46 protein-coding genes and 1 tRNA gene (1 of these 47 running past the window's edge) are annotated in these 57671 nt (G+C 52.7%); 23 read left to right on the top strand and 24 right to left on the bottom strand.

The window, feature by feature from the left end; translation table 11 throughout:
- The 3 genes in view from ACQ4M4_RS03180 to ACQ4M4_RS03170 are tightly spaced (at most 13 nt apart) and all read left to right on the top strand, a layout consistent with a single transcriptional unit that may run on beyond the window.
- Positions 1-1611, top strand: partial view of a GAF domain-containing protein gene (locus ACQ4M4_RS03180; protein ID WP_430683011.1) — the 3' portion only. It extends 450 nt beyond the left edge of the window; 1611 of the gene's 2061 nt are visible here — the last part of the coding sequence; its start codon lies beyond the left edge, outside the window; it ends in the stop codon at positions 1609-1611.
- Between the two features lie 13 nt (positions 1612-1624).
- Entirely contained in the window at positions 1625-1780 is a 156-nt protein-coding gene (locus ACQ4M4_RS03175; protein ID WP_430683010.1) for a hypothetical protein, read from the top strand.
- 1 nt (position 1781) lies between these two features.
- Positions 1782-2390 (top strand): SRPBCC family protein, encoded by a 609-nt coding sequence (locus ACQ4M4_RS03170; RefSeq protein ID WP_430683009.1) that lies wholly within the window; start codon positions 1782-1784, stop codon positions 2388-2390.
- On the opposite strand, the gene ACQ4M4_RS03165 is transcribed toward ACQ4M4_RS03170, so the two are convergent.
- Positions 2391-2627 carry a hypothetical protein gene (locus tag ACQ4M4_RS03165; RefSeq protein ID WP_430683008.1) on the bottom strand — a complete coding sequence of 79 codons (237 nt, stop codon included), beginning with the start codon at positions 2625-2627 and terminating at the stop codon, positions 2391-2393.
- On the opposite strand from ACQ4M4_RS03165, the gene ACQ4M4_RS03160 reads away from it, so the two are divergent.
- Positions 2626-3036, top strand: coding sequence for a hypothetical protein (locus ACQ4M4_RS03160; RefSeq protein WP_430683007.1), 411 nt, complete (start codon positions 2626-2628; stop codon positions 3034-3036). The genes ACQ4M4_RS03165 and ACQ4M4_RS03160 overlap by 2 nt on opposite strands.
- 402 nt (positions 3037-3438) lie before the next feature.
- Here the strand turns inward: ACQ4M4_RS03160 and ilvA are convergent, their stop codons facing one another.
- Together ilvA and ACQ4M4_RS03150 are read right to left on the bottom strand one after the other, a co-directional pair.
- Positions 3439-4950 (bottom strand): threonine ammonia-lyase, biosynthetic, encoded by a 1512-nt coding sequence (ilvA, locus tag ACQ4M4_RS03155; protein WP_430683006.1) that lies wholly within the window; start codon positions 4948-4950, stop codon positions 3439-3441.
- 106 nt (positions 4951-5056) lie between these two features.
- Positions 5057-5224, bottom strand: a complete 168-nt coding sequence (locus tag ACQ4M4_RS03150) for a PCP reductase family protein (protein WP_430683005.1) — start codon at positions 5222-5224, stop codon at positions 5057-5059.
- Positions 5225-5440: 216 nt separating this feature from the next.
- On the opposite strand from ACQ4M4_RS03150, the gene ACQ4M4_RS03145 reads away from it, so the two are divergent.
- On the top strand, positions 5441-6580 hold the full coding sequence (locus ACQ4M4_RS03145) for a hypothetical protein (protein ID WP_430683004.1): 1140 nt from the start codon (positions 5441-5443) through the stop codon (positions 6578-6580).
- A 197-nt stretch (positions 6581-6777) separates the two neighbouring features.
- Here ACQ4M4_RS03145 and glpK read toward each other — a convergent pair whose 3' ends face one another.
- Positions 6778-8262 carry a glycerol kinase GlpK gene (gene glpK / locus ACQ4M4_RS03140; protein WP_430683003.1) on the bottom strand — a complete coding sequence of 495 codons (1485 nt, stop codon included), beginning with the start codon at positions 8260-8262 and terminating at the stop codon, positions 6778-6780.
- Positions 8263-8364: 102 nt separating this feature from the next.
- Between glpK and ACQ4M4_RS03135 the strand changes: the two genes are divergently transcribed.
- Positions 8365-8982, top strand: coding sequence for a flavin reductase family protein (locus ACQ4M4_RS03135; RefSeq protein ID WP_430683002.1), 618 nt, complete (start codon positions 8365-8367; stop codon positions 8980-8982).
- A 269-nt stretch (positions 8983-9251) separates the two neighbouring features.
- Complete coding sequence (locus ACQ4M4_RS03130; RefSeq protein WP_430683001.1) at positions 9252-9599, top strand: hypothetical protein; 348 nt, start codon at positions 9252-9254, stop codon at positions 9597-9599.
- A gap of 315 nt (positions 9600-9914) precedes the next feature.
- Here ACQ4M4_RS03130 and ACQ4M4_RS03125 read toward each other — a convergent pair whose 3' ends face one another.
- Positions 9915-10955: a fatty acid desaturase gene (locus ACQ4M4_RS03125; RefSeq protein WP_430683000.1), complete on the bottom strand. Its 1041-nt coding sequence runs from the start codon at positions 10953-10955 to the stop codon at positions 9915-9917.
- Between the two features lie 308 nt (positions 10956-11263).
- Between ACQ4M4_RS03125 and ACQ4M4_RS03120 the strand changes: the two genes are divergently transcribed.
- Positions 11264-12100, top strand: coding sequence for a lysophospholipid acyltransferase family protein (locus ACQ4M4_RS03120; RefSeq protein WP_430682999.1), 837 nt, complete (start codon positions 11264-11266; stop codon positions 12098-12100).
- On the opposite strand, the gene ACQ4M4_RS03115 is transcribed toward ACQ4M4_RS03120, so the two are convergent.
- Positions 12097-12333 (bottom strand): hypothetical protein, encoded by a 237-nt coding sequence (locus ACQ4M4_RS03115; RefSeq protein WP_430682998.1) that lies wholly within the window; start codon positions 12331-12333, stop codon positions 12097-12099. The two genes, ACQ4M4_RS03120 and ACQ4M4_RS03115, sit on opposite strands and share 4 nt — an antisense overlap.
- Before the next feature lie 153 nt (positions 12334-12486).
- Between ACQ4M4_RS03115 and ACQ4M4_RS03110 the strand changes: the two genes are divergently transcribed.
- From ACQ4M4_RS03110 to ACQ4M4_RS03085, 6 genes are all read left to right on the top strand, one after another.
- On the top strand, positions 12487-13437 hold the full coding sequence (locus ACQ4M4_RS03110; RefSeq protein WP_430682997.1) for an RluA family pseudouridine synthase: 951 nt from the start codon (positions 12487-12489) through the stop codon (positions 13435-13437).
- A gap of 273 nt (positions 13438-13710) precedes the next feature.
- Positions 13711-14358 (top strand): 2OG-Fe(II) oxygenase, encoded by a 648-nt coding sequence (locus ACQ4M4_RS03105; protein WP_430682996.1) that lies wholly within the window; start codon positions 13711-13713, stop codon positions 14356-14358.
- Positions 14359-14456: 98 nt separating this feature from the next.
- Positions 14457-16412, top strand: coding sequence for an ABC-F family ATP-binding cassette domain-containing protein (locus ACQ4M4_RS03100; protein WP_430682995.1), 1956 nt, complete (start codon positions 14457-14459; stop codon positions 16410-16412).
- 107 nt (positions 16413-16519) lie between these two features.
- Positions 16520-16987: a nucleoside 2-deoxyribosyltransferase gene (locus tag ACQ4M4_RS03095; protein ID WP_430682994.1), complete on the top strand. Its 468-nt coding sequence runs from the start codon at positions 16520-16522 to the stop codon at positions 16985-16987.
- A gap of 141 nt (positions 16988-17128) precedes the next feature.
- Entirely contained in the window at positions 17129-18286 is a 1158-nt protein-coding gene (locus ACQ4M4_RS03090; RefSeq protein WP_430682993.1) for an MGDG synthase family glycosyltransferase, read from the top strand.
- A 10-nt stretch (positions 18287-18296) separates the two neighbouring features.
- The gene (locus tag ACQ4M4_RS03085; RefSeq protein ID WP_430682992.1) at positions 18297-19910 is read left to right on the top strand and encodes a glycoside hydrolase family 1 protein; all 1614 of its coding nucleotides are present in this window, start codon (positions 18297-18299) and stop codon (positions 19908-19910) included.
- A 38-nt stretch (positions 19911-19948) separates the two neighbouring features.
- On the opposite strand, the gene glsA is transcribed toward ACQ4M4_RS03085, so the two are convergent.
- Positions 19949-21001: a glutaminase A gene (gene glsA / locus ACQ4M4_RS03080; protein WP_430682991.1), complete on the bottom strand. Its 1053-nt coding sequence runs from the start codon at positions 20999-21001 to the stop codon at positions 19949-19951.
- A gap of 70 nt (positions 21002-21071) precedes the next feature.
- On the bottom strand, positions 21072-22880 hold the full coding sequence (locus ACQ4M4_RS03075) for a dynamin family protein (RefSeq protein WP_430682990.1): 1809 nt from the start codon (positions 22878-22880) through the stop codon (positions 21072-21074).
- 78 nt (positions 22881-22958) lie between these two features.
- Here ACQ4M4_RS03075 and ACQ4M4_RS03070 point away from each other — a divergent pair, with 78 nt between their 5' ends.
- Entirely contained in the window at positions 22959-23999 is a 1041-nt protein-coding gene (locus tag ACQ4M4_RS03070; RefSeq protein ID WP_430682989.1) for a YheT family hydrolase, read from the top strand.
- Between the two features lie 131 nt (positions 24000-24130).
- Here the strand turns inward: ACQ4M4_RS03070 and ACQ4M4_RS03065 are convergent, their stop codons facing one another.
- The 5 genes from ACQ4M4_RS03065 to rsgA all read right to left on the bottom strand — a co-directional run bounded on the left by ACQ4M4_RS03065 (position 24131) and on the right by rsgA (position 30873).
- Positions 24131-25726, bottom strand: coding sequence for a B12-binding domain-containing radical SAM protein (locus ACQ4M4_RS03065; RefSeq protein ID WP_430682988.1), 1596 nt, complete (start codon positions 25724-25726; stop codon positions 24131-24133).
- Between the two features lie 309 nt (positions 25727-26035).
- Positions 26036-26875 carry a mechanosensitive ion channel family protein gene (locus ACQ4M4_RS03060; RefSeq protein WP_430682987.1) on the bottom strand — a complete coding sequence of 280 codons (840 nt, stop codon included), beginning with the start codon at positions 26873-26875 and terminating at the stop codon, positions 26036-26038.
- Positions 26876-27002: 127 nt separating this feature from the next.
- Entirely contained in the window at positions 27003-28652 is a 1650-nt protein-coding gene (locus ACQ4M4_RS03055) for a pseudouridine synthase (RefSeq protein WP_430682986.1), read from the bottom strand.
- 72 nt (positions 28653-28724) lie between these two features.
- Positions 28725-29315, bottom strand: coding sequence for an META domain-containing protein (locus tag ACQ4M4_RS03050; RefSeq protein WP_430682985.1), 591 nt, complete (start codon positions 29313-29315; stop codon positions 28725-28727).
- 436 nt (positions 29316-29751) lie between these two features.
- On the bottom strand, positions 29752-30873 hold the full coding sequence (gene rsgA, locus ACQ4M4_RS03045) for a ribosome small subunit-dependent GTPase A (RefSeq protein WP_430682984.1): 1122 nt from the start codon (positions 30871-30873) through the stop codon (positions 29752-29754).
- 778 nt (positions 30874-31651) lie between these two features.
- Between rsgA and ACQ4M4_RS03040 the strand changes: the two genes are divergently transcribed.
- Complete coding sequence (locus ACQ4M4_RS03040; protein WP_430682983.1) at positions 31652-33400, top strand: ATP-binding protein; 1749 nt, start codon at positions 31652-31654, stop codon at positions 33398-33400.
- Between the two features lie 584 nt (positions 33401-33984).
- Positions 33985-39870 (top strand): AAA family ATPase, encoded by a 5886-nt coding sequence (locus tag ACQ4M4_RS03035; protein WP_430682982.1) that lies wholly within the window; start codon positions 33985-33987, stop codon positions 39868-39870.
- Here ACQ4M4_RS03035 and ACQ4M4_RS03030 read toward each other — a convergent pair.
- The gene (locus ACQ4M4_RS03030; protein WP_430682981.1) at positions 39867-40382 is read right to left on the bottom strand and encodes a cupin domain-containing protein; all 516 of its coding nucleotides are present in this window, start codon (positions 40380-40382) and stop codon (positions 39867-39869) included. The two genes, ACQ4M4_RS03035 and ACQ4M4_RS03030, sit on opposite strands and share 4 nt — an antisense overlap.
- A 214-nt stretch (positions 40383-40596) precedes the next feature.
- Here ACQ4M4_RS03030 and ACQ4M4_RS03025 point away from each other — a divergent pair, with 214 nt between their 5' ends.
- Complete coding sequence (locus ACQ4M4_RS03025) at positions 40597-41460, top strand: class I SAM-dependent methyltransferase (RefSeq protein WP_430682980.1); 864 nt, start codon at positions 40597-40599, stop codon at positions 41458-41460.
- Between the two features lie 88 nt (positions 41461-41548).
- Complete coding sequence (locus ACQ4M4_RS03020) at positions 41549-42295, top strand: HAD family hydrolase (RefSeq protein ID WP_430682979.1); 747 nt, start codon at positions 41549-41551, stop codon at positions 42293-42295.
- A 44-nt stretch (positions 42296-42339) separates the two neighbouring features.
- Here ACQ4M4_RS03020 and ACQ4M4_RS03015 read toward each other — a convergent pair whose 3' ends face one another.
- On the bottom strand, positions 42340-44457 hold the full coding sequence (locus ACQ4M4_RS03015; RefSeq protein WP_430682978.1) for an ATP-binding protein: 2118 nt from the start codon (positions 44455-44457) through the stop codon (positions 42340-42342).
- A gap of 389 nt (positions 44458-44846) precedes the next feature.
- On the opposite strand from ACQ4M4_RS03015, the gene ACQ4M4_RS03010 reads away from it, so the two are divergent.
- Positions 44847-44919: transfer RNA gene (locus ACQ4M4_RS03010), tRNA-Ala, on the top strand.
- A 130-nt stretch (positions 44920-45049) separates the two neighbouring features.
- On the opposite strand, the gene ACQ4M4_RS03005 is transcribed toward ACQ4M4_RS03010, so the two are convergent.
- From ACQ4M4_RS03005 to ACQ4M4_RS02985, 5 genes are all read right to left on the bottom strand, one after another.
- Positions 45050-45487: an HHL1-like protein gene (locus tag ACQ4M4_RS03005; RefSeq protein ID WP_430682977.1), complete on the bottom strand. Its 438-nt coding sequence runs from the start codon at positions 45485-45487 to the stop codon at positions 45050-45052.
- Positions 45488-45531: 44 nt separating this feature from the next.
- A complete protein-coding gene (locus tag ACQ4M4_RS03000; RefSeq protein ID WP_430682976.1) occupies positions 45532-45672 on the bottom strand; it encodes a hypothetical protein in 141 nt (46 codons plus the stop codon).
- A gap of 17 nt (positions 45673-45689) precedes the next feature.
- Positions 45690-46415 (bottom strand): DUF938 domain-containing protein, encoded by a 726-nt coding sequence (locus ACQ4M4_RS02995; protein ID WP_430682975.1) that lies wholly within the window; start codon positions 46413-46415, stop codon positions 45690-45692.
- Between the two features lie 231 nt (positions 46416-46646).
- Positions 46647-47360: a rubrerythrin family protein gene (locus ACQ4M4_RS02990; RefSeq protein ID WP_430682974.1), complete on the bottom strand. Its 714-nt coding sequence runs from the start codon at positions 47358-47360 to the stop codon at positions 46647-46649.
- A 298-nt stretch (positions 47361-47658) separates the two neighbouring features.
- Complete coding sequence (locus tag ACQ4M4_RS02985; RefSeq protein WP_430682973.1) at positions 47659-48702, bottom strand: 50S ribosomal protein L11 methyltransferase; 1044 nt, start codon at positions 48700-48702, stop codon at positions 47659-47661.
- Positions 48703-48946: 244 nt separating this feature from the next.
- On the opposite strand from ACQ4M4_RS02985, the gene ACQ4M4_RS02980 reads away from it, so the two are divergent.
- Complete coding sequence (locus ACQ4M4_RS02980; protein ID WP_430682972.1) at positions 48947-50044, top strand: calcium/sodium antiporter; 1098 nt, start codon at positions 48947-48949, stop codon at positions 50042-50044.
- A 75-nt stretch (positions 50045-50119) separates the two neighbouring features.
- Here ACQ4M4_RS02980 and ACQ4M4_RS02975 read toward each other — a convergent pair whose 3' ends face one another.
- Entirely contained in the window at positions 50120-50341 is a 222-nt protein-coding gene (locus ACQ4M4_RS02975) for a hypothetical protein (protein ID WP_430682971.1), read from the bottom strand.
- Positions 50342-50433: 92 nt separating this feature from the next.
- Positions 50434-50628, bottom strand: a complete 195-nt coding sequence (locus ACQ4M4_RS02970) for a hypothetical protein (protein ID WP_430682970.1) — start codon at positions 50626-50628, stop codon at positions 50434-50436.
- A 93-nt stretch (positions 50629-50721) separates the two neighbouring features.
- On the opposite strand from ACQ4M4_RS02970, the gene ACQ4M4_RS02965 reads away from it, so the two are divergent.
- Positions 50722-52632, top strand: coding sequence for a GTPase family protein (locus ACQ4M4_RS02965; protein WP_430682969.1), 1911 nt, complete (start codon positions 50722-50724; stop codon positions 52630-52632).
- Positions 52633-52807: 175 nt separating this feature from the next.
- Here ACQ4M4_RS02965 and ACQ4M4_RS02960 read toward each other — a convergent pair whose 3' ends face one another.
- Together ACQ4M4_RS02960 and ACQ4M4_RS02955 are read right to left on the bottom strand one after the other, a co-directional pair.
- Positions 52808-53701, bottom strand: a complete 894-nt coding sequence (locus ACQ4M4_RS02960; RefSeq protein ID WP_430682968.1) for an urease accessory protein UreD — start codon at positions 53699-53701, stop codon at positions 52808-52810.
- A 116-nt stretch (positions 53702-53817) separates the two neighbouring features.
- Positions 53818-54759 carry a nucleoside hydrolase gene (locus tag ACQ4M4_RS02955; RefSeq protein WP_430682967.1) on the bottom strand — a complete coding sequence of 314 codons (942 nt, stop codon included), beginning with the start codon at positions 54757-54759 and terminating at the stop codon, positions 53818-53820.
- A 380-nt stretch (positions 54760-55139) separates the two neighbouring features.
- Between ACQ4M4_RS02955 and ACQ4M4_RS02950 the strand changes: the two genes are divergently transcribed.
- The gene (locus ACQ4M4_RS02950; protein WP_430682966.1) at positions 55140-57239 is read left to right on the top strand and encodes a M3 family metallopeptidase; all 2100 of its coding nucleotides are present in this window, start codon (positions 55140-55142) and stop codon (positions 57237-57239) included.
- Positions 57240-57671: the final 432 nt, after the last annotated feature.

Below are 57671 nucleotides of genomic sequence, written 5' to 3'. Positions count from 1 at the left end.
GGTGCAGCTTTGCTGTGTAAAACGCAGTGCCAAGGTCGGCATAATGGCCTGCTGTTGGTCACCAAGCCACAGCCCTATGCATGGACAGAACTGGAGCTACAGCTCTTTCAAACATTGGCCAACCAAACGGCGATCGCCATTGCTCAATTTCACCTCAGCTATCAAGTTCAGCAACAGGCCCAGTACCAAGCCTTGTTGAACCAGGTGACCGCCGCCATTCGCAGCCACCATGACCTCGAAAGCATTTACACCCTCGTGTTAGAAGGGCTGGTTCACACACTCCAGGTCAGTCGCGGCATGGTGCTATCGCTCAAGTACGGCGATCCGCGCTTAAAGGGTCAACCATCCATCAAGCTGCCCAAAGCCAGAGTGGTTGTGGAATCGCTCTACCCCTCGCCTAGCGCAGAGTCACTAGATGGGGTGAGCTTGAGTGACGAGGCCGCAAAGCCAACCCTAGGGCTAAAGCTCAGCATTCAGGTTGCAGATTGCGCCATGTGCCGACAGTTGCTCACCCTTGAGCATGATCCGCTTGTGCTCCCTGCTCCAGCCAATGCGGACTGGGTCGCCACCCTGCACGACGAACCTGTTGCGCCGATCTTTGACCTATCGACCATGCCCACCATGCTTGCCATGCCTTTGGAAAATCAAGGGGTGAACTTGGGCTGTTTGGTGGTGCAGCATCGGCGCGATCGCCAGTGGCAACCCGAAGAAATTGCCTTTGTGCAGCTAATGGCCGCGCAAATTAGCACAGCTATCATTCAAACTCGGACCTTGCGCCAGGTGCAATCGTTGGTGGATGAGCGCACGTCGCAGCTACGCCATAGCTTGGATGTACAGGCCAAGCTGTATGAACGCACCCGCCAGCAGGTGGAGCAGTTGCGGCGCATGAATCGCCTGCAAGAGGAATTATTAAGTACGGTTAGCCACGAGCTGTTAACGCCACTTACCAGCATGAAGCTGGCGATCCGGATGCTGCGGGAAGAATCGCTCAGTCCAGAACAGCGCGATCGCTATCTGAGCATCCTCGATCAGCAATGCAATCACGAAACCCAGTTAATTAATAATTTGCTAGCCATTCAAAAGCTGGAGGCCGATGATGCTCCATTAGATGTGCAGCAGCTCGATTTGCGCTATGTCCTGCGCGATTTTCAACAATCGTGGGTGGAAACGCTAGAGCAAAAGCAGCTATCTCTGGATTACGACATGTCGAGCCGGCCACTGCTGATTCGAACGGATTCCGATAGTCTGCACCGCATTTTGACAGAGCTATTGGAAAACGCAACGAAATACAGTGATCCTGGTAGCTGCATTATTCTGGATGCTCAACTTTCGGCCCATCAGCCAACACCTCATATCGAAATTTCGTTTTCCAACACTGGAGTGGGTATCCTACCAGAAGAACAATCTGAGATTTTTGAGAAGTTTCGGCGAGGTAGTGAGGCCATTCGCAAAGCCATTCCCGGAATTGGACTCGGGCTGGCACTGGTGAAGGGTTTGACGGCTCACTTAAGTGGAGCGATCGCCGCAGCTAGTCAGCCTATCGAAGGTAGCCAATCGTGGGAGACACGATTTACACTTTCTCTACCCCAGTCGCCCGAGCTGTTGCATTAGGCGACTAGGCATCATGCTACTTTTTATAGGGTTGATGCAGCCTAGAGTTCAGGTATCCACTGTCTCGCGCAGGCTAGCAGATACGGTCTTAACCTCGTTTGTTCTGCTGACTGCACGAGCCTTGCTGTATACCAATTGGACGATAACCTGTGCCGAGGAGTGGGTGTGATATGGGTTCCTCTTCAGACTTTGCCGGAGCGTACGGAAACGACACGTTGAACGTAGAAGCACATGACTTAGTAGACATCTCACAGAATGAGCTAGCAGTCGATGCGGTGTCTGATGATATTCATGTGGTCACAGAGGCCGCAGAGGGTCGGCAGCGCCAAATTTCCGCCACGATTCGTATGCCGTATTCAGCTGACCAAATTTGGCAAATTTTGACAGATTATGAGCATTTAGCCGATTTCATTCCCAACTTGGCGACAAGCCGCTGTTTGCTGCAAGAAGAGGGCCGCGTTCGGCTAGAGCAAATCGGCACAGAATCACTCATGCGCATTAAATTTTGCGCCCGCGTGGTGCTAGATATGGTGGAAAAGTTTCCCCATGAGATTGACTTCAAGATGGTGGAAGGCGATTTCAAATCCTTTTTTGGAGCGTGGCAGTTGCAGCCGATTGGGGATGGTCGTATGACCGAGCTGCGCTACATGCTCAACGTGCTGCCACCTCGCACGATGCCCATTGGGCTGATTGAGCGCCGAATGAAGCAAAATTTGGCGACGAACTTAATGGCGATTCGCCAACGAGCCGATGAGCTATTTGGTGAATCTGCACCGTGATCACCATCGATAGCCTCTATTCGTTAGGGTTACCAGGCGATCGCGCCGTGTTCCACCCAGCAAAGACTTAAGATAGTCCCTAGTGCGCTTATGCGACTTCAGCGATCGCGCCGTATTGAGGGAACACAGCACACGGACCCCAAACCCAGGAAGTGATGATGAAGGCCCTTGAAGAGCAAGGCTGTTCACAATCACTTGTCCTACCGAATTGAGTAAGACCAGAAGAGAGAGACGCATGGGACAAATGGAACGGCTAATTTTGATGGCGGAGGACGAGCTGACCCAATACAGCACCAATGCCCGCAAAATTGAGAAACTACGGCAGAAAATTGGACTGTCCGTATCCAGAGTTGAACAGGAGCAGATTAAGGCCACGCTAGAAGCCGAAATGCCCACCGATCCGCTCAGCAAAGTGATCGAAACCCAGCGCCAAACGGCAGCACTGCCGTTTTGGGGCATCGCCGGATTAGGGTTGCTGTTGGGCATTTCATTCATGCAACCCGTGGATTTTCTGGCAACCGCACTTGGTGGATTTGCCGCCATCAAAATTCAGCAGCGCGGTTGGAAGCTCCAAGCCAAGCGGCTTGTGCTAGATACTCTCAAAGAGATTGAGCAGCGAACCCAAAACCCCACAGCCGAAGTGTAAGCCAATCTAGAACCCCCAGTTCATCTGGCGAATCCTAGAACTCGGCGAATCCTAGACCTCCTGTATGGTGAACCTTTTCACACTAGAGCTTACGCAGTTGAATGGCTTACGCAGTTGAATAATGTTTGGGGTGCTAAGCGCCCCAAACATTATTCAATCCCCTGGTTTTTCGGATGAACTGTGCAAGTCCTATACCCATCAGTTCAGTTAAGGGCTTTTTTGAAGTTTGTGCGCGGCACCAACTTCAAAAAAGCCCATTTTTACAGGCGTAATTCAACACGATTAAAGCTAGACGTTCGAATTGATGAGGCTTATTGAGAACCCTTGTTCAGCAAGAGTTCTCAATAAAGGATTTGTCCGGTCCTGCTCAACCTGGCGATCGCGCCACATTCAACCGTGAGCCTAGCTGAGGAATAGTTTGTAAGCAGGATTTTGGTTTTCGTCCCAGTAGCGGTAGCCAAGCGTATTCAAAAATGCTTGCCACTCATTCATTTCATCTGGTGGAACCTGCATACCCACAACAATCCGGCCATAATCAGACCCGTTGTTACGGTAGTGGAACAGACTAATGTTCCAGTTGGGACTCATAGAGGTGACAAACTTCATTAACGCACCAGGCCGTTCAGGAAACTCGAAGCGATAGAGGAGTTCGTTGTGCGCTAGGGGCGATCGCCCACCCACCATATGGCGCAGGTGGAGCTTGGTTAGCTCATCATCTGTCAGGTCAAGGGTTTTGAAACCGCAACCCTCGAAGGTGGACACAATTGTGTTGGCATCGGCGCGATCGCGAATTTGCACTCCAACAAAAATGTGGGCCTCGCGCTCATCGGCAATGCGGTAGTTAAACTCTGTGAGATTTCGTTTGCCAATGCACTCGCAAAAGCGGCGTAGACTGCCCGGTTCTTCGGGAATGGTAACGGCAAAAATTGCTTCTCGCCGTTCGCCCAGTTCTGCACGCTCGGCCACAAACCGCAACCGATCAAAGTTCATATTGGCACCGCAAGCCACGGCCACCAATGTTTCATCGCGGATACCCTCCCGTTCTACATACGCCTTGGCTCCGGCGATCGCCAACGCCCCGGCGGGTTCCACAATAGAGCGCGTGTCTTCAAACACATCCTTAATGGCGGCACAGGTATCATCCGTATCCACCAAAATGATGTCATCCACATACTGTTGGCACAGCCAAAATGTTTCCTGCCCCACTTCGCGCACCGCGACACCATCGGCAAACAGGCCCACCTGTGGCAATTTGATCCGCCGTCCCACCTTCAGAGATTGGTACATCGCATCGGAATCCACAGGTTCCACCCCAATGATTTTGATTTCGGGGCGAATGCGCTTGACATAGGCTGCGATACCCGAAATCAGCCCACCGCCACCAATCGCCACAAAAATTGCGTGAATCGGCTGCTGGCATTGCCGCAAAATTTCCATACCAATGGTGCCCTGTCCGGCAATCACATCCGGGTCATCAAACGGGTGGATAAATGTCAGCCCCTTTTCCACTTCGAGTTGGCGGGCATGGGCATAGGCTTCGTCAAAGGTTTCGCCATGCAGCACGACTTGGCCACCGCGCGATCGCACTGCATCCACCTTGACCTGGGGCGTGGTCACGGGCATGACAATAATGGCAGTCGTGCCCAATTGCTTAGCGCCCAGTGCTACCCCCTGCGCGTGGTTGCCAGCCGAGGCCGCAATCACCCCCTGCTTCAACAGATCAGGCGGCAGCTTGGCCATTTTGTTATAAGCCCCTCGCAGCTTAAACGAAAACACCGACTGCATATCTTCGCGCTTGAGCAGCAGTCGGTTATTGAGGCGAGCCGATAGGTTTGGCGCAAAGTCGAGCGGGGTTTCTTGCGCCACGTCGTAAACTTTTGCGGTGAGGATGAGTTGTAGGTAGTCGCAAAGCATGGGCGATCGCCGTTAAAAACGAGTGAGAAGAAGGGTCGATAAACCCCGATCTTACGGCACAGATGCCTCACCCTAGCGACCTACCTCGGCAAAACGTTACGGTACCTTACTTTGATCCAAACTGTTGCTTTGCCTGGTCATAGACTTCAACCGTAATCGAAGTTACACCCATCTCTTGAGCCAGCTTCTCAATTTTCTTTCGCGCTGCGGGCCGCACAAAAAATGGAATCTCCTTTAACTTTGCTTCTGCATCAGCGGTCCATTCAATACTCATACACGGGTTCGGTCGAAATGTACTGTAGGGATTGTAAAGGAGAAGTGCCCCCATCTAGCACTCCCCACTCCCGCTCCCGATTCCCGACTCCCTCTCCAACCCCTAACCCCTAACTCCCCCTCTTCCTGTAACCGATTGTGTAACCAGCAAATTGCAGCAGAACTGGCTGGCTAAGGTAAAAACATCAACCACTGAAAAGATTTGGTGTTTTGGAGTATGACTCGCCTCACGTCTCGAATGATGTCTCAATCTGGTTCTCGCTTTAATTCGGCCAAACGTTGGTCACTGGCCGTGTTGAGTGTGCTGGTAGTTGGAGCTGTTGCAGAACAATCCATGGCAATGCCACAGCCACGCCCTGTTCCCATTGAGCTGGAGCAATCCGTTCGCCCCCAAGCTACAACTCGCGTGCCTCGCATGGTGATTCGGCGCATACAGCGCGATCTGATGCAGCGTGAAAATATATCGCGGCGAGATCTGCGGGTGGTGAGTGCCACCCGCAACACCTGGACGGATGGGTGCCTGGGCTTGGGTGGCCCTGCGGAAAGTTGCATCGCAACGATGGTGGAAGGCTATCGCATCGAGTTTACGAATGATCAGCAAAACTGGGTCTATCGCAGCGATCGCACAGGCCGCAATATTCGCCCAGAGTTGATTGGCTCAGAACCCGAAGTCCCTATGAGCTTACCGACCAATGTGCAAACCCGTGTTTTGCAAACGATTGCCAGCCAAGTTGGGGTTCCGGCTGGCAGGCTCCGCATTACCGAAACGCAGCGGGCCACGTGGGATGGATGCATGGGGATATATGAACCCGACCAAGCGTGCACCATGATTGCCATTTTCGGCTATCGCATCATCGTTACGGATAGCAACCAGAACTGGGTATATCACATCAACCAAAATGGTGATCAGGTGGTGCAGAATGCGATCGCTAGCGTTCGCCATAACCGATTCATGACCACGTTCATTCCCGAAGGCAACAATATCGACCCCAGCCCGATCACGGAACCGATCATTTTCCGCTCGTCTGTGTCGGGTGGTATTGGTGGCTTCCGTACCGAAAAAGTTCTGATGGCAAGCGGCATTTTGCGTACTCAAACGCTGCGGCTCAACATGCCCACAGGCGAGGTTACCGAGCGGCGCATTTCTCTAGAGGAGGTGGCAGAGTTTCAGCAATTGCTAGAAGCCCAACGCTTCCCCAATCTAAATCGGATGCGCTACATCACCGATGCTGCGTTTGCAGACTATCCGACCACGGTATTTGAAGGAATGGGCTCTCAAGTGGAATACATTGATTTGGTACAGGATGATTTGCCACCTTCTCTGCAAAATGTGATCACCGCTTGGGAACGTTTGTAAACGTCAGTTTTGGTTAAGAGCTTTTCTGAGGGTTGCGCGACGCGCAACCCTCAGAAAAGCTCTATCTTGCGTGCGCGACGCGCATACAAAATTGGGCGATTCAGCTTATCCAAAATTCAGGTTGTGTAAGATCCCAATGTCAGATCTCAAAACCCTAGTGCGGAGAGCGATCCAGCCCTCCGCACTTATCAGCTGTATTATTGAAGTCGGGCTTGGGCGATCGCCCCTTGCCATGCACTTCTGAGCGAGGCTCGTTGGTCGGCGCTCATGGTGGGTTCAAAACGGCGATCGCACTGCCATTGTTGGGCAATTTCATCCGTACTGTGCCAGTAGCCTATAGCCAAGCCTGCCAGATATGCAGCTCCGAGGGCAGTTGTTTCAGTAACTTGGGGACGCACCACGGGTACACCCAAAATATCCGCCTGAAACTGCATCAACAAATCGTTGCGGGCTGCGCCACCATCAACTCGTAGCTCAGGCAGGGGTAGGCCAGAATCTTGACGCATGGCATCGATTACGTCTGCGGTTTGGTAGGCGATGCTTTCTAAGGCGGCACGGGCAATGTGAGCAGCCGTGGAACCGCGAGTCAGGCCCACAATCGTGCCGCGGGCGTGGCTATCCCAATGGGGCGCACCCAGACCAACGAAGGCTGGAACAAAGTAGACACCCCCGTTATCGGACACTTGGCTAGCCAGTGTTTCCACATCGGCACTGGTTTTGATAATGCCCAGGCCATCGCGCAGCCATTGCACCACCGCTCCAGCAATGAATACACTGCCTTCCAGGGCGTAGGTGGTATGGCCCTGGAGCTGCCACGCAACGGTGGTGAGCAGTTGATGCGCTGAGGGCATGGGCGCGTCTCCAGTATTCATAACGATGAAGCAGCCGGTACCGTAGGTGTTTTTGACCGTGCCACGGGTGAGGGCGGCTTGGCCAAAGGTAGCAGCTTGTTGATCACCGGCAATTCCGGCGATCGCCACCTGTGCGCCAAGCAATCCAGCGGCGGTGTAGCCATACACCTCGGAAGAGCTGCGAATTTGGGGCAATAGGCTGCGGGGAATATTCAACAGCTCTAGCAACTCATCATCCCAATCATGGGTGTGAATGTTGTAGAGCAGGGTGCGCGAAGCATTGGAGTGATCAGTCACGTGCAACGCGCCTTCGGTTAGCTTCCAGATCAGCCAGGTATCGACGGTGCCAAAGGCGAGTTCGCCACGATTGGCTTTGGCGCGGGCATCGGGCACATGATCCAGCAACCACTTGAGCTTGGTGGCGCTGAAGTAGGCATCAATGACGAGCCCGGTTTTGGATTGAAATAAGGATGTGTGGCCTGCCGCTTGAAGGGGCTCGGCATCGGGTGCGGTCCGGCGATCTTGCCACACGATCGCATGGTGCAGGGGTTGCCCGGTCGTTCGATCCCACAGGATGGTGGTTTCGCGCTGGTTGGTAATCCCAATGGCGGCTAGGTCGCTGGCATGAATGCCAAGGCGAGCAAGAGCCTCGTTGACAACACCAATTTGAGAAGACCAAATTTCGTTGGGGTCATGCTCGACCCAACCGGGCTGGGGAAAGTGTTGGGTGAATTCTTTTTGGGCGATCGCACAAATGTTGCCTGCCAGGTCGAAGGCTATCGCCCTCGAACTTGTGGTGCCCTGATCCAACGCCAAAATATATCGAGACATGAATTTTCCCAGTTGCGAAACAACAGCTGCAATGACTCCTTTCGCCAAGGCGGAGCCAGTATGCTGTACCCAACAAACTAAGAGTACATCTCGACTATGCCAATGATTTCGCTTGTACCCGATGAAATGCCCGATCCAGCTCCGTATCGTTTGCTCACAAGTGTCGTGGCACCACGGCCCATTGCTTGGGTTTCCAGCATCAGCAGCGAGGGTGTGCCCAATCTGGCTCCCTATTCGTTTTTTAATGCGGTGGCGGGGTTTCCTCCGGTGATCCTGTTTTCCCTGTCGTATCGGCGGAAAGAGCCCAGAGAAAAAGACACACTGCGGAATGTGCGGGAGACGGGCGAGTTTGTGTGCAATGTGGTGAATGAGACTACTGCAGAAGCGATGGTCAAGTCGGCGGCAGATTGGCCCTATGGCACGAGCGAGTTTGAGGCGGTACAAGTTGAGGCAGCGTCATCGGTGGATGTGGCTCCGCCGCGGGTGGCACAGGCTCCGGTGGCGATGGAGTGCAAAGTGACGCAAATTATTCCGGTAGAGGGCGCAACCAATGTGATGGTGCTGGGACGAGTGGTGCGATTCCACATTCAAGAGGAGCTGTATTTGCCGGAGCAGGGATTGGTGGATACGAGGCAGATGAGGCCGGTGATGCGGTTGGGTGGCCCGGTGCTGTATACCAAAATTGGCGAGCTGTTTGAGCTGGAAATTCCGCAAATGTAGAGCGATCGCGCAGGGGTGAGATCCAGATGTGATGTCTAGGTGTGATGTCCAGGTGTGGCACGCTGGTTTGTCTCTATGGATAGATCTGTCGTGGGGCCAAGCTCTTTATTATGAGGGTATCGTGCAGTTGCTCTGTAGATACAACAAGATGGCTTGGGAGCTTTTCCCTACGAAGTTTCCAAGCCTTTTATCTATCAGGACTTACGCAGTTGGATGATGTTTGGGGGTGCTTAGCGCTCCAAACATCATCCAACTCCCTGGTTTTTCGGATGAAGTACGTAGGTCCTATCGATTTTGCATGTGAGACGAGTTTTGATTTGGCGCAAGGCTGTCAAAAAGAACTAGGTCTCGATTTGTTTATGGAGGATTTGGTGATGAATGACTACACTCCGGTGAGCTGTGATTTTCATGATGAGGTGGAGGCGATCGCCACGTTGAAGCAAGAAGCTCACATTGTTTATCGAGATGATACTGATGCGAAGGCAGAGGTGAGTGGGTTGATTGTGGATGTGTATGCGAAGGATGGGGCAGATTATTTGAAGTTGGAAAATGAACAGGTGATTCGGATGGATCGGGTGGAGTCGGTGAATGGCAAGCAAATGTCTTTGGAGTGCTAGACCTGTTGATATTTAGCAAAAAGCGATCGCTCACATCCAGAGCGATCGCTTTGTTTTTTTGAGGTATTGGCTTCGGCGGAAACACTGCTCGGGGGCCTTCCCCCCGTTCCCCCGCTCTCTGGGGGACTCACTCCCCCAGCCCCCCCGCAAGGGGTTGACAGCTCCATGCCAATCCGCCCACCGGGTTAGGGCTGGGGTGAAGTCGCAAAGGGGCGCGGATTGGGGTATCGGCCCGACCCATCCGAACCGTCTAGTCTTTCCGACTCCCCACTCCCGACTCCCGACTCCCCTCTTCCCCCTAACTCCTAGACCCTCCTAAAATCCAGCATCCCGAAAGGTCTGGTATGCCTGCTCTGGATGATAGAGATGGCAGCGATCGCCAATCTCTTTCATCAGCGCCCAGTTAAATTTGCGGGTGAGGATGTGGGGTCCCCAGATTTGAGAAAGGCTACGGTGGGCAAGGCGCAGGTTGTAGGAGGGGATAGCCACAGAAACGTGGTGGGGAACATGCACGTTGATGTCGTGGCATAGGATTTCCACCCATTTGGGATAGGTGCAGTGCACCGTTCCGGCGAGTTGGGCTTCGGCGGCGCTCCATTCTGCAGCAGGGCGAAACTGAATTTCGGGAATGGTGTGGTGCACAACGGTGAAGGTGCTCATCCAGAAGTGATACACCAGCCAGGGCATGAGCCAAAATTTGACGAGGCCCCATAGCCCTGTCGTGGCAATGAGGGTGGGGAAAAAGATAGCAGCAAAGACAGCAACCACCGTGATCGAGAGCTTGGCTTTGGCGCGATCGCGCGGATGAAATTGGTTGAGGTCAAAGTGCATGAGGCCCCAGTGAGCGATGGAGCCAATCCACCAAACCCGACCGCGAATGGCTTTGTAGAAAGCGCGAATGATGGGATGCCGACCGACATATCCATCCACCGTCCAAGGGTCCCAGGCGTTGTCGATATCGAGTTTGTTGGTGTGCCGATGATGATGATCGTGCAGGATGCGCCAGCAGTGGAAGGGGTAAATGAGCGGCAGCATCATGATGTGACCCACTAGATCATTCACCCAACGGCGCTTAGCAAAGGAGCGATGGCCGCAGTCGTGGGCAATTACAAACCAACCCGTGAGAACGGTTCCAGTAAAAAACCAGGCGATGGGCAGCAGGTACCAGGGCAGTGTGGCGATCGCCCCGTATCCTACGATGGCAGCGGCAACACTGAGCGCAACAGACGACCAGGCCTTGCGACGATTTTTTTCAAAACATTCTTTGGGAAGGGTTTTGATGACATCTTTGAGTTGAAGCTCGGCAATGGGCGATCGCGTTGCCTTGGGCAAAATCGAATCAGAGGTAGCAGTCATGTACGAGATGGGTTCTCCGTGCAAAGAGAGGACTAAAAACGCATAAAAAACCCCTGCTGGGTCACGAATACACGCAGCAGGGCACTGGCTTTGTACTTGTGATGATTTTTCAGGCGTTTTGGTTACGAGCGCCAGCAGAGCCAAAACTCAAATGAGAGCGCTTCAAAAACCTTTACATTTATACCATGCCACTAGGTTTGAGCGCTTCCCACTATCGGCCATGAAGCAAAGACAACTAGGCTTTTCGCATTCCCAATATCACGCAAGAGTCATTGCTCTCAGCCATCAGAAATTGATAAGATGCCGCGATGTCGAAAAATCTAAAGAGTACTGCACCGCCAGGATGGTCGCTAGATCGGCGCGATCCGGCTTTTATTCAAACCTTTATGCCCGTTTGGGGCTGGCTCTATGAGCACTACTTTCGGGTACAAACCAGCGGGTGGCATCATGTTCCGGCTTACGAAACTGTGATGTTTGTGGGCTCCCACAATGGCGGCTTGGCCGCTCCCGACATGTTTATGATGATGTACGACTGGTTCCGGCGGTTTGGGGTGGAGCGCCCTGTGTATGGGCTCATGCATCCCTCTGTGTGGAAGGGATCGCCATTTTTTGCAGACTGGGGGGTGCGCGTTGGGGCCGTGGTGGCTCATCCTAAAATGGCGATCGCCGCTATGCGCAGTGGGGCTAGTGTGCTGGTGTATCCCGGTGGGGCCAAAGATGTATTTCGTCCCTATGCGCTGCGCCACACAGTCTATCTCAACGAGAACCGCGCCTTTGTCAAGCTTGCTCTGCGAGAAAAAGTGCCCATCGTGCCCGTTATTTCGACCGGAGCCCACGAAACATTTTTAGTGTTGGCCGATCTCTATCCGGTTGTGAAACAACTGCACGAGTGGGGAATGCCCTGGCTGTTGGATATTGACCCGGTGGTGTTTCCCGTTTACCTGGGGTTGCCATGGGGAGTTGGGATTGGGCCCTTGCCCCACCTTCCCCTACCCGTTCCTTTAAAGACGCGAGTGTGCGAGCCGATTAAATTTGAGGACTATGGCCCAGAGGCTGCAAGGGACAATGCCTATGTCACCGCCTGCTACGAGCTCGTGCGCGATCGCATGCAGCGCGAGCTAGATGCCCTCGTGGCAGAAGGTTAGCGCATGGTAATCGTGAGGGTGAGATCGCTCATCCCCCACACATCAAAGAACTTACGGAACAGGTTTTGGCTCGCTTCGCTGAGGTCGCCATCCTGAGGGATGATGCCCCCTTCTAGATAGCGTCCACCATCGGTTTGCAGATCGAGCCGAAGTTGGCCCTCGTCTGTTGACTGAATCAGCAGCCGACCGTAGGCAATCACCTGTCCCGCCCGACTCGTAATAGCACACCGCATGAAATGTTCCTCGTTGACACAAGCCGTTAACCATCATGCCAGGATGTGGATACGAATTGGGTTTGGATTTGACTGATGGCCCTCATCCCCCGGCTCTTTCTCCCAATGTTGGGAGAAGATAAGCAGCATCGAAACGCGTTGCCAGCAGCCTAAATGAAGAATAACGGTTGGATCTATCAAGAACAGGTGAAACCGGGCGATGCGGGCCGATCGCTCCTGGATTACTACACCCAGCGCTATCCTCACTCCAGCCAAGAAGAATGGCGATCGCGCATTGAGCAAGGCCAAATTTTGGTGAATGACAAACCAGCCACCGTCGAAACCTGGCTGCAAACAGGGCAACAGTTAGCCTACCACCGCCCACCCTGGCAAGAACCCGACGTACCCACCCATATCGACATCCTGTACGACGATCGCGACGTTCTTGTGGTCGCCAAACCATCCGGCTTGCCTGTGCTCCCTGGCGGCGGTTTTTTGCAGCACACCCTACTGTGGCAACTGCAACAGCGCTACCCCAACGAAACCCCATTCCCCATTCACCGCCTGGGGCGCGGCACCTCTGGCCTGCTGTTGTTAGCGCGATCGCCCCAGGCTAGGGCCAGCCTCAGCCAACAAATGCGCCAAAGCACCCTGAATCACTCAGGCGATCGCCCCATCCAAAAAGTTTACCGCGCCCTCATTGGCCCCTGCGATCTACCCGACACCTTCACCATCAACCAGCCCATCGGCAAAATTGCCCACCCCGCCCTTGGCCACATCTACGGAGCCACCAACACAGGACTCCCTGCCCACAGCGAAGCTCAAATTTTGCGACGAGAGCGCGATCGCACCCTCCTCAACGTCACCATCCTCACCGGACGCCCCCACCAAATCCGCATTCACCTCGCCAGCATCGGCCATCCCCTGCTTGGCGACCCACTCTACCTCCCCGGCGGACAACCCCGCACCCCCACCCCTCATAATGGAACAGACACCAAAATTCCCGTCCCCGGCGACTGCGGCTACTGGCTCCATGCCCACCAGATCACCTTCCACCACCCCCGTACCCATCAGCCCATGACGCTTGTTTGCCCAGCACCGCCCATCCTGCGAATTAGGGGCTAGGGGTTAGGGAGGGAGTCGGGAATAGGGAGTCGGGTGAACCGAGCAGCTCGGAGGGTTCGGGCTGGTATCCCAATCCGCCACCCTTTAATACCTAGCCCCAGCCCTAACCCGGAGCGCGGGTTGGCATGGAGCTGTCAACCCCTTGCGGGGGGTCTGGGGGAGTCGAGTCCCCCAGAAATCGGGGGAACGGGGGGAAGTCCCCCGAGCAAGGTTCTCGCCAAAGCTACTCACCTTCAACCACAACTTCTGATACTTCTAACTTGAGCTGATTCCGTGCCGTACTACACCACTCAACCCAACGCCTTCTCCCCCTCCTACCTCAACAAACTCAGCGATCGCATCCGCACCTGCCCCTACTTCGCCACCAACAACCTCAACCGCGACTTTATTAGCACCAAAGGTTTTTCCGTCGTCTTTCGGCGATCGCACCTCCATCAAGTCCAAGCTCAATTTCCCTTCTTCATGCGCTACCTCGAACGCGCCATGCAGCCCGACTGCAACGCCTTTTACCTAAACCCCCTTGGCATGACCACTGGCTCCCGCGTCGATCCCCACATTGATCGCTCCCTTCGCTCCTACTGCAAAACCATCGAACCACCCGCCTGGGTCAGCGTCCTCTACGTGGAAGTGCCCCAAAACCTGCAAGGTGGCGACCTGCTGCTGCAACATCACAAACGCCACGTCGGCAGCATTCGACCCGAACGCAATACCCTCCTGTGGTTTCAGGGCGACCTCACCCACTCTGTCCATGCCGTCACAGCCGGGGGCGATCGCCTCAGCCTCGTCTGCGAACAGTACAGCCTCGAAGACGACCAGCTCGAAGAAATTCCCGAATACACCGTCGAAACCCGCGCCACCGCCGCCGACCTAGCCCGCGCACCCCGCACCCCACGCCGCCGCCGCGATCGCACTCCGGCATAGGCAACGCTAGACTAGGGACTGTCCCACTTAAGCTGAAATCTCAACCGTTCCAGACCACACCCCCGAACTTCAGGTTCCTGGCAGGCTATCCAAAACCCATGACCATCTTCACGCTGCGATCGCTCAAAAAAGACTTCGGCATCAAAGAAATTCTGCGCGATGCCAGCTTCACCCTCGAAGAAGGCGACAAAGTCGGGCTGATTGGCACGAATGGCTCCGGCAAATCCACCTTGCTCAAAATGATTGCCGGGTTAGAACCCATCGACAGCGGCGAGATGCAGGTCAACTCCTCCGTCAACATTGTGTACCTGCCGCAGCAGCCGGAAATGGATGGCGATCGCACCGTCCTAGAACAAATCTTTGCCGACGCAGGCGACCAAATGGCCCTTGTGCGGGAATACGAAGACATTTCCGACAAACTGGCCCACGGCCACGGCAACCCCGACCAACTCATGGCACAGCTCTCCAGCGTCTCTCAACGCATGGATGCCGTAAACGCGTGGGAACTCGAAACCAACGCCAAAGTGATTCTCAGCCAATTGGGCATTACCGACCTTGAGGCAAAAGTTGGCGACCTATCCGGCGGATACCGCAAACGGATTGCGATCGCCTCCGCCCTGCTTGCCGATCCCGATGTGCTGCTCATGGACGAGCCCACCAACCATTTAGACGCGCTTTCTGTGGAATGGCTACAAAGCTACCTCAACCGCTTTCGGGGCGCGCTCCTGCTCATCACTCACGATCGCTACTTTTTGGATCGCGTCACCAATCGCATTCTTGAAATCGATCGCGGCGACCTATCCACCTACTCCGGCAACTACGCCTACTACCTCACCAAAAAAGCCGAAGAAGAAGAAAGCGCCATCAGCAGCCAGCGCAAACATGCAGGCGTCCTCCGGCGCGAGTTGGAATGGCTAAAGCGTGGCCCCAAAGCCCGCAGCACCAAACAAAAAGCCCGCATCGATCGCATCCGTGATATGCAAGCGCAAGAATTTAAACAGACCCAAGGCAAGGTTGATATTTCCACCGTGGGTCGCCGCATTGGCAAAAAGGTAATTGAACTGACCGAGGTGTGTAAAGGGTATGGCGATCGCACCCTCATCTCCAACTTCACCTACAACTTCAACCCCGAAGATCGCATCGGCATCATTGGCAGCAACGGTTCCGGCAAATCCACATTGATGGACATCATCACCGGACGAGTCACCCCTGATTCAGGCACCGTAGACCTTGGCTCCACCATCCAAATCGGATACTTCGATCAACATTCCGATGATGTGGTGATGAATGAAAATCTACGTGTGATCGATTATCTCAAGAGCATTGCCGAACTGGTAAAAACCTCGGATGGCAGCGTCATCACCGCTTCCCAAATGCTGGAACGATTCCTGTTCCCACCGGATCAGCAGTACGCTCCCATTCACAAACTATCTGGTGGCGAAAAGCGCCGCCTGTTCCTGCTGCAAGTGCTCATGGCTGCGCCGAATGTGCTGATTCTGGACGAACCAACCAACGATTTGGATGTGCAAACGTTAGCCGTTTTGGAAGATTATTTGGAAGACTTTAACGGCTGTGTCATTGTCGTTTCCCACGATCGCTACTTCCTCGATCGCACCGTCGATACCATTTTTGCCTTTGAAGATGGCGGCACCTTGCGGCAGTACCCCGGCAACTACTCCATTTACTTAGATTACAAAAAGGCCGAAGCCGATCAAGCCGCACTAGAAGCCCAAGAGCGCGCGGCATCCATCCCCAAAAATCAACGCACCGCTCCAGAAAAAACGCAGCCCGAAACAAAGCCCCCCAATACATCTCGAAACGGATCACCCCGAAAAGTTTCTTACAAAGAGAAACGGGAATACGAACAGTTGGAACAACAAATTCCCGAACTCGAAACAGAACGAGACACCCTTGAAAAACAACTGTACGAGAATCCCTCAAGCGACTTTGCTGAAATGCAAAAGTTGACCGAACGACTCGCCGAACTCACCCAGCAAATTGATACCGCAACTGAACGTTGGCTAGAACTCGCAGAACTGATGGAATCGGTGTAGGCGATCGCTTTAGCATACCGCATAACAAACCGACCATCAGGTTGATGGGATGCTTTTTGCATCAACCGCTGAGTTGATCATGAGCGTCATCATCAAAGGAACAATTCATGCAGCAGAAAACAATTTACTTAGCCAGCCCTTACGGGTTTTCGCAGCAGCAAAAGAGCCAATTGTTGCCGCCATTTGTTCAAGTGTTGAAGGAGATGGGGGCCGAAGTGTGGGAGCCTTTTGCCCGCAATAATCAGGTCGATTTCTCAAAACCAGGTTGGGCCTACACCGTAGCTCAAGCTGATCTGAACGATGTGAAAGCGTGCGACGGCATTTTTGCAATTGTCAACGGTACACCGCCCGATGAAGGGGTGATGGTGGAACTGGGGGTGGCGATCGCCCTCAACAAAGCCATTTTTCTATTTCGCGATGACTTTCGCCTTTGTAGCGACAGCGAGGATTATCCCCTCAATTTAATGGTGTTTTCTGGATTACCTCAACACACCTGGCGCGACTATTTCTATACCTCTTTCGCAGAAATCAACAAGCCTGAAAAGGCACTCTATCAGTGGCTTTCGCAATCCTGACCTGGCACCTAATTCTCGTCCGATTCTATTTTCAATATCTGAACAAAAAAATTCTTCTTAAGGGGGATATCATTCGAGCAATCTCATGATTTGATCGAGTCATGGGGTGATGTTCAATCTATATCCTTTCCATCGCAATTTATGAAACGGATTCTGATTCTGTACGCTTCGCTGGGTTCGGGCCACATTAGTGCAGCGAAAGCTCTTGAGGGCGCATTTGCCCAATTTCATGATGTCGAAGTGCAGGTCGAAGATGCGTTTGATCATGCCAGCCCTATTCTGCGAGAAGTCGTTACCACGATTTATGAGCGGTTGAGCGAGCGCGTTCCCGAACTGTATCGCATGGTTTACGAAGGCAGCGATGTGGATGACTTGGAAGAGTCGGAGAACGACAACAAACTCTACGCCAAGATTGAGCGCCCCTTTCTCAAAGATTTAGAGCGGTTTGTGCGAAATGGGAATTTCGATGTAATTATTTGCGTGCAGCAAATTCCCAGTCGGTTGCTAGAGCTGATGGAACAAGAAGGAAAGTTAGCGCAGCCCCACTATGTTGTCGTCACCGATGTTATGGCTCATAGCACCTGGCTCAATCCAGGGGTAGACGGCTACTTTTTGCCGAGTGACCTCACGGCGGAAGTGCTGACACAGCGAGGCGTTGATCCCGATTTGCTGCATGTCACAGGAATTCCCGTCAAGCTCGAAATTTCGCAGGAAAAATCGAAGCAGGAGATGCGGAAACGCCATGACTTGCCGAGCGATCGCCCCGTTGTCACCTTGTTTGGTGGGGGGATGCAAAGCAAGCGAGTTCGCCTCATGGTGAGCAAGCTGCTAGAGAGCCCACACCCAGGCTTACTCAACGTCGTCGCCGGACGCAACGAAAAGCTAACCGAGCGGTTGGAAGATCTAACCGATGGCCCCAACATGCAGCTTCGCAAGCTGGGCTTGATTGACTATGTGGATGATCTGGTGGTTGCCAGCGATTTAGTCATTACCAAAGCCGGTGGGCTGATTACCAGCGAAGTGCTGGCCCGTGGCGTTCCCATGGTGATTATTGATTCGTTTCCAGGGCAGGAAGAATGGAATGCCGATGTGGTTTCAGCCATGGGAGCGGGAATTCAACTGCGGCTGCCCGATATGGTGCCACCAGCCATTAACCATTTGTTGAGCGAGCCGCATCAGCTGGAATTTATGCGGCAGCAGGCTACGCGCATTGGTCAACCCCGGGCTGCCATGCGCGTAGCCGAAATTATTGTTGAAAAGCTGCGATCGCCCCAAGCCGCAGCGTCTGTGTCTGTGTAACGCAAGTCATATGCAAGGAACCCAATCATTCACCCCGAATTCCGAATTTTTGTGGGGAGTTGCCACATCGGGATACCAAAGCGAAGGCGGCTACAACCAACCCGGCCAACCTCAAAACAATTGGGCACAGGCCGAGCATCATGGCTCTGTCATGGTGACTGGAGCCGCCTCCGACTTTTGGCATCGCTATGCCGAAGACTTTCAAACCTGTCAGGATATGGGGCTTAATGCCTTTCGCATTGGGCTAGAGTGGGCCAGAATTCAACCCACGACTCTTGCTCGACGTGGGTTACCTCCCGAGTTTGATAAAGATGCTCTAGATGCCTATAGCGATCGCCTTGCATCTTGTATGCAGCACGGGCTAGAACCCGTTATCACGCTCCATCACTTTACCCATCCAGCTTGGTTAGGCGCAGATGCATGGCTATCCATCGATACGGTGCAACACTTTGTGGAATATGTTCGGGTAACCGTTGCCCATATCAATCATCGATTGATTCACCATTACCATCTCAATCCTATTCGCTGGTTCATTACTTTAAATGAACCGAACATGCTGGTAACCAGCAGTTATTTAAGTCGGCAATTTCCGGCCAAAGAGATGGGCAGCTTTGGGCTGATGCAACAAGCATACTGCCATTTACTGCTGGCCCATGTTCATGCTTACAACTGCATTCACGACCTGTATGAACAAGCCGGGTGGGAACGGCCCCAGGTGTCCTTAAATACCTATTGCAGTGACTTGTATTGGAGTGAAAAGGTCTTGTGGGATGTGCTCAGCGTTGCCGAACGCGACATCAAACCAGCGTCCGTCAAGGCATACGTTCATAGCAAAGCCCGCCAGCTTGAGGCAGCGTTGAAAGCTGCTCGGTTCCCCTTTCGGCGTGACTTGCCCTATCAGTTGGGGCGATTGGCCCACACCGTATCTAACTTTGTGGGCTATCGCCTGTTTGAGATGGAAGAGTTTCGTCCTTTGCTGCAAGCGCTATATTCCTCTCCAAGAACCCGCGTGTTCGATTTTGTGGGGCTGGACTATTACGATCCCTTTGTTGCCCATGTCTTCCGGTTGCCACGGTTTACCGACTTCGAGTTCAAAAGCAAAGACATTCGAACCTGGCTGATGACGGGCATTACCAGCAAATGGTGGGATTGGCGCAGCTTACCAGAGGGTTTGCACTTTTTCTGTCAGTACTATTCGCAAGATTTGGGCGATCGCCCCGTTTTGATTGCCGAAAATGGCATGGCACTTCGACGTAAGCCCGACAACAGCATTGCCACCCATCGGCTCGATCAGCTGCGGCGCAGCGAGTTTTTGGAATTGCATGTGGAACAGGTGCAAAGGCTGCGGCAGGATGGTGTTCCCCTGTTGGGCTACTTGCACTGGTCGCTCACAGATAACTATGAGTGGGGGTCTTACACTCCTCGATTTGGCTTATTTAGCATTGACTATGCCCACGGCACCGAACGGTTGGCAGAAACCTACGGTGGCGATCGCCCATCGGAAACCTATGCCCGATTGGTCAAAGAAGCGCGAGGGCAGGATGCAAACGTGGCGATCGCTCCATCTCCAGCGCACTCATCGGATATCCCCGATACCTCTCAGCAAGACATCAACCTTGCCTAGAGCGCTTGCCTAGAGAACGCCTAGAACATCAATCGGACTCAATCGCTCAGGGTGCCGATACCCTTACCATCGCCATTGCTATTGCCATCAATGCCATGGGGTTTGGTTCCCAACTGCTGAACAAATCGGGTGCAGTTCATCGACGAATCAAACAGGTGCAAGCCGTAGTGATTCGAGATCTCTTTGCAAACCTCAATGCCACGGACACTATTGCCCCGCGCATCCAGCGGCGGTGAAAACACCGCCAGCCCAAACTGATTGGGCACCACCACCATAATGCCGCCCGAAACGCCGCTCTTGGCAGGAAGGCCCACTTCGTGGCTCCACTGACCTGCAAAATTGTACATTCCGCAGGTGTACATCACACTCAAGAGGTCGCGAATATAGCCGCTATCCAGCGCTTGAGTATGGGTAATGGGGTTAATGCCGTGGTTGGCGATCGTGGCCGCCATCACAGCCAAATCGCGGCAATCCACCGTAACCGAGCACTGCTGAAAGTACAGATCCAACGCTTCATCAATGCGATCGTCGATCATGCCAAAGTTGCGCATTAGGTGGGCCATGGCGCGGTTGCGGTGCCCCGTCGTGCGCTCCGACATAAACACCGACACATCGACAAAAATGTCATGCCCGATGAAGTCCCGAAACATATCCAACATGCGGTTGAGCCGTTCCGTTGGGCCAGTGCCCTTAATCAGGCTGGTAACGGCGATCGCCCCAGCATTCACCATGGGATTATACGGTCGCTTGGACTGCTCATCCAAAATGATGGCGTTGAAGGCGTCGCCCGTTGGCTCTACCCCCACCCGAGTCAGCAAATAATCGCGGCCATGATCTTGCAGCGCCATGCCATACACAAACACTTTGGAAATGGACTGAATGGTGAATAGGGTTTGGGTGTTTCCAACTTCGTAAACATGGCCATCTTTAGTCACAACGCAGATACCAAAACAGTCGGGATCGGCCTTAGCCAACTCGGGAATGTAGTTGGCGATCGCCCCATCGGTCAACGGTTGATACTTGCGATGCAATTCTTCTAAAAAGGCTTGAAACGATTGCCCCGTAAGCGAGCCAGCAGATGTAAGGGTCATGTTGTGCAGGATAGAGAGACCGGCTAAGTAAGTGTCAAGGTTGAACTTGATTGCGTTCGCAAGCACGTTCTTAAGCGCGCTGAGTCAACGTTACAGCCATTTGGCTAAACAGCTGCTGTGCCTTTTGCTGAATCACCGTATACCGTTCGAGAACCGGGCCAACTTCTTCTGTTTCTCGATCGACATAATCATAAAAGGGCACAAACGTTCGCTCTACTTCTTCGTAGATGATGCTGAGTTTTTCATTTAGGCGTTCGGTGACATCGGCTTTAAACTTCTCTTTTTCATTATCCAATGCTTGTTCAAACCGTTGAATGATACGATTACGCTGCCATGCCAACCCCAGCGCAAATAGCACAACGCCAATCCCAGCAAACGCAATTCCAATCGCGCCCAAAATTGCATCTGCAACGGCAAACTCCACAATGTGCAAAATTGTTCCAGCAACAGCGGCGATCGCCCCTCCCACAATTTCCACCGACATATTATCGGCAGCTCCTGCCAAAGAATCGATCAATCCTTCTTCTGTGAACAATCGCTCCACCTTACATTTCACACTTTCAATCACTTCTTGACGGCGTTCTAGAATCTTGAGCGAGATGGTGCTGCTTTGTACCGAAACCGATTGTACATTGCTTAAATCTTGCGCTAAGCCTTCCAGCAATTGGCGAATTCCATCCACAAAATGTTGGGCACCTTCGTTCGACACTTCTTCCAACGATGTTTTCAAATCGCGTTGGCAGCGTTCTTGAAAGTCATCCACCCAGGCTTGCATCGATGCATCCTGATTGAAGATTCCCACAAAAGATTTTCGTAAGACGGTAAAGACCGACAAACTTTCCCGAAACTCGCGCTTGATGCGGCTTGAAATATTGTCATACCGACCCACCAAGCGCTCGGCTAAGTTGTCGATCTCGTAGCGCGATCGCTTGCGTCCAGCATCAATTTTGCTGCGAATATTCGCCACAGTTTTGCGATCGGCATCCAATTGGTTTTGCAAACTCTGCACATCGTTAGACAAGGCATCAATCAACTTTTGCGTGGTGCCACTCACCGACCGCAGTTTGATCTTGTAGCTCTCACCCGTCGAGACCATATCGCGAATATAGGCGCGCACTGCTTCGAAGCCACTACTGGCGCGATCGCCATTTAGCTCGGCCTCAGCCGATGTGGGAAAAATCATGGGAGATTTGATGTGCTTTTGGCTGGCGTATTCACGCACCCGCTCCAGATTGGTTTGCAAATCGGCAGGCTTGAGCAAATCGGCCTGTTGCAGAATAAACACAACTTTTTTGCGCCATTCTGCACTCACATAATCAAGAAAATCCCAAGCACTTTTTTGATAGGGATTTTTGCCAAACAGCACAAAAAACGTCAGGTCGCTATTGGGAATGTATCGCTCCGTTACCAACTGATGTTCTGCAATGATGGTGTTGGTTCCTGGCGTATCCACAATCGAAATCTCTTTCAAAATATCGATGGGAAGGCCAATTTTTTTATGGCTTGGTTCCAACTGTTGGACAAATCTTGTTTCTGAGTACACGATTTGCTGAATGGCATCGGTACGCGGCTCAATATCGGTTTCGCACACTTCAGCTTCGAGCAGCGCATTCACAAAGCTACTTTTGCCCGCTTTGACCTCGCCCACCACCACAAACAAAAATGGTTCGCTGACGTTTTTGCGCAGACTGGCAACGGTTGCCTCTAACTGGGTGTTGCGGGTCTCAGCTGCCAGCCGCTCAATGCTGTGCAACACATCGTTTAGCTGCAACCGGTAGTCCTGTAGGGTTTGGTCTACAATCTGGCTCATCAGCAGTTCCTTGGCAAAGTATCCCTGAATCTGGCCGGGGAGTTCGATCCTCGAAACTGGCCGATTCATCAGCATATGCAAGCTAGTCTACCTAAACTAGAGAAGGAATGAGTAAGTCTTTGGAAGGGCAATCGCGCGTTCGGTTTCATGCATCCGTTTTATTCTCCTCCTCCTTTGTTACGCAATGGCTTGGCGATCACGCTGTATACAGCCCTGTGGCTGGGCGATCGCTGGCAAGGCTACACCGTTGATCCAGAGCCAATCTATCAACCGCAGGTATTCACGGGATGGGAGGGCGTTCCCATCTATGGCGAGGTGGCAATTCCAGCCCAGCCTAGGGGAACGCTGGTGGGTACCTACGGCATTACCGGAACCCTGGAAAATCAATGGATTTTGCGCGTATTAGCCCGCAAGGCATTTGCCCAAGGGTTTGCAGTCGTGCTGTTTGACTGGCGCGGCCACGGCAAAACAGCACAACTTTCACCCACTCTCACCTCGGATGGGCTCAACGAAGGCAAAGACTTTGTACATATTGCAGCCCAAGCCCAGAAGTTGGGATGTCCGGCTCCCGTTTGGTTGACGGGCTACTCGCTGGGGGGACAGTTAGCGCTGTGGGGCGTGCATGCCGCCCAGTCCTTGGCCGATGGGGTGGGGTTAGCGCCTGATCACATTGCGGGCGGTGCGGTGGTGTGCCCCAGTATTGATTCAGAGCGATCGCTCACGTACTTGATGCAGCATCCCTTTGGGCGCTATCTCGAACAATCCATTACCAAAGAGCTGCGCAAACTCGCGTGGAATTTGCACCGCTACCATCCCGACCAGTTTGACCCAGATGCGATCGCCCGTGCCACCAGCATTTGGGGGTTCGACCATGAGTTAGTGATTGGCCGCCTGGGCTTTGCCTCTGTTGAGGATTACTACGCCGCCAGCAGTCCGCTCTCGATTCTGCCCGAACTACGCAAGCCCACACTCATTCTGTACGCCGCCGATGATCCCATGTTCGACCCAACGCTGGTTCCCGATCTGCAATCGGTTTGCATGGAAAATCCAGCCCTCGACCTCATGCTTACCCAATATGGCGGCCACGTCAGCTATGTCAGCAGCCGAGCCTGCCAGCAGCACTACCGCGACCCCGATCCCTGGTGGTCGGCCAATCGCATCGTAGAGTGGATGGGAGATAGGGGTTAGGGGCTAGAGACTAGGGGTTAGGAGAGGGAGTCGGCAATCGGGAGTCGGGAGTGGGGTGGGCAGCAGCACCTCATGCAGTTGGGAAATTGACCGTTGAATCGCAAATCCAAAATCCAAAACCCAAACTGGCTTTAGGATGCGATCGCCACTTCCGACTCATCCGTTGGGTTAGGCTGTACTGGCTTCATCAACGCTTCTTGGCGCTTGAAGTCGGCTAGTTGGGCTTCGATTTGGTCGCGCACAATTTGGCGATATTCCAAAAAGTGTTCATTGTGCGCACAGGCAGCGAGGTAGTGGTCGGCCACTTTGGGGTTGCGCTTGATCATGCTGAACAAGTGATGCCAAAACTTCCAGCGCGTTTCGCGTAGAATTCCCTGTCGCCAAATCACAATGAGCAACGCCTTTACCACCGACCATTCGGGCAACTTGGCGGGCGCGCTCCAACTCGGTCCACCCATCATTAAAAAGCAACGATAGGTGCGATCGAGATACCGTACGGGGTCGTATAGGGTGCAAAAGGCTTCCACATACTCGCGGGCAATCTCTTCCAGCGGACGAGTCGGAATAAAGTTCATCAACGTAGTTTGGTTGATGTTGCCATCGGCATCATCTCGCAGGCGACCTTCCTTTTTAAGCCGATGCCACAGGGCGGTGTTGGGCAAAGCTTGCAGCATCGCAAATGTGGTGGAGGGGATGGCCGCCATCTCCGCAAACCGCACAATGCGATCGCCCGCTCCCGACTTTTCGCCATCAAACCCAATGATGAACCCAGCCATGGGGCGCAATCCCGCCTTGATGATGGTTTGCACTGCATCCGCCAGAGAACTGCGCGTATTTTGAAACTTTTTGGTGAGCTGTAGGCTATCTTCATCAGGCGTTTCAATGCCCAGAAACACGGCCTTAAAGCCACTCTCCACCATTAGCTCCATCAGCTCTTGATCCTGCGCCAGGTCAACCGACGCTTCGGTATCAAAGCTGAAGGGGTACTGGTGCTCAGCCATCCAGCGCTTCAGTTCGTGCAGCAGTAGCTTCACATTGCGCTTATTGCCGATGAAGTTGTCATCCACCATAAACACACTGCGCCGCCAACCCAACTCATACAAATAATCCAGCTCGGCCAGCAGTTGGGCCGGAGTTTTGGTGCGCGGCTTGCGCCCATACAGCACGATAATGTCGCAAAACTCGCATTGAAACGGGCATCCCCGCGAAAACTGCACCGACATCGAATCATAAGCATCCATGTCCAGCAGATCGTACCGGGGAACGGGCGTGCTGGTGACATCAGGCTTTTCGGTGGTGCGAAAAACGCCCTGGGTATCGCCCCGCTGAATCGCTTCAACAAACATGGGCAGCGTAATCTCGCCCTCATCCAAAATGAGGAAGTCCACTCCGGCAACTTCGACTTCGTGGGGTACCGATGTTGCATACGGGCCACCCACCGCCACCAGCTTGCCGCGCCGCTTGGCTTCACGTACTTGATCGAGCAAATCCTGCTTTTGCACAATCATGGCCGACAAAATGACCAGATCGGCCCATTCCCACTCTTCTTCTGTGACAGGACGAATATTGCGGTCTACGAGCTTAAACTCCCACTCTTGGGGCAAGATTGCCGCAACCGTAACCAAGCCCAGCGGTGGCAACAATACCTTGCGGTCTACTAATTCCAAAATCTTTTCGTAGGACCAAAAGGTAGGCGGAAAAATGGGGTAAACAAGGAGAGCTTTCACAAACGTTATTCCGTACAGGATTTAAGTAAGATCGCTGTAGCTGAGAAGCATCCTCACCATTGAGATTCTGGTTGCATTGAGCCAAACGCCAGCCACAGCGCTTTCCTAAAGAAACACGGATGACTAGGGCTTGGAGATACACCAAAACCCAATGTGGGCTGTCCTCACTATTGCAACGATTGTAGCTGCATTTTCCCTGCGGTCAATGCGGTGGCAGACAGTTACACTATGCGACAAAACCAATGGCAACACTAGGGCTAGCGAGGCGGAAAACCCGCACCGGAGCGATCGCCCAAGTACACCCATCGGCTAAATCCGCTCAGAGCGCTGGTAGAGATACACATCTCGCTGAGGGAACGGAATGCTAATCCCCGCTGCATCCAGGTGTTTCTTAATATTCTCGTACGCGGCAAAATAGGCAGGCCAGTAGTGCTCTGGCCGCACCCAAGGCCGCACGGTAAAGTTGACGCTGCTATCGGCCAGTGCCATCACGCCAATCACAGGTTCCGGATCGCGCAAAATTCGCTCATCCTGCTCTAGTGCTTGGGCAATTACCGCTTTCACCCGATCTAGATCTTCGCTGTAGGCCACACCCACCACCAGTTCCATGCGCAACACTCCCTTTGCGGAATAGTTGATGATGTTATTGGTCATCAGGTTGTTGTTGGGAATGATGACCGTTCGATTGTCGGGGGTACGAATGACGGTAGTTAGGAGCTGAATGTCTTCTACAAAGCCAGTTTCTCCCGCTCCCTCAATCCAATCGCCCACGCGAAATGGATGAAAAAAGACGATCAGCAATCCGGCTGCAAAGTTGGATAGCGAACCCTGAAGCGCCAAACCAACCGCCAAACCCGCCGCACCCAAGACGGCCAGCAGCGATGTCGTTTCAATGCCTAGCTGCCCCAGCACCGCCAAAATAACAAAGGCGGTGATGCCGTATTCGGCCAGGTTACTGGTAAAGGAAACCAAGTTGGGATCAAGCGGTGTGCGGCTGATGGCCCGCTTGATGGTGCGTCGCAGTTGTTTGGCTATCCAGCGGCCTACAACCAAAATGGCGATCGCCGCCACTAGTCTTAATCCAAATTCGACCGCACGACTCTGCAACTGTATCAACAGCGCGCTAACGGAATCCCAATTTATTGCCATGAAAACGCCACGTATCGTACAAAACATCCAGCATCATACTATGAGGACAGAAGAACTTCTCATCTGATGAATGGGCCTACGGAGCGGATGTTCTGGATACAGCGGTTGGTTTGGTTGGCACCACCGCTCAAAACAGAACGGGGGCGTGCAGGTGCAACTGCTGGTACGTGTGGGGATGCTGGAGATGCAATTCCCGCGCGTGCAAATGCAGCCGGATTGGGGCAGAGTCAGCGCTAGAACCATAGAGGCGATCGCCCAAAATTGGAATTCCCAAGCCTTGAGGATGGGACGCATGGACCCGCAGTTGGTGGGTGCGCCCCGTCAGCGGATAAAGCTCAATTCGAGTGTGACCTTCTGCGATCGCCAATACGCGGTACTTGGTGATACTGGGTTTACCCCGTTGCCAATCAACGGTTTGGTAGGGGCGATTGTGTGGATCGGCCCACAGCGGTAGTTCAACCACGCCCGATTCTGCCGTGAGCACACCAGCCAACACAGCCTCATACCCTTTGTGAACCGTTCGCTGCTGAAACTGTTGACTAAGGGCTCGGTAGGTTTCCATATCCCGCGCCAGCACCAGCAATCCCGATGTGTCTTGATCGAGCCGATGGACAGGCAGCAGGCGATCGCGATGGGGGAGTCCTGCCTGCAAGTGAGCCAACACATTTTGCTGATGGTGCGATCGCCCAGGTACCGATAGCAAACCACTGGGCTTATCCACCACAATCATCCATGTATCCTCATATACGATGGGCACCTGCCAATCGGGCACAGGCTCAGCCGCAAAAGCGCGAGTCAAGCCCGACAGCAAAAACCCCATCAGCGGTTGACATCGTTCTGCACAAGCTCCATAAAACTGGCCAGATACCTTATCGGCCAACGGTGGGCCATACCAAAACTCTGCCATTGCCAACGGCGAGAAGCGATGTGTGGCCGCATAATGCAGCAGCTTGGGAGCACAACAGTCACCTGTGCCTGTGGGGATGCCACCCTGAACCAGTTCTTGCAGCGATCGCGACTCTCCTGCAAAGTTGGTGAGGTGGTAGTGGTGATGCATTTGTGCTTGCAGCTGGCGAGATAGCACTTTTCGCCGTTGTTTCAGCGCTCGAATTCGCTCATCGGCCTGGGCAATCGTGTGCCATAAGGGAGCAAGAGCTGCATCCCGTTCTCGTTTCAAATTACGATGCTCGATTCCATCCTGCTGGCTTTGCCGAATCAGTTCTGCCAGTGCGATCGCTCGTACAGCCTCATCTATTTCTGATGCGAATTCTGCCCGCTGTTGATCGCGCTCACGTTTGCGTTGGCGATGCTGTTCCAAAAGTTGTTGAATGGATTGCTCAAACTGTTGTGATAAAGTCTCCAACGTTTGTCGTTCAGGTAGCGTTTTGAGCGCAATCAGTTCTTGCTGAATCGCATTCAACTGGGTTAATGTTCTGGCTTCTTCCATGGCAACGCGATCGCGCCCTGGAATAGGCGGCACCCATCCCTCCAGGCGATCGCAACCGTCTAGCAAGCCCGAAAAAGCCCGCAACACTCCCAACTCTCCTGCCTCAGTGCGGACTAGCAGCACCCCGTACATTTTGCCTTCACGTTGGTGCAATGGGTTTTGCTCCAACTGCTGCATCCAGCGGTGGGCGATCGCCTCGATTTGCGGAGTGCGTGGCAACCGCAACCGTTGGCCCGTTTTTGGGCATGTTCCCTCGTACCAGTAGGTTGCTGGCAAGAGCAATGCGGCATCGGCATCGGGCAAAAATTGACTCACAGGAAAGAAGCTCATTCCACAAGCGTATCGCGCTTTCTGCCCGGTCTGGGCACGATCGCTGATCAATTGGTTGGCAACGGGGCGCTTTTATGGAGCCAGTTGCGTGAACTTGAGCGGTTGCTCGGAGCCTTCACTGTAAACGAGCAGGTATGGTCCCTCTTGCTCGATTCGGTTGGCGGCTTGCAAGGCGGTAAAGAAGCGTATTTCCTGATCCATCACCGCAGGCGGACACGCCATTTTTGTAGAGCCGATCGCACCAACCGCTAGCGTATTGCCATCCATGGTCATAGAGCCAGAGTAGCGGTTGCAGCCACCTCTACCCACAATGCGATCGCTTGCAGCAAATCGCAAAGTGGTTTGGACATTATCCAAGACTCCTGTTCCATTCAAATCTTCGAGCAACCATTCTGTATCGATCAACTCATTCATGGTCAAGCTGGTCTCTAATGGATTAACTTCAGTATCTAATGTTTCGTCAGTAGATTCATTCAACGGTGTGTGGTTACGACACCGCTGCTGTTTTTCGGGACCCCATACCTCACGGGTCAAGCAATCGTGCTGACTATTGGTGGGGATGGCAATCGCAGATGGGACTCTTATGATCCCTAACCCGCTGCAAAAGCCAATTCCAGCAATTCCCAATCCTATCAACGCACTTGTGTCGAATCGATTCATCATTCCATCCTCCAACACAAGACTAGAACAGCACCTTGCGCGATCGCCCATCACGACGCGCAACCGCCATCGACAATCCAATCCATGACATAAGTCGATTGCGTTGCCTCACTGTTAATCCTAGGTGAATCAGTTGTGGAGAATGAGTTCGTTTCAGAAATTGATCCCATCTTGATCACATTCTGGGCAATGGCTTCGATATCCGCAGTGGGCTTTGCACAAACCTGTGCGATCGCCTCCTTGATTCCACCCGGATTGATCGTGTGTTTTCGCAAGGATTGCTCATAGAACCAGATGCGATCGCCGAAGCGGTGGAAGAGTCGAAACCTGGCAATACTTATTGAAGCAAGCAGAGTTGAAGCAAGCAGAGTCGGATACCCAGGTATGCAACCCTGCTTGCAGGTGAGCTGTTCAAAGAGCTAATGGAAGATATCCCAAATTAACAATCTCGTTTTAACTTAGGGTGCGATCGCAACTGTTTGTGAATTTGCTTCCAGCGTTGTTTTTCGGCCAGTTGCGCCTGCTGATCTTGCCGACGAGCCAGGTAAGCCAGTTCGCTCTGCAGCTTGTGGTAATTTGCTAGCCGATGGGCATCGAGAATGCCATTGGCGATCGCCTGCTGCACAGCACACCCCGGCTCGTGCTCATGGCAACAATCGCGAAATCGACACTGAGTTGCCAACTCATCAATATCCTCAAAGGCTTGATTCAAGCCATCGTCGGCAGTCCACAGCTGTAGTTCGCGCATTCCTGGCGTATCCAACAACAGCGCCCCCGACGGCAACACCAACAGCGATCGCCCCGTTGTAGTATGGCGACCCCGACTATCGGCAGCACGTACCGATTGAGTGGCCTGCACCGATTGCCCTAGCAATTGATTGGCCAGTGTCGATTTGCCCACCCCCGATGACCCCAACAACACCACAGTTTTGCCCGGTTGTAAGTAGAGCTGTAGTGCCTCGATTCCTTGATCATACAAAGCACTAATGGGCACAATTGGCACCCCCAACGCAATGGATTCCAGCTCAGCCATGCGATCGCTCACCGCTTCGCACCGATCCATCTTGTTCAGCACAATCACCGGACTAGCGCCACTATCCCACACCAGCGTAAGATACCGCTCCACCCGTCGCACATTCCAATCATGATCCAACCCAGTCATTAAAAACGCCGTATCAACATTGGTCGCCAACACCTGTTCCTCTGTTTTGCTACCCGCCGCCTTGCGCACAAACTCGCTATGGCGATGCAACACCGCGTGAATGATGGCATGTTGGCTCTCCGCTCCCTGCTCCGTAGCTGGGTTTAGGCCGGAATGTGCAGGCAGAGAAATGGCGACCCAATCGCCAACGGCTGGAAAGTCGCGCGGGCCAGCAGCCTGATGGCGAAACTTTCCCGATACCTCGGCAAAACATTCACCCACTTCGGTGTAGAGCTGGTACAAACCACGATGCATTTGCGCAACCCGCGCCGCCCGATACCCCAGCGCAGCATAGGGCAAAAAATGAGGAGCAATGCGATCGCTCCATCCAAACCTTTGCAACATTACTTGCAGCGTCATGAGATTCCTTGTGAATTGGTGAAGAAGGGAAATAAACCCGGCTCACACAGGAACAACACAACCGCTTGGCAACTAAACCAGTGTGCCAATATCCACCGATGAATTCCTGTCGAGCCGTTGCAACATGTGCAGTAACCAAACAACATTCCATACCGACTCAGCCATATTTCCTCCTGGGTTCAACCCGTCAATTTGACAACTCTGTTGTGTCTCTGTGGGGCGATCGCCTTCCTATCGTTTCAGCGAAGCCAAGCACCCTTCTAGCTGGATTGCTCAGGCTCCTTATTGGGGCGATCGCGCTCTCACCTTTCCCCAACCCAGCCGCAACCAAGCCCAAGACAAAACTCACCATTCGAGAAACCTTATACCGCAATTGTATTACACATACTACATCTGTCAAGTATAGCCCCGATCTCCGCGTTTATGAGAGAGGCTTAGTTATAGAATCAACTCCAAAGCCCTGTTTTGAAGAAATAAAAAACATTGTAATAAACCGTTAACGCTTACCCACCTTAAAGCGTCGCGTTCCCAACGATTTAAGCGTTCATTTTACTCACCAAACACGACGACAAAGCTGGATGAGAGTGATTACTACAATTTGCAATCAAATACATATTTTTCTAAATTTATCCCTCGGTTTGTTCTATCGAGGGAATGCTAAGAACACAGGTTCAAAACATCTTCACGCCCATCATTGGTTGGCATGAACCTGAATCCTTCTCAAGCCTAGGAAATAAAAACAGTGTTGTCGGAATGTCCATTTTGTTCCTATCCTCTGTTGGTTCAAATTCAAAAGGGCAAGCCCTATTGGCTATGCACTCGGTGCCAATGTGATATTCCTTTCGCGATCGCCGCACCTCAATCACACAAGACCGAACAGACCTCGCTGTATTACGAAAACCTAGAAGCCGCACTTCGAGAGCAAGATCCAATGCACGCTCAAGATTTACATTTAGAATTGCACCGACTCAATCACTTAAAAGAGGATTTTTTAAGCACAACATCGCATGAGCTAATGACCCCTCTATCGAATATTAAGATGTCAATTCAGCTCATGGAAATGTTGATGCATCAGTTGCCCCACGCATCAAGTCAGAAGACAGATCATCCTCATCGTTCTGTAGAGGCAACCCACGACAAACTCAAGCATTACTTGGGGGTGCTCGACCAAGAGTGCGATCGCGAAATACGACTCATTAGCGATATGTTAATGCTGCTTCAGCTAGAAGCAGGAACCCAGCCCATATTACCAACCGCGATCGCCCTTCCCGATTGGCTGGAAGAAACCATTGAAAACTTTGAAGCCAAAGCGCAACAGCGCCAGCAAACAATTCAATTTACGCTGACGACACCGCTGCCCTTGGTTTCTACCGATACCGTGCTGCTCAAGCGAGTTGTGAATGAGCTGATAGGCAACGCCTGCAAATTTGCCCCAGAGGAATCGACCATTGCGCTGGTTGCATTTGCCAAGGTTGGGGCCGTGCAGCTCCGCATAGGCAACCTAGCACCTCCTGTGAGCGATCGCGATCGGGTAGCCATGTTCAACAAGTTCTACCGCATTCCCACCAGCGATCCCTGGAAGCATGAAGGCTTGGGATTAGGGTTGACCTTAGTCAAACGTGCCGTGGAACTGTTGGGTGGCTCGGTATGGGCCGAGTACAGCGGCAAGCATTTGTGGATGGTGGTGGAACTTCCCTGCCAGGAGAGCCATGGGCAATCTTCCCACGACCTGCTTATGAGCTATGTTGCGTTCTATCTCAGCCGAGGCAAAACCGTGAACAGTCCAGTTCATGGCAGCCTACCCTTCGAGGGAATTGTGTACGATTACTGGGGTTACACTCGCGAGTTTTTAGAGTATTGGCAACGGCTAGAGCACCGGCGCGATTTTCGCGAGCTGTACGTTGACTCGGATATCTACTCATTTGGCAAATTTTTGTGCGGTACATGCACGGTTCATGAGTGTGCCCGCTGCCATTTACCGATCTCCCAGACCACTGTAGGCAACGCCTTGCCCAATTGCCTATGCAGCGAAACCGAGATTACGCCAACCCCATCCCAACCGATTCCCCAAACACCAGAAGCAAACGATGACTCCGCTGAATCCCCAGCTTTAATGCGAGTTTTGATTGTGGGAACCCTGCCAGATTCCATTGAGGCGATGCAAGCCTGGTACGCCACCAACGGGATTGATGCAGTATTTGCAGCCAGTCCTGAGGCGATCGCCCCCCATGATTTGGCTCAGCCTGTGGGCTTGGTGTTCATTGATGCCAACCTCTCGGAAATGACGGTGCAAACCTGGGCAAGCCAGCTCAGCACCCATCCCCAGATCCAACAGATTCCCATTGTGGCACTCAGCCCAAAGCACAGCGCTGGCAAGGTTTGGAGCGATCGCACGATGAATGCTGCCGATTATTTGATCTCGCCCCTTGGCGATAACCTGATTCACCAAATCCAGACGCGATCGCAAGAGAAATACGCCCAGCCCGCAGGTGCAACCACGGCCAATGTGCACTGGTTTCCTCGATAGAGCAAACTGTCTTATCTCAGTGTTAGGGCTTACGCACTTCATCCGAAAACCAGGGAGTCGCATGATGTTTGGGGCGCTAAGCGCCCCAAACATCATGCGACTGCATAAGTCCTGAGTGTTTTGAACCCGTCTGACCGAGTCATGAATTTTCAAAACACCGAGGAAGATGCACCCAAGCGATCGCACTTATGCAGGGGCATTCTGCTGACCTAAGAGGATGCTTTAAAGGTGCCAATTGCGAGCCGAACTGCCCCCTACATCCCCCGAAATTAGAGGACTGTGAATGAAAAACAGGGCGGAAGTCCCCAATGTTTGGGGAGTTGGGAGACGGTGGCAGACTACTAGCCTGTGACGATGCAAATTTAAGCTGCCCACCCAATTTGTCAGCCCACACAAACATCTATCGTTTCGATTGGAATTTTCTGAAATTTGGCAGGCAATTTGTATCCAGTATTACCGATAAGTACGAGGGAACGATAAACGCAGAACAGCGGAAAAATAAAGATTTAGCACTGAGAGAATAAAGGCAACTCCGGGAATTTTAGAGTCAATCCTTTCTCTACCTGCGCTGCTGACGTGTTGCCATGACACCGCCAATTCCTACCGATGCGATCGCTTCTATTCCAGGCTATGTCATTGTTGAACAACTCTATTCTGGCACCCACACCGTCGTATATCGCGGGGTCGAACAGGCGAGTCAGCGTCCTGTTGTAATCAAACTGTTGCGCCAAGAGTATCCCAGCTTCACCGATCTCTTGCAGTTTCGCAATCAATACACTATTACCAAAAACCTCAACATTCCTGGCATCATCGTGCCCTATCAGCTGGAATCTTGGGGCAATCGCTATGTTTTGGTCATGGAAGACTTTGGCGGCATATCGCTTCGGCAATATGCTCAAGAACATTTTCTGTCAATTATCGAAATTGTGGCGATCGCCCTTCAGCTAGCCGAAGTGCTCCATCAGTTACACCAGGCATCGGTCATTCACAAAGACCTGAAACCCGCCAACATTCTGATTCATCCACAAACGCAGCAAGTCAAACTCATCGACTTTAGTATTGCCTCGCTGTTGCCCAAAGAAACACAGGAAATTAAAAATCCCAATGGCTTAGAAGGTACGCTATCCTATCTGGCCCCCGAGCAAACTGGACGCATGAACCGTGGCATCGATTACCGTGCCGACTTTTATGCATTGGGAGTGACGCTGTTTGAGCTGCTGACCCAGCAATTGCCCTTTCAATCCGATGACCCGATGGAGCTGGTGCATTGCCACTTGGCCAAGCAGCCACCCGAAGCGCATGACGTGAATGCCGCTGTGCCCAGAATGCTCTCGGCAATTGTCAGCAAACTGATGGCCAAAAACGCAGAAGACCGCTACCAAAGTGCGTTGGGCCTCAAGCACGATTTGCATCGGTGCCTACAGGAGTTGACCGAAACGGGCCATATCGAGCCGTTTGAGCTGGGAACCCACGATCGGTGCGATCGCTTTTTAATTCCCGAAAAGCTCTATGGTCGCCAAGCCGAAGTGCAAGGGTTGTTGCAAGCATTTGATCGGGTGGCTCAGGGACGCTCCGAGGTGATGTTGGTGGCAGGTTTTTCGGGAATTGGCAAAACCGCCATGATTCGCGAAGTGCACAAACCCATCGTGCGGCAGCATGGTTACTTCATCAAAGGCAAGTTTGACCAATTCAATCGCAACATTCCGTTTTCGGCATTTGTGCAGGCATTTCGGGATCTGGTCGGGCAACTGCTATCCGAGTCGGATGCTGAGCTACTCGCATGGAGGCAAAAAATTGCTCAGGCGTTGGGAGAGCATGCCCAGGTCATTGTGGATGTGATTCCTGAGCTGGAACACATCATTGGCGTTCAGCCTGCCGCACCCGAACTCACGGGCACCGCTGCCCAAAACCGATTCAATCGGTTATTTCAGCAGTTTATTCAGGTGTTTACAGCACCCGAACACCCACTAGTGCTTGTATTAGATGATTTGCAGTGGGCTGACTCAGCCTCTCTTCAGCTGATGCAGGTGATGATGTCTGAATTGCACACTGGCCATCTTTTACTGATTGGAGCCTATCGCGATAACGAGGTCTTTCCAGCCCATCCCCTGACGCTAACGCTGAGCGCGATCGCCAAGGCAGGCACCACCATCAACACATTGGAACTCAAGCCATTGGCTCCTGAGAGTGTGTTGCATTTGGTTGCAGACACCTTAGCCACCACGCCTGCGATCGCCCAACCCCTGGCCCAGTTGGTCTATCACAAAACCCAGGGCAATCCATTTTTTGCCACACAATTTCTCAAAACCCTTCATCACGATCGCTGGATTACATTTGACCCTGTAGCCAATCATTGGGAGTGCGATATTACCCAAGTTCAGGCAGCCTTTAGTGATGATGTCGTGCAGCTCATGGTGCATCAGTTACAAAAGCTGCCCACCGCAACTCAAACAATCCTCAAACTTGCAGCCTGTATTGGCAATCAGTTTGATTTGCAAACGCTGTCAATTGTGTCTGAACAGCCCCAAACCGATGTGGCGATCGCCCTATGGAACGCCCTGCAAGAGGGGTTAATCCTGCCTCGAGGAGAACAATACAAGTTCTATCTAGAAACCAAATCTCACGCCAATCAAGATTCATCTCAACCGTCATTCGATCGGCTGTCTCACCATTCATCAAAACATCTCTCCGACCAGACAGTTGCCGCTTACAAGTTCCTTCACGATCGGGTTCAGCAAGCGGCCTATAGTCTTATTCCAGATGATCAAAAACAAGCGACGCATTTAGCGATTGGTCGTCTTCTGTTGCGCAGTGCCGTGGATGTAGAAGCCAATGTTTTTGAGATTGTGAATCATTGGAATATTGCCCTCGATTTAGTTTGCGATCGCACTGAGAGAGACCAGTTAGTTCAGCTAAATTTACTCGCAGGCAACAAAGCCAAAGCATCAGCCGCCGCAGAGCCAGCCTTGCAATACTTCAAGATGGGTTTAGGGCTGTTGGATGCTGATGGGTGGACCTCGCAATATGACTTGGCGCTTGCTCTGCATGAAGGTGCTGCTAAAACAGCGTTGATCTGCGGCGACTTTCAGCAAATGGAACTGTGGGCTTCGTTGGTATTGCAGCATAGCAAAACGACTCTGTCCAAAGTCAAAATTTATGATGTGCAGATTCAGGCACAAATGGCACAGGCCAAACCGGCGATCGCCATTGACATTGCGCTGGCGGCCCTCAAACTGCTCAACATTGAGCTTAGTGAGTCGCCAACCTCAAACGATATTCAACAAGAACTTGCCAAGACTCAGGCGCTGTGGGCCAATCGGGCGATCGCAACCCTCGTCGATCTGCCCCCCATGACCGATCCTGAAAAAGTGGCCGCCTTAATCATCCTGTCCAGTATTTTTGCACCCGCCTTTACAACAAGACCCGCACTACTGCCGCTCATCGCGTGCCAACAAGTTCAACTTTCCATTCACTATGGCAACTGCGAACAGTCAGCCTTTGGCTACGCCAACTATTCCGCAATTTTGAGCACGCTTTGTAATGATTTAGAGGCTTCTTATCAGTTTGGTCAACTGGCCATTCACTTAGTTGACAAACTCAACGCCAAAGAAGTGAAAGCCAGAACCTTTAATCAGGTCGCCATTTTTAGCATGCATGGCAATGTGCATACGCAAGAAGCACCCCCCATTCTGCAAGAAGGTTGCCAGAGCGGGCTGGAGAACGGGGATTTGGAATTTGCAGGCTACGCAGCCTACAACTGGTCGCAGTATTCCTATTTCAGCGGGCTGAATTTGATGGACCTGCACCAGGGCAGCCATGCTTATGAACTCTTACTGAACCAGATCAATCAACAAATTTCTCTCAGTTACAACCAGCTAGTTCAACAAGTTGCACTCAATTTATTAGGAGAAGCGGACGACCCCACGTGTTTGGTGGGTAAAGCATTTAACGAGGATGAAGCGCTACAAACCTTCCTCCAAAATCAGGTGTTTTCGGGGGTAGCATATCTCTTTGTTCATAAGCTGATTTTGAGTTGTTTGTTTTCTAAGTTCGACCACGCGTTGGAGCAGATTGCGTGGGCAGAGCGCTACCTCAGCGCATCGACAGGCATGATTATCGTGCCTGTTTTTCACTTCATTGCAACGCTGGTTCGATTGCAAATTTACGACACGCAGCCACCAGACATCCAAGCCAGCCTTTTGCCACCCATTGATCAAGGGCTTGAGGAGATTCGGGCGTGGGCAGTGCAGGCACCGATGAATTTTCAGCACAAGTTCGATGTGCTGATGGCGGAGCGAAGTCGCATCTTGGGCGATCGCTACATGGCAGCAGAGCAGTATGATCAGGCGATCGCCGGGGCTCAGGCCCATGGCTATGTTCAAGATGAAGCGTTGGCAAACGAGTTAGCAGGTCGGTTCTACCTCAGTTGGAGCAAAGAGAAGGTCGCGGCGGGCTATTTGGCAGATGCTTACACCAGCTATGCCCGCTGGGGAGCGAAAGCCAAAACGGACGAGATGGAGCATCGCTATTCTGGCTGGTTGCCCACGATCGCGCCACCCTCGCTGAGCCAGCTTAATCCCTTGGAAACGTTGGCTGCGGTGGCCCCTAGTATCGTGCTACCCAACCCAACAAAAACAGGCCGCTCATCCAGCAGTAGCAGCATCAATGCCACCCTGGATCTTGCAGCAGTGCTCAAAGCCTCCCAGGTCATTTCCGGCACTATTCAGCTCGATACACTCTTGCATCAACTCACGCAAATTGTGTTGCAAAATTCTGGTGGCGATCGCTGCGCGTTGATTTTGCCCAATCTCGACGGATGCTGGGAGCTGAGGGCGATCGCCACTCCCGACTCCACCGAGCTATACACCGAACCGCTAGAAGACTATCTCCACCTACCGCGCAAGCTGCTGCAATACGTTAAAAACACCAGTACCTTGGTCATGGTGGAGCATCTTCAAACCGATCTGCCCATCCTGGACGAGTACTTGACTCAGTGCCAACCCAAGAGCCTGCTGGGGTTGCCCATTCTCAATCAGGGGCAGCTCATTGGCCTGTTATATCTGGAAAATCGGTCCACCAGCGGCGTGTTCACCAGCGATCGCCTGATCATTCTCAACTTTTTGTGCACCCAAGCGGCCATTTCGTTGGAAAATGCACGCCTCTACGTGCTGGAACAAGCCCGCACCAACCAGCTTCAACAATCCGAATCGCGGCTAAAACAGCTCTTCGACAAAGCGGCAGATGCCGTCATGCTGCTAGGAAACCAGGGCTTTATTGACTGCAATCAGGCGGCAGTCGATCTGTTTGGTGCCACCCACAAGAGCCAGCTTTGCTCAATTCATCCTGGGCAACTTTCTCCCGAAATTCAGTACGAGGGCAGGCGATCGCAAGTCCAAGCCAATGCCATGATTGCTCATGCACTGGAAAAGGGGAGCCACCAGTTTGAATGGATACACCAACGCTTCAATGGCGAAACGTTTTGGGCTGAAGTAACCCTCACCTCCATTCCTTATGAAGAGGAAACCATTCTGCACTGTGTTGTGCGGGATATTAGCGATCGCAAAGCCGCAGAAGCGGCCATTCACCAAAAGTCTCAGGAATTGGAAGAAGCCCTACAACACCTGCAACAAGCCCAACTACAAATGGTGCAAAGCGAAAAAATGGCCTCGTTGGGCAACTTAGTGGCGGGTGTTGCCCATGAAATTAACAATCCGGTTGGATTCTTAAACGGCAGCATCAGCAATGCAAAAGACTATATCCATGAGCTGCTGGAGCATCTAGCGTTGTATCAACAGCACTATCCCACGGCGGCCTCAGCGATTGAAGAGCACGCAGAAACCATCGATTTGAGCTTTCTAACTCAGGATTTACCCAAGCTGCTGGAGTCGATGAAGGGAGCGACAACCCGCATCAAAAGCATCAGCACAAGTCTCCGCACCTTCTCCCGTGCCGATACTGAACATAAAGTATTGGCCAACTTGCATGAAGGAATTGATAGTACATTGCTGATTCTGAAATATCGCTTGAATGCGAACGAATATCGTCCCGCCATTCAGATTAGACAGACATACGACAATTTGCCAAAAGTGGAATGCTTTTTGGGGCAGTTAAACCAAGTATTTATGAACATTTTGGCGAATGCGATCGATATGTTTGATGAAATGGCACAACACATGAGTTTACAAGAGCTAGAAGCCAATCCACAAACCATCACCATCACAACTATCACGCTAGATGAAGCGAAATCCGTTGAAATTCGAATTCGTGACAATGGCAAAGGTATGAGTGAAGAGGTCAAAGCCAAAATCTTTGATCACCTGTTCACGACCAAGGGGGTGGGCCGGGGCACAGGGCTTGGCTTGGCGATCGCCCACCAAATTGTGACCGAAACTCACGCGGGCCATTTAACCGTAGAATCGGCCCTAGGCCAAGGCACCGAGTTCTGCATTCGGCTCCCCATTTCGGGCTAAGCATCCGCTTCGGGTTGATAGGGAACCACGTTTTCCTGCTCATTGGGGTCGTTGCGCGCCACAATAGCCTGGGCAGGTTCTGTATCGCTCAAGTTGAACGGCTGATGCGGCACCCCCGGCGGAATAAAGATAAAATCTCCCGCTTCGTGAATGATGGATTTTTTCAGTCCAATGCCATAACGCGTTTCAACCCGACCTTTCAATAGAAAAATGGCCGTTTCGTAAGTTTTGTGGAAATGGGGCTCGGCGCTGGCCCCTGGCGGAATGATCACCAAATTCATCGATAAGCCAACGGTTCCTGCTGTCGCGTTAGAAATTCCCAAAAAGTAGGGCAACCGCTGACGAGTCATCACACTTGCATCAGGGTGAACGGTCACAATCTCAGCATCGCTGGGCGTTAAAGCGTTTGGGTCTTCCTGGCTCAGACTTCCACTCGATGCTGCGTTACCAGCTGCGAGGTTATCTAAAAGAGCGTTATCTAGCGCAGGGTTAACAATTGGGCGATCGCTCATGGTAGCAATACTCCTTGCATTCAGCTGTCGCGAACGTGAGTGGCAAATGCTTGGCTAGCTTCTTCTATCTTCGCGCATTCCATCAGCGACCACGCCAAAAATTGGCTTGAAATGGGCCTGAATCCACCTGAATCCACCTGAATCCAGAGGAAGAGGTGCCCTCTCCAAATCTTGTTCCTTTACACTAAAAGAAACTCACCCCGAACCCGGTTGTATGGCTGTCCGCAAAGACACAATTTTCGAGCGCTTCTTGTCGCCCATTTTCGAGCATGTGCTGATCGATCGCACAGCCCTGTTGGCATATCGCAACAGCAAAGACTGGAACGCAGAGAGCGATCGCTTTCGCAACCCCGCCGTGGCCTACCCCGAGTATTACCAATCGCAGCATTTTCATGGCGTCCAGGGCGGATACCTCAATCCCGATGCGGCAGTGACCTACGATGCCATTACCCAATATGTGGTGCCTCCCAACGAACAGTGGATTCGCCAAGCCCTCATTGAGCGCATTCGCTGCCATCCCCAGCGCATTCTGGATCTGGGCTGTGGGACTGGCTCTACCACTTTGTTGCTGAAGCAAGCCTTTCCCAATGCCGAGGTGATTGGCCTGGATTTGTCGCCCTATATGCTGACTGCCGCCCAAGACAAAGCCCAAACAGCCAAGGTTGACGTGCAGTTTATCCATGGCAACGCAGAACATACGGGGTTGGGCGATCGCAGCTTTGATCTCGTCACCGCTTCTCTGCTGTTCCACGAAACACCGCCCAGTGTTAGCCAAGCAATTTTGCGCGAAGCAGCTCGTTTGTTGCGGGCAGGGGGCGAAGTGCTCATTTTAGACGGAAACCAAACCGTGCTGCGCCATACCGAGTGGCTAACTAACATTTTTGAGGAACCCTATATTCAAGCCTACGCTCAGGGTAGTGTCGATGCCTGGATGGGCATGGCTGGTTTGGGCGACGTGCGAACTGACGATGTGTGGATGATTCACCAAGTCACTCGCGGCATCAAACCAATCGACAGCCAACGCGTAGAGTTCGATCACCCAACCACAACAGACAACACCCAATGGGCGATCGGCTAACGCTGCCTCTTAACCCCTAGCCCCCAGCCCCTAATACCTAAATCCCAAAGTCTGCCGCTTCCACAAGTTCCTATTCCCTTGTGTCTCGATGCTCAAAGCTATTTTGTTTGATTTCAACGGTGTCATCATCAACGACGAGCCGCTGCACGATCGCCTGCTCGACAAAATTTTGGTGGAAGAAAACCTGCGTTATAACCCCGACGAGTACTGGGAGTGTTGTCTTGGCAGAAGCGATCGCGCCTGCTTGACCGACTTGTTTGGCCGACGGGGTCGCATGCTTTCCGAAAAACAGTTGAATGACCTGATTGAGCGCAAATCAAAGTATTACCAAGAGCAACTCGCCACAATCGACAACCTACCCATTTATCCCGGTATCGATGACTTCATCTTTCAAGCACGAGCAGCTCAGCTCAAACTGGCGGTAGTGAGTGGTGCCGTGCGAGCCGAAATTGACCTCGTGTTGAAACGAGCCAACTTGGCGCAGCACTTTCCGGTCATCGTAGCAGGCGACGAAATTCCCACCAGCAAGCCCGAACCCGACGGTTACCTCCTTGCGGTCGATCGGCTCAACGCCCACGACCCCACCCTCGCCCTCACCCCAGCAGAATGTCTCGTCATCGAAGACACGTTTGCAGGCGTGCAAGCAGCCAAACGAGCAGGCATGCAGGTCGTCGGCATGGCTCACACCTATCCCTTTCATATGATGCAGCGCATCTCCAATTGGACAGTGGACTACTTTACCGACCTGGAACTTGATCGTATCCAGCAGCAGTTTCAAGCCACCTCGGTTGTCAATTCTGAGGCTGCCGCCCCCATCACCACCACTAGCCCGTAGAGGTCAGTAGGATGGCCACACCACCCTCAGCCCGAAACATCACTCTAGTTGGCTGGTTGGCGAGGCCAGGTAAAGCGAAATGTCGTTCCTTGGCCTTCCAAAGAATCGAGCGTAATCGTTCCTCCACCCTCATCAATGATCTTTTTCACAATGGAAAGGCCAACTCCTGTGTTTTCTTGCTCATCTCGCGCTTTGAGCGTTTGAAAAATTTCAAACACTTTGTCGTGATAGAGTGGCTCAATGCCTGGCCCGTCATCCGTGACCGAAAACTCGTAGAAACTTGGCAGTTCCGACACCTTAATCTCAATCGTTCCTGTTGGGCGATCGTGATGCTTAATCGCATTGCTAACTAAATTGGAAAAGACCTGCGCCAGCAAAATCGGTTTTGCCATAAAGGTCGGCATATCCGGCGCAATTTTAATGTCAAACCCTGGAGGTGGATCGAGCGAATCCACCACGTCAGCCAGCAGAGTGTTCATATCCACCAGAGCAGTTGGTGTTTCGGAGCGGCCCACTCGCGAGTATTTGAGCAACCCGTTAATCAGCGCTTCCATGCGATGAACCCGCGCCCGCATTAGGGCAAGCTGGCCCTTGTTCTCATCGGGAATAATTGGCTGCAAATCTTCTTCAATCCACTCCGATAGATTGGAAATTGCCCGCAGCGGAGCCTTCAGATCGTGTGACACGACGTAGGCAAACTGATCCAGCTCTTGATTGCGTTGGCGCAGCAGATTGGTCGTTTGGGCCAGCATGTTGTTCAGCTTTGCCAACTCTTCGGCCCGTTCTGTCAGGGCGCGTTCGCTGCGTTTACGCTCGGTAATTTCCTGAGCCGTTAAGTTAACAGCCACAACCTGCCCACGCTCATCCTTGAGAGGATAGTAGCTCACCAGCCACGTTCGTTGAATGTTGGGTTGCGCTGGGGTCGCTCCCACCACTTCCACATCTAGTAGGGGCTCACCCGTAGCAAGCACCTGGTAAAAATTGCTGTGCTGGCCTTCGCCCACATCAGGCAGCACCTCTTCAACTTTTCGGCCAATGTGAGCCTCGACTGTGAGACCGTTGACGACTTCTGCCAAGTATTTATTAATTCGCACATAGCGATTTTCGTGATCTAGCACGCATAGACCAATTGGAGCAGTCGCATAGATCGCTTCAATTTCTGACAGTTGCCGCCGGGTTGTTTCTTCACTATGCATCAAGGCTTCTTCAAATAACTTTCGGCTAGTGATGTCCAAAATCATGCCCAGCATCCGAACAGGTTTCCCGTCATCGTCGTAGTAGGCTCGTCCAAACGTGTCAATCCACCTCAGTTCTCCGTTGGGTAGCACAATCCGATATTCGCTTTCAAATTCGGTTTTGTTGGTGAGTGCCGCTTGAATGCCAAGTTCCACTCGCTCCAAATCATCGGGATGGACTCGTTGTCTCCAGGCCACAAAATCTCGCTTGGGGTTGCCTGGCTCGTAGCCAAACACTGTTTCGTGAATGGGTGTCCAAAAAATTTCGTTGGTGGCCAAGTCCCAATCCCAAGACCCCATATTGGCGGCATTTAGGGCCAAGGTGAGGCGTTCGGCATAGTCTTGAATTTCGCTACGGGCCTTTTCCGCAAGGGCTTGGGCGATTTGGGCATGCTCTAGCAGCGTTTCCATTTGCTCGTTGGAGGCGGCAAGCTGTTCGGTTCGTTGCGCGACCAGCTCTTCTAGCTGATTTTGATAAACTTTGAGTTCGGCTTCGGCTCGTTTGCGCTCATTGATTTCAGCTTCTAGGCTTTTGTTGATTTCTTGCAGCGCAGAGGGGCTGGGTAGGGCCAACGCCTGAGGGATGATGGGAATCAGCTCTATGGCAGTCATGAGCGAAACGCCTGCCGTGAACGCTTTGACACTGCCTGATAGCCAGTAGGTTGGGTGCCATAGGGTCCACACTTCTAAAAGGTGGGTTGTGCCACAGGCAACAATAAAGGCGCTGAACAGCAAAAAGACGCTATGAAAGGGCAGATCTTTGCGCTGTCTGACAAAAAATAGGAGTGTGAGCGGAATGGAAAAATAGGCGATCGCCGTGAGTAAGTCAGAAACGAGATGAAGCCCAACCAAGCCTGGCTTCCACAGATAGCAATGACCGTGTGGAATAAATGGCCCAGCTGTCAGGATGGCATCGAGAGTTTGCATTGGCGCGGAGCGGGGGAATTAAAGACCGAGGGCAAAGGGAATAGACTGAGCCAACGTGAGTTGAAGTTGGGAGGGTATATCGGCGACTAAAGCAGAGTAAAAATTAGGGATTGAATTAATAACGACCGAGAAATCAAAATATCTATTTTGCTAAGGGCATGAGGTTGTCGCGCCGATTTGGCAGCGACACATCAACCGGAGCGAATCAACAGGTTTCACAGTGTATTTTGAAGGTACAGAAGACACTTTACAGCCGTTTTTTGGCTGATTTTTTGCAGGGCTTTGCTAGTCTTTACTATAAGAGTTCACTTCATGTAAGATGTCCACTACCTCGCGGGGTATATTTGGCTGCACTGTCGTGAAGCTAGTGGTAAAATAAAGTGCTGTATGGGGAGTTAGCTCAGTTGGTAGAGCGCTGCGATCGCACCGCAGAGGTCAGGGGTTCGAATCCCCTATTCTCCATTATGTTTTATCTAGTACATGTTTATTAAAAAGAGTCTGCTACTTGCACAGCAGACTCTTTTGGGTTTAGAGGATGTCAAGCTTGAAACGGCTTTTTGCTGTAGGTGGGGTCGTTTAGGCCTAGCTTAGCTTATGAGCGTTTTGGGGTTAGCGAGGCCAACCGTTGCTGAAGGGATGACACAACAGACTGAATGGCGTTTGCGCCTTTTTGCTGAGGTGGTACAGCAACTTGAATCGGTTCATCCTTGTATTCTTTGAGTCGGTAGCCGTATTCCAGTTGATTCTGATTTTTGCGGAGGATGGGGAATAGGCGAAATGCGCCTTGCAGTAAATCTTGCTGGCTTCCAAAGATGGCCTGGTTGATTTGGCTGGAGCGCTTAACGGCGATCGCCCCTACTGGATACCACTGCTTTTTGCCTTGAACCCGGATATAGACCTCGTACTCAGGTACGCCGTCAGCTCGCATTTTATCGAGCTGCTGGGCGGCTTCGTTGCGCTTTTCCAGTCGCTTTGAGAGCTTAGGGGCGTTCTGAGGCGTTTGTTTTCCGAATCCAAGGTTTGTAGACATTGCAGCTCGGTTTATAAAAAGTCTTAAGAAAAGTTTACACGGAATTAAGAAAATTGTTGGGGTTCGGTTGTGGGGAGTTGGGTTCGGTTTTCCGCCGTGCAAACCCCACAGTTGAGTGTTGGCCCTGGAGAGGGCGATCGCCCAAATTCCCCTACATACCCTACATATTCAAACTTTAAGCCCATCCCCCGTTAGGAATCTGTCAGACCGTTTCACCTTCTCGACGAAACACAACGGATAAATTGTTGGCGGGCATGGACACTGTGGTGTGGTGGTGGAAACCATGCTGGGCGGCGATCGCCATCACATCTTCCAAATTGCGAACTCCCCACTCAGGATTGCGCGCTTGCAGACTGGCATCAAACTCGGCATTGCTGGGCGCAGTGTGTTGACCACCCTGTTTGTAAGGGCCATAAAGATAGAGCACACCTCCGCTGGGCAATATGCGCTGGGCTCCGGCCATTAATCCCACACAGGCAGCCCACGGCGCAATGTGAATCATATTAATGTTGGCGATCGCCACAATAGGTTCGGGCGACGGGTTTTGCGACTCCACAGACCAGGGAGACAGGCTGGCATCCACATTGACCGGAGGCAGAAGGCGATCGCAAGGTTCAGCCTGTTGCCAAGCGGCAATGCTGGCTCTGGCTCCAGGGTTTGGATCTGATGGCAACCACCAGAGTGGCGAGAGTCGAGGCGCAAAGTAGATGGCATGTTCTCCAGTTCCGCTGGAAATTTCGAGCACGGTTCCTTGGGGTGGCAGCACCGTTTGCAACACCTGCAAAATTGGGTCGCGGTTGCGCTGAGTGGCTGGAGCGTATTGACGAGCATCACTAGAGTTCATGATGATTTTGGGGCAGAACAGGATCTTGAAAGGATCTGAGCGGGTTTGAATCACAAACGCTGCTAAATACAGTTGAGTGGTCATATCGCGGGTATACGACCACTCAGGGTTAATTATCAACAGGAATGCTCCCACCGTGGATCATTCTTGCTGTTTTGAAATGATGCGGCCTGAGCCAAAAGCAACATCACCTAGCAGCACCAAAAGCCCTCATTTCTGAGTTAGGACTTACGCACATAATCCAACAGCGTAAGTCCTGTGAGTGTGACGCGGTGCGCCATACTCAGAAATGACCTGAACCGACCCCGACGGGATTTAGGCCGCGATCGCTTCGAAATAGGGCACAAACATGCTCTTCTTGGCTCCACAAATGGGGCACTCCCAATCATCGGCAATCGCCTCAAACGGGGTGCCAGGAGCAATACCCGAGTCAGGATCGCCCATCACAGGGTCATAAATTACAGAGCACTGCTTGCACATCCATTTCTGGGTTGCAGGGTCGCCACTGGTTGCTTTTTCAGCCGCCACGGTGCCGCCAAGGGCATTCAGCGCTTCGGTGTATTGATTAGCGTGGTGGTTTTCAATATGGGTAAGCAGGCCAAAGTTGTGTGCCGCTTTGCGGAAAATGCCAGCATGTTCTTGAGATTCGGCAGTTTGGGCATCGAACTCAGCTACGGCATCTCCATCGCGATCGCTTTTAGCTTGGGCCGCAAACTCAGGATACATTGTGGTGTATTCATAGGTTTCGCCTTCAATCGCCAGTTGCAAACACCGAGCGGCGATCGCCTTTTTTTGCTCTTCACTCAGGTTGGCAGCATCGGTCACTACCAACTCGGGATGCATCAAGCGAAAATGGGCAAATGCATGTTCAGTCTCTTGGTTTGCCGTTTCGCGAAACAGCTTGGACAGTTCCGACATACCCAATTTTCGCGTCACTTCTGCAAAAAACAGGTACTTGCGATTTGCCATTGACTCTCCGCCAAATGCCGCTTCAATATTTTTGGCTGTATTCGAATTCGATAAGTCCATACGTGTCTCCTAAAGGATCGTGCTCAAAGGCTAGTGTTGCAAAATCGTAACATTCCACTCACAAACTCGACAGTGCAAAGTTACGCAGACTGTCTAGGGGTGCCAGTCCAGTGAAAATGGTTGTTTTGGAGAAAGGACTTCGCTTGCCGTTCAGAGGATTAAGCCATACCAACCCATGCGTTCATGCTGGTGTTCCTGAGTTGGTCGTGTTTCAAATGTGTGGTTATTGGTTGTGGAAGGGGTGCGATGCACCCCTTCCACAACCAATAACCACACGTCTAGAACATCACCCCTGAGTTTATGCAGGTCGCTGATAGACAAGGGCAACCCAATCTTCACTCTGCAACCGATCTATCACTGCAAAGCCAACGGTTTCCAGGGCTGCGGTCACTTCGGGCTCGTAGTTGACATCAAATCCCGCCGTGAGCAGCATTCCCTGAGGGCGGAGTGCCTGGTAATAATCGGCAGCGAGTGCCACATGAATGCGTCCCAATAGGTTGGCTGCGATCGCCGTAAATTCCCCCGCGTCTTCAACGCAAGCAAGATTGGCTTGGGGGGTACCGCCCATCCAGTGGCCCAAGCTACTGCCCTGCCCCAAGCTACCTGCCATCACCGTCACAGACTCCGTCAGCTGATTCACCTGTACAGCCTCCTGAGTGGCCTGTACCGCAACGCCATCGTTATCCAGTGCCAGCACCATTGCCCCAAGCTTGGCCATCGCCAAACTCAAAATGCCAGAACCACAGCCCAAGTCCAACGTTTTCATCCCCCGTTGAATGTATCGCTCAATCAGGCGCAAACTCAGAGCGGTTGCTGGATGCAGGCCACTCCCAAACGCCAAACTTGGGGCCAGGTAAAGCACGATCGCATCGGTTGAAACAGGCTTGGTTGGATGCGACTGAATGACAAAGCGATCGCCAATGTAAATTTCTGGGTTAATCTCTAGATGGTCCGCTGGCGTTGCGGTTGGCAGTTCCGCAACCCGCATCACCTCCAGTTCACTCGTTTGGCCTGTGCGATAGAGCGGCGACAGAATTGATTCAAGCGTTTGCACGGTGGAGCGCGCATTGAGGGTATCGGGCACATAGAGACGGGCCATGATCGGCCAAGGTTCAGACTCAGCATCCTCGGTTGCCGCGTCCAAAGCCTGAGCTGCCGTGTCGTTACACGAGCGATCGCCCCCCGTAATGTGAACATCCAGCGACTGGTCATGGGCAGCCAGCAAGGTGCGAATCCAGTCCACGGCCTCGGCGGTGGTGTGCAGCGTTAGTTCTATCCAGGCCATGGGCTCTCCATACACGTTACGGCAGAAGGGCGATCGCCCCACTGTGCCGTTTCTCATCCTACCGAATTGCTCGGCATTAGCCCCTCGTCACGTCAGCTTCGGTTGGCGACTGTTCTCAGAACAGCTCATTTTGCGGGTGTATTGCGCCCGTAAAAATGGGTGTTGCGACTTGGTCAAAACTGGCGTACAGTCCAGCAGACCCGAGTTACGTCAAATTGCCCACCGACCGACAGCAGAAGGGTAAGCTAGGAAAGGCGCGCGGGGTGGTACGCCCTATCCACTGGTTATTAAGGAAGTGTCGATGAACGCAATGGTCATCGTTTTGTTGATTGCAGGTTTGGTGCTGCTCGTAGTTGGTGCCGAAATTTTGGTGCGCGGGGCATCGCGCTTGGCCAGCCTGTTGGGCATGTCTCCGTTGATCATTGGCCTCACCATTGTGGCCTATGGTACTAGCGCTCCTGAAATGGCTGTCAGTACCTTATCTAGCCTTTCTGGGCAAGCCGATATTGCAGTCGGCAATGTGATTGGTAGCAATATCTTCAATGTGTTGTGCATTTTGGGACTTTCGGCATTGTTTACGCCGCTGGTTGTGGCGCAGCAGCTCATTCGGCTCGATGTTCCCATCATGATTGGGGTGTCAGGGCTAATGCTGCTATTTGGCGCAGATGGTGTGATTGGCCGATCGGATGGCGTGATCTTGTTTTTGGGAGCGATCGCCTACACGCTGTTTCTCATTTTTCAAAGCCGTCGGGAAAAGAATGCCGAGGTTGAAGCTGAATATGCCGAGGCCTATCCCCAAGCGGGCAATGGTTCTCCTGCCGTATGGCTGATTAACCTGGCTTACATTGGCATTGGTCTGGCTCTGTTGGTGTTGGGCTCCCGCTGGCTAGTCGATGGAGCCGTTACCATTGCTCGAGCGATCGGAGTCAGCGAAATTGTCATTGGGCTCACCATCGTCGCCGCGGGCACCTCCTTACCGGAGCTCGCAACATCCGTCGTTGCCAGTATGAAAGGGGAACGCGATATTGCTGTGGGCAATGTCGTTGGCAGCAATATCTTCAATATTCTGGCGGTTTTGGGGTTGGCAGGGGTGGTTGCTCCAGCGGGGGTCAACGTGGCCGATTCCGTCCTCCGATTTGATGGATGGGTGATGCTGGCAGTGGCCGTGGCGTGTTTGCCTATTTTCTTTACAGGCAACCTCATTACTCGCTGGGAAGGTTTGGTGTTTTTGGGGTACTACGTGGCCTATACGGTGTACCTCATTTTGGATTCTACTCAGCACACGAGTTTGCCAATCTTCAACACCGCAATGTTTGCATTTGTGGTGCCCATTACAGTGCTGACGCTGGCAATCATTACCCTGCGAGAGCTGAAAACCGCCCGCGATCGCAATCGGTAATCACCTGGTGGTTTGTCGTTTGTGGGCGCGTCGTCGCTGCCAGGGCTAGGCAGCGACGACGCGCCCACAACTCTTCTACAAAAATGGATGAAACGCCACCAGGAATTGGTTTGCATTGGCTAACATTTGCCGACGCGAAATTCTGCCGCGCACGGTTCCAGCAAACGACCAAACATGGGTGCGATCGCCAGTTGGTTTGGGATCAATAAACTGCTCTAAATCGCGATTACATCCGAGTGGAAAGAAGTGCACATGGTCATACCGCATAGCTTCTTCGCGATAGTGGCTTCTAAACACAAAATCAGCATCGCACAAAAATCAATTGGGGCTGTAAATCATTCATCACCGAGATGAATCACCCCAACAGAAAATCCTTGCTGCTTAAATTTCTACAAATATTGTTGAATTGAAATTCCTGCGATCGCCTCACCCGTTGTAATGATGATGGCCCGATCCGTCACAACTTGATAGGTTTGATCGGTAATGAACTTTACCTCAAATCCTGACAGTAAGAACCGCAGCCAATCTATCTCTAAATTCCATAAAACTTTCGTGAAGTCTACCGTACAAAATTGGAGTTCCATACTGAAAGCAGTAGCTCAACAAGCGCCCTGCAATCTTTGTGGCACAGTGTAAAACTTAAGTAGGCCAGCTGAAGACAACAGTGAGGAAACACCATGATGCGATTACAGCGGTGGCAGTGGGCAGTGCTTGCCCTTCCAATTGTGGCGATCGCATCTTTCCTATTGTTCGCCGCAGGTCGCCAAATCCACGCGTGGGGGTTGAACTGGATTTGGGCTGTGGTCACGTTAGCGCTTGTGGGGTGGCGCTGGCTGCTGGTGCGGTGGACTCAGCCCTTACTGCAAGAAATGGAAGCCGTTGTTGCAGATGTGCAAAAGGATCTGGAGGCCTCGACCGAAACAGACCAATCCCTAACTTCCAGTACGGCCCAACCTATCCATGTCATTGTCACAGAAGCTATTCAAGCTTCTCAGGGCGATCGCCCAGTTTGGGAAGACTGGCCCACCTTTTGGCAACGCTGTCAGGATCTCGTTGTGGCGATCGCCCATGTGTACCATCCCAGCGTGAAGTATCCACTGCTCAACATCTACATTCCCCAAGCCTATGGGCTCATTCGGGGCACCGTGGATGATATGGACACCTGGATGCAGAAATTATCGCCTGTGCTGAACCAGGTCACCGTTGGGCAAGCCGTCCAGGCGTACGATATGTATCGCAAGCTGGAGCCATCGGCCCGCAAGTTTCTCCGGGTGTGGAACTGGGCACAGTGGCTGTGGAATCCTGCCGCTGCCGTGGCTCGGCAAGCCACCCAGCGATCGAGCGATCAGGCAACGCAGCAACTTTTGATGAACTTGAGTCAGGTGTTACGGGAGGCTGCATTACGAAACCTAGCTCAGCAGGCGATCGCCCTCTACAGCGGCAGCAGTTTGCCCTTTAGCGAACCCATTGCTCCCCCAACTCTGGCTTTGCCCACAGCCAAAACCCAGACCCTGCGAGAAATTTTGGCTCAAGCAACCCCCGTAGAGTCGGTTGAGCAGCAGCCTGTCACTCTAATGCTGGCAGGCCGTACCGGAGCCGGCAAAAGTAGCCTGATCAACACCCTCTTTCGGGCTGACAAAGCCGCCGTCAACGTGTTGCCTACCACCGTCGAGATTCAGGATTACACCTGGCAAACTGAGGATGGCAATCGTCTGATTTTGCTGGATACCCCCGGTTATGAACAAGCCAATCGCGCAGATTTTCGGGAGCTGGTGCTCGACCGAGCCGCCGAGGCAGATATGGTTCTGGTGGTGACTCCAGCCCTAGACCCAGCCTTGCAAATGGATGTAGATTTCCTCAAAGATTTGCAGCAAGCCGTGCCCGATTTGCCTGCAATTGTGGCGGTCACCCAGGTCGATCGGCTGCGCCCCTTGCGGGAATGGAACCCGCCCTACGACTGGCAATGGGGCGATCGCCCCAAAGAAGTTTCCATTCGCGAAGCCACCCAATACCGGGCCGAGCAGTTAGGAGACTACTGCGATCGCATCATTCCCATTGTGAGCGCCGATCTTCAGGCCAACCGCGACGCCTGGGGAGCCGACACCCTCTCTCTCGCCATGATGGAGGCGATCGCCCCGGCAAAACAGCTGCGAATGGCTCGGTTTTTAAAGAACTTGGATGCGCGCACCGTTGCAGCCGCCCAAATCATTGACCAATACACCTTTCAAATGTCCACTAGCCACGGTCTTACGGCGTTACTCAAGCGTCCCGTGCTGCAATTTGTGTCAACTCTAACTACCGGAGCCCCCGATTTAGCCTATGTGCTGGCCGAAACCATTCCAGTCGAACAAGTTCCGGTGGTCATTGGCAAGCTGCAAATGGCCTACGAGCTTTCCATTGTGCTGAATCCTGAACGGCCCCTAGCGGCGGATCTCCTGTCATTGTGGCCCCTTCTACGCGATAATCCCGCCCCGCCCCAGCGCAACGCTTGGGCCTTTGGCCACGCCCTTGTGGAGTATTGGACCCAAAACCTTACCTTAGACCAGATGCAACAACGGTTTAATTACTACTGGCAAAATGCTCGTTAGTGGGAAATTCATCCGTTTCACCCGTTTTGCCCGTTTCACCTTTAGGACTTACGCCTTCATATGAAAAGTTAGGGGGTTTGAATGATATTTGGAGCGCTAAGCGCTCCAAATATCATTCAACATTGATAGGCCCCCGTTTGCGAGGTGAATGCATGCGTTCACCTCGCCCGCAGCTTTACCAAACCCGAGGCCGATAGGGCGATCGCCCCAGCATCTCCTGTCGCACTAAATCCCACACTAGGGCCAGCCAGCGTTTGGCCTCCAGCGTAGAGTGGCCTCGGTAGCGACACAACATTCCCGACATAAGCCGGGTCACCCCAACCTCTGCTCTATGCTCTATCAAAGCGTCAGTAGCATTTGACGGCATGGTTTGCCAAAGTTCACGAGCTTTAGTCACCAGCTCGGGTGTCACACTTTGTCCCAACACGGCAAAACTGCCCACCACCGGACAGTTCGCCAACCCATGCAGGCTATCTATCGTAGCCGAACCACCCTCAATCCATTGCGGATCAATCCACAACGGTCGGCCATGTTGCCACACTTCCGTACGCGATCGCCACATGCCATGGTCAAACCGCTCTCCCCGCGCCGTACGCCCCAACCGCAGCACTTCCCAGCCTAGCCACAGCGCACCTTCTGCTAAGTCAATGCGCGTCTGCTGCCGCATCATCGCTCCATCAAACACAATCGTTTCCTGCGGTAGCCACTCCAAGCAGGCCCCCTCGCCGACTTGAATTCGCAGCTCTTGCCCAGCCTCTATGCCCGTGCTGCGGTATACCTTGCCTGCGGCAGCGGTTGTCATCAACACTTGCGCCTCTGGATGCAGCTGAACCTCCACCCGAAAGCGATCGCCCCCCACAATGCCCCCTGCCGTATGCAGAGACACCACATGGCACACCGTATCTCCTTCGGGATAGAACGGACGCTGCACCTTTAGCGGAGCCTGCACGGCACACCGCTGCATCAGCGTTTTGCCATCTTGCCAAGCAAACTCTAGTCCTAGCTTGCCTAGCCAACCCTGACCCTCACCAGCCCGCTCCATCAGTCCTACACCTTCTACCCCAGCCACCGCCCTCATCCTCCATCACACCTCACCTAAATTGCCAGCCCGAACTAACGCACTTTGGCCTTGTGGGCAAAGTGTAGACCCTTGTTCCTGGCTGGTGCAGTTCCGTTCCGTACCATCTACAGTCTCGCTAGGCGCTCCGTCAGCAAATCATAGAACCCATTTGCATCTGCCTTCAACACCACGTCCATATTCGCCGGATGACTTGTGTTAGGGCGATCGCTCCCCTCAGCCTTGTGCACAATGGTTTGTCCCATGCTGCCAGGGCTATTCAGCTCTACTTCCACAAAATAGGGCCGCTTCACAAACAGTTCCGGCTGAAGCAAGTATGCAATCACACAGGGATCGTGCAACGGCGCACCCGGCAGTTCTAACTGATCACGCTCATCCTTGCCATAGAACGTCAGCATATCTGCCGCCGCCTGACTCGCCCGATTGCCATTGGCGCGAATGCGTTCGATCCGCTCTGCGGTGGATAGAACGGTGTGCGTTACGTTTAGCCCAATCATGGTGAGTTTGAGTCCGCTGGTAAACACCACGTGCGCCGCATGGGGATCGACGTAGATATTGAACTCCGCAGTAGGGGTTACATTTCCCTGCCCCTGCGAGCCTCCCATCAGCACCAATTCCTGAATTTTGGGGATGATGCGCGGTTCCTTCACCAGGGCGATCGCCACATTCGTTAGCGGTCCCAAGGTCGCCAGCGTAATTTCGCCATCTTCCGCTGTCATCAGCGTTTCAATCAAAAAATCCACCCCATGCTGCGGCTGCACCCCCATCGTCGGTTCTGGCAACGTCACACCACCCAAACCCGACACCCCATGCACATGCTCTGCCGTTTCTAGCTTGCGCACTAGGGGACGCGCACACCCCGGAAAAATCTTGGCCTCGTGCCGTCCTGCCAACTCACAAATCTGCCGCGCATTCTTTTGAATTCGCTCTAAGGACACATTTCCAGCCACGTTGGAAATACCCAACACCTCCAGCTCTGGAGACGCAAAGGCCAACAGCAGCGCGATCGCATCATCTACCCCCGGATCACAATCAATGATTAGCTTCATCAGGCTTTCCTCAACTCACCCCAGTTTCAGTTGTGTGCGATGGTTTCATCACACCATATTCACGGGCGATCACCGCTGGGCTTAATAGAAAAACCCGGTGGGAGGGAAGTTAGGGGTTAGGGGTTAGGGGCTGGGGGCTAGGGGTTAGAGCGGGAGGGAGTCGAGCGGGTAGTGACTACCTCAAGTCATGGAGGAGTCAAGTAGGACGATCGCACCCGACAGACATGATCCCTATCACCCCACAAATTGGTATCTCTGTCTAAGCTAGAGATAGGCAGCAGGCTGCTCGCTGCTGTAGCGGTAGGTTGCAGAGCAGCGCCCTCTCCGCACTCCCAAGCTACATTTAGCCTGCCCTTGAACTTCATTCTTGAAACTGCGATATGACTTCAACCCTAACCCAAACCGATAACCCACTTCTCATTGGCAAAGGTCTGCCCCCATTTGAGCAAGTTAAGCCCGAACACGTGGTTTCCGCCATCACTCAGTTGCTAGCAGAAGCAAGCGATCGCCTCACCGAACTGGAAGCCAACGTGGTTCCCACCTGGGACGGGCTGGTTGAGCCCTTGGAGCAATTGGGCGATCGCATCTCTTGGAGCTGGGGCATCGTCAACCACCTACTCGGCGTTCAAAACAGTCCCGAACTGCGCCAGGCTCAAGAAGCCATGCAACCTGAAGTTGTGAAATTCAGCATGCGCCTGGGCCAAAGCCAGCCCATCTATGCAGGCTACAAAGCTCTGCGCAACAGCGACGAATGGAATACCCTCGACCCTGGCCAACAGCGCATCATTACCGCTGCCATTCGTGAGGCCGAACTGGCGGGTGTTGGGCTTCAAGGTGAAGCGAAAGAGCGCTTTAATGCCATCCAGCTAGAGCTTGCAGAGCTAACGACGAAATTTTCCAACAACGTTTTGGATGCAACCAAAGCCTACAGCCTGACACTCACCCAGCCCGACGAAGTAACAGGCTTACCAGCTAGCCTCCTCGGCATGGCAGCCCAGGCTGCACGCGCCGCTGGACACGAAGCCGCTACGCCCGAAGCAGGCCCCTGGATCATTACCCTGGATATGCCCAGCTACTTGCCCTTTATGCAGCACAGCCGCCGTCGCGACCTGCGCGAACAGCTTTACCGCGCCTTCATCAGCCGAGCATCCTCCGGAGACCTCAACAATCAGCCTCTCATTGAGCGTATTCTGGAACTGCGGCGGGAAAAGGCTAATTTGCTGGGATACACCAGCTACGCCGAAATGAGTTTGGCGAGCAAAATGGCTCCCAATGTTGCTGCCGTAGAAGAATTGCTAGAGTCTCTGCGTCAGTCCAGCTACGATGCGGCCACAACCGATTTAGCCGACCTCAGCCAGTTTGCGCAAGAACAAGGTGCCGCCGAGGCCGCCGATCTGCACCATTGGGATATTACCTTTTGGGCTGAGCGTATGCGCGAACAGAAATACGCGCTCAATGCCGAAGAACTGCGCCCTTACTTCCCCCTGGAGCAGGTTCTTAGTGGCCTGTTTTCCTTGGCGCAACGCCTGTTTGGTATTGTGATTACGGCCAAGGATGGCGTCCCTGTATGGCACCCTGATGTACGCTACTTTCAGGTTGCAGATGAGCAAGGAGAGGCGATCGCCTACTTCTACCTCGACCCCTACAGTCGTCCTGCCGAAAAGCGCGGCGGCGCTTGGATGGATGTGTGCATCAATCGGGGCAAAGTGAACGAAGAGGGCACAACTCAGCTTCGGCTTCCCGTCGCCTATCTTGTGTGTAACCAAACCCCACCCGTCGATAGCAAACCCAGCCTCATGACCTTCCAAGAGGTCACCACACTCTTTCATGAGTTTGGTCATGGGTTACAGCATATGCTCACCAAAGTAGACTATTCCAGTGCGGCCGGAATCAACAATGTCGAGTGGGATGCGGTTGAGCTTCCTAGCCAATTCATGGAGAACTGGTGCTACGACCGCGCAACTCTATTCAGCATGGCCAAGCATTACGAAACTGGAGAGCCTCTCCCTGAGCACTATTACCAAAAGCTCTTGGCTGCCCGCAACTTTATGAGCGGCAGCGCCATGCTCCGCCAGCTTCACTTCGGATTGGTCGATATTGAGCTGCACCATCGCTACCAACCCGGCAGTGGCGAAACGGCAAACGAGGTGCGAAACCGCATCGCCCAAACCACTACGGTGATGCAGCCACTGGCCGAGGATGCTTTCCTTTGTGCATTTAGCCACATCTTTGCTGGAGGGTATGCGGCTGGATACTACAGCTACAAGTGGGCCGAAGTGCTAAGTGCCGATGCCTTTGCCGCATTTGAAGAAGCTGGACTGGAGGATGATGGGGCGATCGCTCAGACAGGCCGCCGATTCCGCGATACCGTACTTGCCCTAGGCGGCAGTCGCCATCCTATGGATGTATTCAAAGCCTTTCGAGGCCGAGAACCCAGCACCACTCCCCTATTACGGCACAACGGGTTGTTAGCCGCCTAACAATACTGCAACGTTAGATTGATCTCATCGGTTGCAACAGTTCGTCAGTTCAAAGATCTAGTTCAAGAGCCTTGCTTCGGCAAGATTCTTGAAGCGATATCGCTAGATGGGCTAATTGGTGATGGTATTTTTTGAGGCATCTTGCTGAGCAAGATGCCTCAAAAAATATTGGTTCTCGTTAACCTGGCGATCGCGATCGCTCAACTACGAAACGGCCTGTTTAAGGATGATGTAGCGCAAAAGCTCCACAAACAGACCGGTTTTTAGCATTCGACACAACTCCGACATGCAGCTTTCAGGCTAGATAGGGCGTGCTGAAAAAGTATTTCACGAGTTTTAAGAAGACAGACGGTTAAATCTTGGGATTCGCTAGAACTTAAGCAGCAGCCAGGGCGCATTGAGGATCGCGCCACTGCCGCTGCCATCGGTTGA

The organism is Leptolyngbya sp. AN02str (genome assembly GCF_050565595.1).
Classification (GTDB): Bacteria; Cyanobacteriota; Cyanobacteriia; order Elainellales; family Elainellaceae; genus Kaiparowitsia.
The sequence above is the reverse complement of the archived record's forward strand: the minus strand, read 5'-3'. Positions and strand labels throughout refer to the sequence as shown.

Excerpts from the sequence above, each read along its gene's own strand:
- ACQ4M4_RS03175 (WP_430683010.1), top strand. The coding sequence starts at position 1,625 with ATGCTACTTTTTATAGGGTTGATGCAGCCTAGAGTTCAGGTATCCACT.
- ACQ4M4_RS03170 (WP_430683009.1), top strand. The coding sequence starts at position 1,782 with ATGGGTTCCTCTTCAGACTTTGCCGGAGCGTACGGAAACGACACGTTG.
- ACQ4M4_RS03160 (WP_430683007.1), top strand. The coding sequence starts at position 2,626 with ATGGGACAAATGGAACGGCTAATTTTGATGGCGGAGGACGAGCTGACC.
- ACQ4M4_RS03165 (WP_430683008.1), bottom strand. The coding sequence starts at position 2,627 with ATGCGTCTCTCTCTTCTGGTCTTACTCAATTCGGTAGGACAAGTGATT.
- ilvA (WP_430683006.1), bottom strand. The coding sequence starts at position 4,950 with ATGCTTTGCGACTACCTACAACTCATCCTCACCGCAAAAGTTTACGAC.
- ACQ4M4_RS03150 (WP_430683005.1), bottom strand. The coding sequence starts at position 5,224 with ATGAGTATTGAATGGACCGCTGATGCAGAAGCAAAGTTAAAGGAGATT.
- ACQ4M4_RS03145 (WP_430683004.1), top strand. The coding sequence starts at position 5,441 with ATGACTCGCCTCACGTCTCGAATGATGTCTCAATCTGGTTCTCGCTTT.
- glpK (WP_430683003.1), bottom strand. The coding sequence starts at position 8,262 with ATGTCTCGATATATTTTGGCGTTGGATCAGGGCACCACAAGTTCGAGG.
- ACQ4M4_RS03135 (WP_430683002.1), top strand. The coding sequence starts at position 8,365 with ATGATTTCGCTTGTACCCGATGAAATGCCCGATCCAGCTCCGTATCGT.
- ACQ4M4_RS03130 (WP_430683001.1), top strand. The coding sequence starts at position 9,252 with ATGAAGTACGTAGGTCCTATCGATTTTGCATGTGAGACGAGTTTTGAT.
- ACQ4M4_RS03125 (WP_430683000.1), bottom strand. The coding sequence starts at position 10,955 with ATGACTGCTACCTCTGATTCGATTTTGCCCAAGGCAACGCGATCGCCC.
- ACQ4M4_RS03120 (WP_430682999.1), top strand. The coding sequence starts at position 11,264 with ATGTCGAAAAATCTAAAGAGTACTGCACCGCCAGGATGGTCGCTAGAT.
- ACQ4M4_RS03115 (WP_430682998.1), bottom strand. The coding sequence starts at position 12,333 with ATGCGGTGTGCTATTACGAGTCGGGCGGGACAGGTGATTGCCTACGGT.
- ACQ4M4_RS03110 (WP_430682997.1), top strand. The coding sequence starts at position 12,487 with ATGAAGAATAACGGTTGGATCTATCAAGAACAGGTGAAACCGGGCGAT.
- ACQ4M4_RS03100 (WP_430682995.1), top strand. The coding sequence starts at position 14,457 with ATGACCATCTTCACGCTGCGATCGCTCAAAAAAGACTTCGGCATCAAA.
- ACQ4M4_RS03095 (WP_430682994.1), top strand. The coding sequence starts at position 16,520 with ATGCAGCAGAAAACAATTTACTTAGCCAGCCCTTACGGGTTTTCGCAG.
- ACQ4M4_RS03090 (WP_430682993.1), top strand. The coding sequence starts at position 17,129 with ATGAAACGGATTCTGATTCTGTACGCTTCGCTGGGTTCGGGCCACATT.
- ACQ4M4_RS03085 (WP_430682992.1), top strand. The coding sequence starts at position 18,297 with ATGCAAGGAACCCAATCATTCACCCCGAATTCCGAATTTTTGTGGGGA.
- glsA (WP_430682991.1), bottom strand. The coding sequence starts at position 21,001 with ATGACCCTTACATCTGCTGGCTCGCTTACGGGGCAATCGTTTCAAGCC.
- ACQ4M4_RS03075 (WP_430682990.1), bottom strand. The coding sequence starts at position 22,880 with ATGAATCGGCCAGTTTCGAGGATCGAACTCCCCGGCCAGATTCAGGGA.
- ACQ4M4_RS03070 (WP_430682989.1), top strand. The coding sequence starts at position 22,959 with ATGCATCCGTTTTATTCTCCTCCTCCTTTGTTACGCAATGGCTTGGCG.
- ACQ4M4_RS03060 (WP_430682987.1), bottom strand. The coding sequence starts at position 26,875 with ATGGCAATAAATTGGGATTCCGTTAGCGCGCTGTTGATACAGTTGCAG.
- ACQ4M4_RS03055 (WP_430682986.1), bottom strand. The coding sequence starts at position 28,652 with ATGAGCTTCTTTCCTGTGAGTCAATTTTTGCCCGATGCCGATGCCGCA.
- ACQ4M4_RS03050 (WP_430682985.1), bottom strand. The coding sequence starts at position 29,315 with ATGATGAATCGATTCGACACAAGTGCGTTGATAGGATTGGGAATTGCT.
- rsgA (WP_430682984.1), bottom strand. The coding sequence starts at position 30,873 with ATGACGCTGCAAGTAATGTTGCAAAGGTTTGGATGGAGCGATCGCATT.
- ACQ4M4_RS03035 (WP_430682982.1), top strand. The coding sequence starts at position 33,985 with ATGACACCGCCAATTCCTACCGATGCGATCGCTTCTATTCCAGGCTAT.
- ACQ4M4_RS03030 (WP_430682981.1), bottom strand. The coding sequence starts at position 40,382 with ATGAGCGATCGCCCAATTGTTAACCCTGCGCTAGATAACGCTCTTTTA.
- ACQ4M4_RS03025 (WP_430682980.1), top strand. The coding sequence starts at position 40,597 with ATGGCTGTCCGCAAAGACACAATTTTCGAGCGCTTCTTGTCGCCCATT.
- ACQ4M4_RS03020 (WP_430682979.1), top strand. The coding sequence starts at position 41,549 with ATGCTCAAAGCTATTTTGTTTGATTTCAACGGTGTCATCATCAACGAC.
- ACQ4M4_RS03015 (WP_430682978.1), bottom strand. The coding sequence starts at position 44,457 with ATGCAAACTCTCGATGCCATCCTGACAGCTGGGCCATTTATTCCACAC.
- ACQ4M4_RS03005 (WP_430682977.1), bottom strand. The coding sequence starts at position 45,487 with ATGTCTACAAACCTTGGATTCGGAAAACAAACGCCTCAGAACGCCCCT.
- ACQ4M4_RS03000 (WP_430682976.1), bottom strand. The coding sequence starts at position 45,672 with ATGGGCTTAAAGTTTGAATATGTAGGGTATGTAGGGGAATTTGGGCGA.
- ACQ4M4_RS02995 (WP_430682975.1), bottom strand. The coding sequence starts at position 46,415 with ATGACCACTCAACTGTATTTAGCAGCGTTTGTGATTCAAACCCGCTCA.
- ACQ4M4_RS02990 (WP_430682974.1), bottom strand. The coding sequence starts at position 47,360 with ATGGACTTATCGAATTCGAATACAGCCAAAAATATTGAAGCGGCATTT.
- ACQ4M4_RS02985 (WP_430682973.1), bottom strand. The coding sequence starts at position 48,702 with ATGAGAAACGGCACAGTGGGGCGATCGCCCTTCTGCCGTAACGTGTAT.
- ACQ4M4_RS02980 (WP_430682972.1), top strand. The coding sequence starts at position 48,947 with ATGAACGCAATGGTCATCGTTTTGTTGATTGCAGGTTTGGTGCTGCTC.
- ACQ4M4_RS02970 (WP_430682970.1), bottom strand. The coding sequence starts at position 50,628 with ATGGAACTCCAATTTTGTACGGTAGACTTCACGAAAGTTTTATGGAAT.
- ACQ4M4_RS02965 (WP_430682969.1), top strand. The coding sequence starts at position 50,722 with ATGATGCGATTACAGCGGTGGCAGTGGGCAGTGCTTGCCCTTCCAATT.
- ACQ4M4_RS02955 (WP_430682967.1), bottom strand. The coding sequence starts at position 54,759 with ATGAAGCTAATCATTGATTGTGATCCGGGGGTAGATGATGCGATCGCG.
- ACQ4M4_RS02950 (WP_430682966.1), top strand. The coding sequence starts at position 55,140 with ATGACTTCAACCCTAACCCAAACCGATAACCCACTTCTCATTGGCAAA.